General features: G+C 44.3%; 51 protein-coding genes (1 of these 51 running past the window's edge). 22 read left to right on the top strand and 29 right to left on the bottom strand.

The window, feature by feature from the left end:
• A protein-coding gene (locus AAE02nite_RS22480; protein ID WP_146903602.1) for a MerR family transcriptional regulator crosses the window boundary here: on the bottom strand, nt 1-44 show its 5' end (the start). 295 nt of this gene lie to the left of the window's left edge; 44 of the gene's 339 nt are visible here — the first part of the coding sequence; it begins with the start codon at nt 42-44; its stop codon lies off the left edge, out of view.
• Between the two features lie 218 nt (nt 45-262).
• Between AAE02nite_RS22480 and alaS the strand changes: the two genes are divergently transcribed.
• The 3 genes from alaS (at nt 263) to AAE02nite_RS22465 (ending at nt 5,694) form a co-directional block, all read left to right on the top strand.
• Entirely contained in the window at nt 263-2,905 is a 2,643-nt protein-coding gene (gene alaS, locus AAE02nite_RS22475) for an alanine--tRNA ligase (RefSeq protein ID WP_146903599.1), read from the top strand.
• A gap of 80 nt (nt 2,906-2,985) precedes the next feature.
• A complete protein-coding gene (gene gatB, locus AAE02nite_RS22470; protein ID WP_146903595.1) occupies nt 2,986-4,446 on the top strand; it encodes an Asp-tRNA(Asn)/Glu-tRNA(Gln) amidotransferase subunit GatB in 1,461 nt (486 codons plus the stop codon).
• A gap of 120 nt (nt 4,447-4,566) precedes the next feature.
• Nucleotides 4,567-5,694 carry an AhpC/TSA family protein gene (locus AAE02nite_RS22465; RefSeq protein WP_146903592.1) on the top strand — a complete coding sequence of 376 codons (1,128 nt, stop codon included), beginning with the start codon at nt 4,567-4,569 and terminating at the stop codon, nt 5,692-5,694.
• Nucleotides 5,695-5,966: 272 nt separating this feature from the next.
• On the opposite strand, the gene AAE02nite_RS22460 is transcribed toward AAE02nite_RS22465, so the two are convergent.
• The 3 genes from AAE02nite_RS22460 to AAE02nite_RS22450 all read right to left on the bottom strand — a co-directional run bounded on the left by AAE02nite_RS22460 (nt 5,967) and on the right by AAE02nite_RS22450 (nt 7,765).
• Nucleotides 5,967-6,515, bottom strand: a complete 549-nt coding sequence (locus tag AAE02nite_RS22460; protein ID WP_146903589.1) for a hypothetical protein — start codon at nt 6,513-6,515, stop codon at nt 5,967-5,969.
• A 2-nt stretch (nt 6,516-6,517) separates the two neighbouring features.
• On the bottom strand, nt 6,518-7,042 hold the full coding sequence (locus AAE02nite_RS22455) for an acyl-CoA thioesterase (protein ID WP_146903586.1): 525 nt from the start codon (nt 7,040-7,042) through the stop codon (nt 6,518-6,520).
• 69 nt (nt 7,043-7,111) lie between these two features.
• Nucleotides 7,112-7,765, bottom strand: coding sequence for a protein-L-isoaspartate(D-aspartate) O-methyltransferase (locus tag AAE02nite_RS22450; RefSeq protein WP_146903583.1), 654 nt, complete (start codon nt 7,763-7,765; stop codon nt 7,112-7,114).
• Between the two features lie 262 nt (nt 7,766-8,027).
• On the opposite strand from AAE02nite_RS22450, the gene AAE02nite_RS22445 reads away from it, so the two are divergent.
• Nucleotides 8,028-8,615 (top strand): riboflavin synthase, encoded by a 588-nt coding sequence (locus tag AAE02nite_RS22445; protein WP_146903580.1) that lies wholly within the window; start codon nt 8,028-8,030, stop codon nt 8,613-8,615.
• Between the two features lie 52 nt (nt 8,616-8,667).
• Here AAE02nite_RS22445 and AAE02nite_RS22440 read toward each other — a convergent pair whose 3' ends face one another.
• The 3 genes from AAE02nite_RS22440 to hemF form a co-directional block, all read right to left on the bottom strand.
• Nucleotides 8,668-8,934 carry a hypothetical protein gene (locus AAE02nite_RS22440; RefSeq protein ID WP_146903577.1) on the bottom strand — a complete coding sequence of 89 codons (267 nt, stop codon included), beginning with the start codon at nt 8,932-8,934 and terminating at the stop codon, nt 8,668-8,670.
• Between the two features lie 96 nt (nt 8,935-9,030).
• Nucleotides 9,031-9,615, bottom strand: coding sequence for a phosphatase PAP2 family protein (locus AAE02nite_RS22435; protein ID WP_146903573.1), 585 nt, complete (start codon nt 9,613-9,615; stop codon nt 9,031-9,033).
• A gap of 5 nt (nt 9,616-9,620) precedes the next feature.
• Complete coding sequence (gene hemF / locus AAE02nite_RS22430; protein ID WP_146903570.1) at nt 9,621-10,517, bottom strand: oxygen-dependent coproporphyrinogen oxidase; 897 nt, start codon at nt 10,515-10,517, stop codon at nt 9,621-9,623.
• A 194-nt stretch (nt 10,518-10,711) separates the two neighbouring features.
• Here hemF and AAE02nite_RS22425 point away from each other — a divergent pair, with 194 nt between their 5' ends.
• A complete protein-coding gene (locus AAE02nite_RS22425) occupies nt 10,712-12,724 on the top strand; it encodes an alpha-ketoacid dehydrogenase subunit alpha/beta (RefSeq protein ID WP_146903567.1) in 2,013 nt (670 codons plus the stop codon).
• 238 nt (nt 12,725-12,962) lie between these two features.
• On the opposite strand, the gene tamL is transcribed toward AAE02nite_RS22425, so the two are convergent.
• Nucleotides 12,963-15,440, bottom strand: coding sequence for a translocation and assembly module lipoprotein TamL (gene tamL, locus AAE02nite_RS22420; RefSeq protein ID WP_443092710.1), 2,478 nt, complete (start codon nt 15,438-15,440; stop codon nt 12,963-12,965).
• A gap of 14 nt (nt 15,441-15,454) precedes the next feature.
• On the opposite strand from tamL, the gene AAE02nite_RS22415 reads away from it, so the two are divergent.
• The gene (locus AAE02nite_RS22415; RefSeq protein ID WP_146903561.1) at nt 15,455-16,207 is read left to right on the top strand and encodes a TrmH family RNA methyltransferase; all 753 of its coding nucleotides are present in this window, start codon (nt 15,455-15,457) and stop codon (nt 16,205-16,207) included.
• Between the two features lie 249 nt (nt 16,208-16,456).
• Here the strand turns inward: AAE02nite_RS22415 and AAE02nite_RS22410 are convergent, their stop codons facing one another.
• The 6 genes from AAE02nite_RS22410 to AAE02nite_RS22385 all read right to left on the bottom strand — a co-directional run bounded on the left by AAE02nite_RS22410 (nt 16,457) and on the right by AAE02nite_RS22385 (nt 22,520).
• On the bottom strand, nt 16,457-17,572 hold the full coding sequence (locus tag AAE02nite_RS22410; protein WP_146903558.1) for a PorT family protein: 1,116 nt from the start codon (nt 17,570-17,572) through the stop codon (nt 16,457-16,459).
• A gap of 13 nt (nt 17,573-17,585) precedes the next feature.
• Nucleotides 17,586-18,416, bottom strand: coding sequence for a hypothetical protein (locus tag AAE02nite_RS22405; protein ID WP_146903554.1), 831 nt, complete (start codon nt 18,414-18,416; stop codon nt 17,586-17,588).
• Between the two features lie 3 nt (nt 18,417-18,419).
• On the bottom strand, nt 18,420-18,953 hold the full coding sequence (locus AAE02nite_RS22400) for an RNA polymerase sigma factor (protein ID WP_146903551.1): 534 nt from the start codon (nt 18,951-18,953) through the stop codon (nt 18,420-18,422).
• Nucleotides 18,954-19,271: 318 nt separating this feature from the next.
• Nucleotides 19,272-19,631 carry a CoA-binding protein gene (locus AAE02nite_RS22395; RefSeq protein ID WP_146903547.1) on the bottom strand — a complete coding sequence of 120 codons (360 nt, stop codon included), beginning with the start codon at nt 19,629-19,631 and terminating at the stop codon, nt 19,272-19,274.
• Nucleotides 19,632-19,747: 116 nt separating this feature from the next.
• Nucleotides 19,748-21,316, bottom strand: a complete 1,569-nt coding sequence (locus AAE02nite_RS22390) for an NAD(P)/FAD-dependent oxidoreductase (RefSeq protein WP_146903544.1) — start codon at nt 21,314-21,316, stop codon at nt 19,748-19,750.
• Nucleotides 21,317-21,557: 241 nt separating this feature from the next.
• Nucleotides 21,558-22,520 (bottom strand): tryptophan 2,3-dioxygenase family protein, encoded by a 963-nt coding sequence (locus AAE02nite_RS22385; RefSeq protein ID WP_146903541.1) that lies wholly within the window; start codon nt 22,518-22,520, stop codon nt 21,558-21,560.
• A 272-nt stretch (nt 22,521-22,792) separates the two neighbouring features.
• Between AAE02nite_RS22385 and sdaAB the strand changes: the two genes are divergently transcribed.
• From sdaAB to AAE02nite_RS22340, 9 genes are all read left to right on the top strand, one after another.
• Nucleotides 22,793-23,467, top strand: coding sequence for an L-serine ammonia-lyase, iron-sulfur-dependent subunit beta (gene sdaAB / locus AAE02nite_RS22380; RefSeq protein WP_146903538.1), 675 nt, complete (start codon nt 22,793-22,795; stop codon nt 23,465-23,467).
• Nucleotides 23,468-23,470: 3 nt separating this feature from the next.
• Nucleotides 23,471-24,940, top strand: a complete 1,470-nt coding sequence (locus AAE02nite_RS22375; protein WP_146903535.1) for a TolC family protein — start codon at nt 23,471-23,473, stop codon at nt 24,938-24,940.
• 14 nt (nt 24,941-24,954) lie between these two features.
• The gene (locus tag AAE02nite_RS22370; RefSeq protein ID WP_146903532.1) at nt 24,955-26,349 is read left to right on the top strand and encodes an efflux RND transporter periplasmic adaptor subunit; all 1,395 of its coding nucleotides are present in this window, start codon (nt 24,955-24,957) and stop codon (nt 26,347-26,349) included.
• A 14-nt stretch (nt 26,350-26,363) separates the two neighbouring features.
• Nucleotides 26,364-27,353, top strand: a complete 990-nt coding sequence (locus AAE02nite_RS22365; RefSeq protein WP_146903529.1) for an NAD(P)H-dependent glycerol-3-phosphate dehydrogenase — start codon at nt 26,364-26,366, stop codon at nt 27,351-27,353.
• 118 nt (nt 27,354-27,471) lie between these two features.
• Entirely contained in the window at nt 27,472-28,179 is a 708-nt protein-coding gene (locus AAE02nite_RS22360; RefSeq protein ID WP_170252666.1) for a TIGR04282 family arsenosugar biosynthesis glycosyltransferase, read from the top strand.
• A 108-nt stretch (nt 28,180-28,287) separates the two neighbouring features.
• Entirely contained in the window at nt 28,288-28,623 is a 336-nt protein-coding gene (locus AAE02nite_RS22355; RefSeq protein WP_146903523.1) for an arsenosugar biosynthesis-associated peroxidase-like protein, read from the top strand.
• Nucleotides 28,624-28,626: 3 nt separating this feature from the next.
• Nucleotides 28,627-29,679 carry an arsenosugar biosynthesis radical SAM (seleno)protein ArsS gene (gene arsS, locus AAE02nite_RS22350; RefSeq protein WP_146903520.1) on the top strand — a complete coding sequence of 351 codons (1,053 nt, stop codon included), beginning with the start codon at nt 28,627-28,629 and terminating at the stop codon, nt 29,677-29,679.
• Between the two features lie 42 nt (nt 29,680-29,721).
• Nucleotides 29,722-30,192, top strand: coding sequence for a rhodanese-like domain-containing protein (locus AAE02nite_RS22345; RefSeq protein ID WP_246151221.1), 471 nt, complete (start codon nt 29,722-29,724; stop codon nt 30,190-30,192).
• The gene (locus AAE02nite_RS22340) at nt 30,185-30,784 is read left to right on the top strand and encodes a TIGR04282 family arsenosugar biosynthesis glycosyltransferase (RefSeq protein ID WP_146903513.1); all 600 of its coding nucleotides are present in this window, start codon (nt 30,185-30,187) and stop codon (nt 30,782-30,784) included. The genes AAE02nite_RS22345 and AAE02nite_RS22340 overlap by 8 nt, the downstream gene beginning before the upstream one ends.
• A 199-nt stretch (nt 30,785-30,983) precedes the next feature.
• Here AAE02nite_RS22340 and AAE02nite_RS22335 read toward each other — a convergent pair whose 3' ends face one another.
• Nucleotides 30,984-32,678, bottom strand: a complete 1,695-nt coding sequence (locus AAE02nite_RS22335) for a tetratricopeptide repeat protein (protein WP_146903510.1) — start codon at nt 32,676-32,678, stop codon at nt 30,984-30,986.
• 220 nt (nt 32,679-32,898) lie between these two features.
• Here AAE02nite_RS22335 and AAE02nite_RS22330 point away from each other — a divergent pair, with 220 nt between their 5' ends.
• Nucleotides 32,899-33,117: a PspC domain-containing protein gene (locus AAE02nite_RS22330; RefSeq protein ID WP_146903507.1), complete on the top strand. Its 219-nt coding sequence runs from the start codon at nt 32,899-32,901 to the stop codon at nt 33,115-33,117.
• Here AAE02nite_RS22330 and AAE02nite_RS22325 read toward each other — a convergent pair.
• The 14 genes from AAE02nite_RS22325 to AAE02nite_RS22260 form a co-directional block, all read right to left on the bottom strand.
• The gene (locus AAE02nite_RS22325) at nt 33,082-34,134 is read right to left on the bottom strand and encodes a glycosyltransferase family 2 protein (RefSeq protein ID WP_246151220.1); all 1,053 of its coding nucleotides are present in this window, start codon (nt 34,132-34,134) and stop codon (nt 33,082-33,084) included. The genes AAE02nite_RS22330 and AAE02nite_RS22325 overlap by 36 nt on opposite strands.
• Nucleotides 34,124-34,459: a YbaB/EbfC family nucleoid-associated protein gene (locus AAE02nite_RS22320; RefSeq protein WP_146903503.1), complete on the bottom strand. Its 336-nt coding sequence runs from the start codon at nt 34,457-34,459 to the stop codon at nt 34,124-34,126. Before AAE02nite_RS22320 ends, AAE02nite_RS22325 begins: the two co-directional genes overlap by 11 nt.
• A 75-nt stretch (nt 34,460-34,534) precedes the next feature.
• The gene (locus tag AAE02nite_RS22315) at nt 34,535-36,445 is read right to left on the bottom strand and encodes a T9SS type B sorting domain-containing protein (RefSeq protein ID WP_146903500.1); all 1,911 of its coding nucleotides are present in this window, start codon (nt 36,443-36,445) and stop codon (nt 34,535-34,537) included.
• Nucleotides 36,442-37,602 carry an aromatic amino acid lyase gene (locus AAE02nite_RS22310; RefSeq protein ID WP_146903497.1) on the bottom strand — a complete coding sequence of 387 codons (1,161 nt, stop codon included), beginning with the start codon at nt 37,600-37,602 and terminating at the stop codon, nt 36,442-36,444. The genes AAE02nite_RS22315 and AAE02nite_RS22310 overlap by 4 nt, the downstream gene beginning before the upstream one ends.
• Before the next feature lie 2 nt (nt 37,603-37,604).
• Entirely contained in the window at nt 37,605-38,978 is a 1,374-nt protein-coding gene (gene hisS, locus AAE02nite_RS22305) for a histidine--tRNA ligase (RefSeq protein WP_146903494.1), read from the bottom strand.
• Nucleotides 38,979-39,225: 247 nt separating this feature from the next.
• Nucleotides 39,226-40,788, bottom strand: a complete 1,563-nt coding sequence (locus tag AAE02nite_RS22300; protein ID WP_146903491.1) for a bifunctional GNAT family N-acetyltransferase/carbon-nitrogen hydrolase family protein — start codon at nt 40,786-40,788, stop codon at nt 39,226-39,228.
• A gap of 129 nt (nt 40,789-40,917) precedes the next feature.
• Nucleotides 40,918-41,574 (bottom strand): CoA transferase subunit B, encoded by a 657-nt coding sequence (locus AAE02nite_RS22295; protein WP_146903488.1) that lies wholly within the window; start codon nt 41,572-41,574, stop codon nt 40,918-40,920.
• Nucleotides 41,575-41,882: 308 nt separating this feature from the next.
• Complete coding sequence (locus tag AAE02nite_RS22290) at nt 41,883-42,584, bottom strand: CoA transferase subunit A (RefSeq protein WP_146903485.1); 702 nt, start codon at nt 42,582-42,584, stop codon at nt 41,883-41,885.
• A gap of 29 nt (nt 42,585-42,613) precedes the next feature.
• Nucleotides 42,614-43,552 carry a bifunctional riboflavin kinase/FAD synthetase gene (locus AAE02nite_RS22285; protein ID WP_146903482.1) on the bottom strand — a complete coding sequence of 313 codons (939 nt, stop codon included), beginning with the start codon at nt 43,550-43,552 and terminating at the stop codon, nt 42,614-42,616.
• Nucleotides 43,536-44,228 (bottom strand): tRNA pseudouridine(55) synthase TruB, encoded by a 693-nt coding sequence (truB, locus tag AAE02nite_RS22280; RefSeq protein ID WP_146903479.1) that lies wholly within the window; start codon nt 44,226-44,228, stop codon nt 43,536-43,538. Before truB ends, AAE02nite_RS22285 begins: the two co-directional genes overlap by 17 nt.
• Nucleotides 44,228-45,070 (bottom strand): undecaprenyl-diphosphate phosphatase, encoded by an 843-nt coding sequence (locus AAE02nite_RS22275; protein WP_146903476.1) that lies wholly within the window; start codon nt 45,068-45,070, stop codon nt 44,228-44,230. Before AAE02nite_RS22275 ends, truB begins: the two co-directional genes overlap by 1 nt.
• Complete coding sequence (locus tag AAE02nite_RS22270) at nt 45,071-45,286, bottom strand: DUF3098 domain-containing protein (RefSeq protein WP_146903473.1); 216 nt, start codon at nt 45,284-45,286, stop codon at nt 45,071-45,073.
• A gap of 149 nt (nt 45,287-45,435) precedes the next feature.
• Nucleotides 45,436-46,335, bottom strand: a complete 900-nt coding sequence (locus AAE02nite_RS22265; RefSeq protein WP_146903470.1) for a cell division protein FtsX — start codon at nt 46,333-46,335, stop codon at nt 45,436-45,438.
• 67 nt (nt 46,336-46,402) lie between these two features.
• Nucleotides 46,403-50,992, bottom strand: coding sequence for a translocation/assembly module TamB domain-containing protein (locus tag AAE02nite_RS22260; protein WP_146903467.1), 4,590 nt, complete (start codon nt 50,990-50,992; stop codon nt 46,403-46,405).
• 6 nt (nt 50,993-50,998) lie between these two features.
• On the opposite strand from AAE02nite_RS22260, the gene tsaD reads away from it, so the two are divergent.
• The 6 genes from tsaD (at nt 50,999) to rpsA (ending at nt 56,762) form a co-directional block, all read left to right on the top strand.
• Complete coding sequence (tsaD, locus tag AAE02nite_RS22255; protein WP_146903464.1) at nt 50,999-52,009, top strand: tRNA (adenosine(37)-N6)-threonylcarbamoyltransferase complex transferase subunit TsaD; 1,011 nt, start codon at nt 50,999-51,001, stop codon at nt 52,007-52,009.
• 132 nt (nt 52,010-52,141) lie between these two features.
• Nucleotides 52,142-52,492 (top strand): thioesterase, FlK family, encoded by a 351-nt coding sequence (locus AAE02nite_RS27050; RefSeq protein ID WP_371863494.1) that lies wholly within the window; start codon nt 52,142-52,144, stop codon nt 52,490-52,492.
• 54 nt (nt 52,493-52,546) lie between these two features.
• A complete protein-coding gene (smpB, locus tag AAE02nite_RS22245; protein WP_146903456.1) occupies nt 52,547-53,014 on the top strand; it encodes an SsrA-binding protein SmpB in 468 nt (155 codons plus the stop codon).
• 125 nt (nt 53,015-53,139) lie between these two features.
• Nucleotides 53,140-53,922: a C40 family peptidase gene (locus AAE02nite_RS22240; RefSeq protein WP_246151219.1), complete on the top strand. Its 783-nt coding sequence runs from the start codon at nt 53,140-53,142 to the stop codon at nt 53,920-53,922.
• Nucleotides 53,923-54,118: 196 nt separating this feature from the next.
• Nucleotides 54,119-54,625, top strand: coding sequence for an HNH endonuclease (locus AAE02nite_RS22235; protein WP_146903448.1), 507 nt, complete (start codon nt 54,119-54,121; stop codon nt 54,623-54,625).
• Between the two features lie 304 nt (nt 54,626-54,929).
• A complete protein-coding gene (rpsA, locus tag AAE02nite_RS22230) occupies nt 54,930-56,762 on the top strand; it encodes a 30S ribosomal protein S1 (protein WP_146903445.1) in 1,833 nt (610 codons plus the stop codon).
• Nucleotides 56,763-57,671 lie beyond the last annotated feature (909 nt).

Below are 57,671 nucleotides of genomic sequence, written 5' to 3'. Positions count from 1 at the left end.
ATGCTGTAATATTGTTTTTCTATATCTTTTTCCTTAAAAGGCATAAGTGTTTGTGTAATGTAATTTATTTACCAGTAGCCCGGCATTTGGGTTGTCCCTGTATATAAATTAAGGAGTTATTACCGTTTCTTTTTAAAATATACTACTTTTGCCCCCAATCAGAAACAGGCAATACAGGAGAGAAAGTAAGGTGCAAAAATTAGCTTATTTTTTCAGATATACAATAAAGCTGTTCTGGTAATATTAAGTTAATTCAGTATTTATGAACGCAGCAGATATCCGGCAGAAATTTTTAGATTTTTTCGCTTCAAAAGATCATCATATTGTTTCGTCGGCCCCCATTGTGGTTAAAGACGACCCGACGCTGATGTTCACGAATGCCGGTATGAACCAGTTTAAAGATTATTTTCTGGGCAATAAACCTGCGCCGTATGCCCGGGTAGCCAACACGCAAAAATGTTTGCGGGTATCAGGTAAGCACAACGATTTGGAAGAGGTAGGTTACGATACTTACCACCACACCATGTTCGAGATGCTGGGTAACTGGAGCTTTGGCAACTATTTTAAAAAAGAAGCGCTGCCCTGGGCCTGGGAACTGCTTACGGAAGTTTACAACCTGCCCAAAGAACGCATGTATGTGAGTGTTTTTGGCGGCGACGAAAAAGATAATTTACCCAAAGACGAGGAAGCTTTCGGGATCTGGAAAAAAATATTAGGCAGCGAAGAGCGAATTTTGTTTGGCTCCAAGAAAGATAATTTCTGGGAAATGGGCGAAACCGGCCCTTGTGGCCCTTGCTCCGAAATTCACATCGACTTACGTTCCGACGAAGAAGTAGCCCGGCAATCGGGTTATGATTTAGTTAATAACGACCACCCGCAGGTGGTAGAAATCTGGAACAACGTGTTTATGGAGTTTAACCGGTTAGCCGATGGCTCATTGGTGAAACTGCCTGCGCAGCACGTAGATACCGGAATGGGTTTTGAGCGTTTGTGCATGGCTATCCAGGGCAAGCAATCGAACTACGATACTGATGTATTTCAGCCGCTGATCCAGTTTATTGCCGGCGAAGCGGGCTACACCTACGGCACCGACGAAAAGAAAGATATTGCTACCCGCGTATTAGCCGACCACATCCGGGCCATTGCTTTTGCCATTGCCGACGGACAGTTGCCCTCGAATAACAAAGCTGGTTATGTAATCCGCCGGATTTTGCGCCGGGCGGTGCGTTATGCCTTTACTTTCCTGGGCTTTAAAAAGCCGTTCCTGTACAAACTGGTACCAGTATTAGCTGATCAGACCTTGGGAATATTCCCTGAGTTGAAGGCCCAGCAGAATTTTGTGGTACGGGTAATTGAAGAAGAAGAATTGGCTTTTCTGCGTACGCTGGAAAACGGCTTAAAGCGGATTGATAGCCTGCGGGATAAATTTACTTCCAACCAGAATATTATTGACGGCAAGACAGCCTTTGAATTATATGATACTTTTGGTTTTCCAGCCGATTTAACAGCGTTAATTGCCAAAGAAAACGGCTTTAGCGTTGACGAAGCCGGCTTTGAAAAAGAAATGCAGGAGCAGAAAAACCGTTCCCGCAATGCGGCTCAGGCCGAGCAAAGCGATTGGGTTATCCTGAACGACGAGGCCGAAACTGCTTTTATTGGTTACGACAATTTAACCGCCGAAGCCCGCCTGGTGAAATACCGCCAAGTGAAAACCAAAAGTAAAACCGAATACCACCTGGTGCTGGATAAAACGCCCTTCTACGCCGAGAGTGGTGGTCAGGTGGGCGATACCGGTTTTCTGGAATCCGAATTGAGCCAGGTGCGCGTGCTGGATACGAAAAAAGAAAACGACCTGATTATTCACGTTACCCACGATTTACCGGAAGACCTTAATTCTTCTTTAACTTGTCTGGTAGATACCGGCCGTCGTTCGCTTATTCAGAAAAACCACTCGGCTACGCACTTGCTGCACGCTGCTTTAAAAGAAGTGCTGGGCGACCACGTAAACCAGAAAGGATCTTTGGTAAACGAGAAATTATTGCGTTTCGACTTTTCGCACTTTACCAAAGTAACCGAAGACCAGTTGCGCGATGTAGAAAGTATTGTAAACGAGCATATCCGGAAAAATATTCCGCTCAACGAGCAGCGCAATGTACCGATTGAAGAAGCCAAAGCCATGGGCGCTATGGCCTTGTTCGGCGAAAAGTACGGCGATTTTGTGCGGGTAATTACCTTTGATAAAGATTTTTCGGTGGAGTTGTGCGGTGGTATTCACGTGCCCAGCACCGGCGAAATTGGTTATTTTAAAATTGTTTCGGAAAGCTCCGTAGCCGCGGGCGTGCGCCGCATAGAAGCTGTAACAGCTGTTTCGGCAGAACAATACGTGCAGGAGCAATTGCAGCAACTCGAAGCAATAAAGGAATTAGTTGGCCAACAAGGCAGCTTAACCAAAAACGTGGAGCGCCTGCTCGAAGAAAATAATCTGCTGAAAAAGCAACTGGAGCAGTTTGAATTAAAGCAACTGGCCAGCCAGAAATATACCCTTATAAGCCAGGCTAAGAAAATTGACCAGATTAGCCTCATCGCCGAAAAAGCGGATGTGAGCTCTGCGGATTATTTGAAGAAACTGGCTTACGATATCCGGAATGTAGTGCCGGAAAACCTGGTGCTGGTGTTAACTGCCGAAATAGACGGCAAGCCCCAGTTAGCCGTAATGCTGTCGGATAATTTAGTTGCCGATAAAAGTTTGAATGCCGTAGCTTTGGTAAAAGAGCTGGCGAAAGAAATTAAAGGCGGGGGCGGTGGTCAGCCGTTTTACGCCACGGCCGGCGGTAAAGACGTTAGCGGTTTAGCAGCCATTCCGGCCAAAGCCGAAGAGCTGATTGCCAAAGCGGTTGCCGTTTAATTAAACCAAAGCCATTTAGCTAGCTGGCTTTTACCTGTTTAAAATAATTTATTTAAAACGTATAAATATTATCCTCATCCATGGATAAAGAAATATTAGACAAATACCAGCCCATTATCGGTTTAGAAGTACACGCCCAGTTACTTACCAACAGCAAAGCTTTTACCGCCGATACTACGGAGTATGGTTCGCTGCCCAATACCAATATTAGCGCTATTACGCTGGGGCATCCGGGTACTTTGCCGCGCCTGAACAAGCAAGCCGTAGACTTTGCCATTAAAATGGGTCTGGCCACTAATTGTGAAATAACCCGCACCAATATTTTTGCGCGTAAAAATTATTTTTATCCGGATTTGCCAAAAGGCTACCAGATTACCCAGGATAAAACCCCGATTTGCCAGAAAGGTTATGTAGCTATTCAGTTAGCCGATGGGCAGGAGAAAAATATTCATATTACCCGCATCCACATGGAAGAAGATGCCGGTAAATCGATGCACCTGGCCGGTGAAACTGAAACTTTGGTTGATTTTAACCGCGCCGGTGTGCCGCTGATTGAGATTGTATCGGAACCGGATATTCATAATTCCGACGAAGCTTATGCCTACCTGGTAGAAATTAAGAAACTGGTGCGGTACCTCGATATTTGCGACGGTAACATGGAAGAAGGTTCTTTGCGCTGCGATGCCAACGTTTCGGTGATGCTGAAAGGTGCCGAAAAATTTGGTACCAAGGTAGAGGTTAAAAATATGAACTCATTCCGGAATGTGCAGCGGGCCATCGACCACGAAATAGAACGTCAGATTGCGATGCTGGAAGCCGGCGAAACGATTGAATCGGAAACCCGGGGCTTTGATGCGAATACCGGTTTAACTTCCGGTCAGCGCTCAAAAGAATCGATGAACGACTACCGGTATTTCCCGGAACCGGATTTAACGCCGCTGGTTATTTCGGAGGAGTGGCTCGACCGTATTCACCGCCAGATGCCGAGTTTGCCGCACGAGCTTTATGCCAAGTTCACCAAGGAGTTTGGCTTACCGGAGTACGATGCGAATGTACTGACTGATACAAAAGAGATTGCGGAATATTTTGATGCCGTTTGTAAGCATACTACCAATTACAAAGCGGCTTCTAACTGGGTTATGGGTCCGGTAAAATCGCACCTTAACGAGCTGGCACTGCATGTTTCGGAGTTTCCGCTGCAACCGGCTCAAATTGCCGAGATAATCTCTTTAGTAGAAGCAAATAAAGTAAACCACACGGCCGCCACCCGCAATATTTTTCCGCACCTGGTTAAAAACCCGGACAAATCGGCACTGGCCACAGCCGAAGAGTTAAACCTGATTCAGGAATCGGATGATAATGCTTTGGTGGGCTTTATTGACCAGGTGCTGCAAAATAATCCGAAAAAAGTAGCCGAATACAAAGCTGGTAAAACGGCATTGGTGGGTATGTTTATGGGCGAGATTATGAAGCTGACCAAGGGCAAAGCCGACCCCAAAACAACGAATAAATTATTGCAGGAGAAACTAAAAGCCCTGTAAAATATGTAATTCATTGGCGGGCTGCTTTGGGTGCGGCAAATTTAATGTATTGCGCTTAGGGTAATTCATACTAAATCAGCCTGGAAGGAGTTTACCTGGTGAGAGTTTAAATAATCAGAAATGAAAAAAAATGTTTTAGTGGCTTTTTTATTCTTAACCGCAGCTTTTAGCGGTTGTAATAAAATAGGCTCCAAAAATGGTACGCAGGAAGATTCTTTTACCATTAAAGGGAAACTGCAAAACCAGACTTCGGGTAATATTTACCTGAGCGAGTTAGGCGAGCAGCAATTTGTTTTCCGCGATACCGCCGAAGTAAAAAGCGACGGTTCTTTTGAATTTACCGGCAAGGCCGATGACCCGGGCATTTACCGGATTTCGCTGAACGACCAGAACATGATGTTACTGGTGGTAGATACCCAGCGAATTGAAGTGACTGCCGATGCCAAAGATTTACGTAAAACCAATACGGTTCAAGGCTCTAAAGAATCGGAAAACCTGAAGCGCATTGAGGCAGTGTTAACCAGTATGCAGGAAGCCGGCGCTAAACTGGAAAAACGTTTTGTTGCTGCCCAAACGGCTGGTCAGGAAGATTCGCTCGCGGGTTTGCAGCAAAAGTTTATGGATTTGCAAAAGGCAAATAATCAACGCCTTAAAAATATTATCCGCTCCAAATCTAATTCGGTGGTATCGGCTTTTGCCACACTTAGCCTGATTAACCCCGACGAAGAGTTTGCTTTTGCCGATAGCATGGCAACTGCCTTTAACAAAACTATTCCGGATTCAAAATTTACCCGGGCGCTAACCACCAAATTAAGTACCCTTCGAACTGTAGCAGTTGGCCAACAGGCGCCGGATATTAGCTTACCGGCTCCCGATGGCAAATCCGTTTCGCTGTCTTCGCTGCGTGGCAAATACGTGTTAGTCGATTTTTGGGCCAGTTGGTGCGGCCCATGCCGCCAGGAAAACCCGAATGTGGTGCGGATGTACAACCAGTACAAAGACAAAGGCTTCGAGATTTTTGGCGTATCGCTGGACGAATCGCGGGATAAATGGCTGAAGGCGATTGACGCAGATAAGCTTACCTGGCCGCACGTTTCGGACCTGAAAGGGTGGGAGAGCAGTGCTGCCAAATTGTATAACATCCAGGCTATTCCGCAAACCCTGCTGCTGGATAAGGAAGGAAAAATTATTGCCAAAAACCTAAGAGGCCCTTCTCTGGAAGAAAAATTAGCTTCGTTAATGAAATAAAACCTAAGCTTTATAAATAACGAAAATGCCTTCTGAAATGGAAGGCATTTTTATTTTAAACCAATCTGCTAACAGTATATACAAGGTGATAATTAATCGTGTAAACCATCTTTTAAAACTGTTACCTTTTTTTTCTTTAAAATATCTAATATTTGAAAGTATTACAGGTAAAACCAGTAGGGCGGAAACTTCCTGTATTACTTTCTAACTTCCTTTCAGGATAGCAAACTTGGTGGGTTTTTATTAAATGGTAGTTGTTTAAGGCTATTCTTTTATTTATTTAAAAATATTGCCTGTAAGCCGCTCCATAAATTTTTTTTCCGGTTTACATCATTCTCAATGTATTCTAAAGGATCGGCCAGGAGTAATGGAACTTGGCCAACGGCGGCCGGTTTATATAGGTGTATCTGAAAGCCAATCGCCAAATCAACTAAATCTTTACCAAAGGCTACTACTTGCTCCAACTTTGTTTCTTTCGATAAATCGAAAATATTAATTTTATAACCAGGCTCCAGATTTACGTAAGCCACATCGGCGGGCATATGCTGAATAGCCGCTAACACCTTCGTGAGGAAAACATTTTGCGGCAAGGTGGCAAACTCTGCGGCGGGTAATGAAAACAGCAAAACCAATCCTTTTTTATTTTCGCCGGATACATAAAACTTTTTTGTTAAAGGCGTATCGCCGCTTACCACTTCGGGCCGCGGCGGAACTGCCGGTTGCGCCGGAATATTAGCATTGGCCGAACCGGTTTCGGGTACTACAAACAAGTGCTCCGAGTAAAAATGCTGGTAAAATGGTAATAAGTCTGGCTCCGCCATTTTTATCCTTGCTGCAAATTGAAAATAGATTTTAATTCTACGGCTTCTTCGGGTTTCATGCGGCCGGCCAACACCAGGCGTAACTGCCGCCGCCGCAAGGCCCCTTCGTAAAGCCGCATATCCTCTTCCGTTTCTGGTATGGCATCGGGCACATCTATCGGGTTGCCCGATTGATCTACGGCCACAAAAGTTAAGAAAGCTTCGTTCGATTTTACTTTGGTTCCGGAGGGAATATCTTCGGCGTACACATTTACGTGTACTTCTATAGAAGAATTAAAGGCCCGGGTAACCTGCGCTTCTAAGGTAACCACGCTGCCCAATTTAATGCTGTTTTTAAAAGAAACATTATCTACAGAGGCGGTAACTACCATGCGGTTGGAATGTTTCTGCGCCGAAATGGCCGAAACAATATCCAGCCAGTGCATCATGCGGCCGCCCATCAGGTTATTCAGGGTATTGGTATCGTTAGGTAAAACCAGTTCCGTCATGGTGGTGAAAGAGGCTTTTACACTTTTTTGTTTTTTCATGAATGTTTTTATGTATCGGAAAAGTGCGCTTGCGCGAAGGGGTAAACCAAGTGTCTTAAAATAGGTTCTTTATAAATTCCAGCCGGATTTACCTAATAGCGGTACAAATTTAAAGTTATCTAATTCTTCGCGGGTAAACTCGTCTTCGCCTACCCGGGTAATCCGTATCATTTTTTGGTTGTTCGTATCGCCTACCGGTATTACCAGAATGCCGCCAACCTTTAACTGCGATAGTAAAGTTTTAGGTACCACGGGAGCACCAGCTGTAACCAATATTTTATCATAAGGTGCATAGGCGGGTAACCCCAAAGAGCCGTCACCCAAAAATGTATTCGGTTTCAGGTTCATGGCTTTAAAAAAGTTTACGGCTTTCTGGTACAGAATTTTATTGTATTCGATGGTATAAACGTTGGGAGTTAATTTCAGCAGAATCCAGCATTGGTAACCCGACCCGGTACCAATTTCCAGGACCTTATCAGTAGGCTGCACCTCCAGCAGTTCGGTTTGATACGCTACAGTGTAAGGTTGCGAAATAGTTTGGCCTTCGCCAATCGGAAAAGCTTTGTCCTGGTACGCATGTTCCAGAAAGGCTTTTTCAAAAAAGAAATGCCGGGGCACGTCGGCTATAGCCTGCAACACCCGCTCGTCCCGGATTCCTTTTTCCCGGATTAACCGGACCAACCCGTTACGCATGCCTTTGTGTTTGTAGCTATCGGTAAACATGAATAATATTTAATAATGGTATATTTGGCAAAAACAGGCATCCTGAACCTTTCGGGTTTTAATGGCCATTAAGTTAATTTACGTAATGCCAGCGTTTTTAATCCAACGAATTGCGAAATTAGCATTTAGAAACCTAAATTCTAGGTTGCCAGTGAAATTTAACCGAAGTTATACCCTTTTTTAAAGCATTAAGACAACTGTTTTTGGCAGGGTTAGTTTTAAAATTTACGTTAAACCAGAGATTAATTATAATTTAAAATAAATGTTTACAGGCATTATAGAAGCGCAGGCGCAGGTAGTAAATATTCGGGAAGAAGGAACGAATAAACATTTTACGCTGACTTGCCCTTTTTTATCAGAATTAAAAATAGATCAAAGCGTGGCGCATAATGGGGTGTGCCTGACTGTAGTAGATTTGCAGCCGGAAAACTACACCGTAACGGCCATAGACGAAACGCTGCAAAAAACCAACCTGAATGATTTAAATATTGGCGATAAAGTAAATCTGGAGCGTTGTATGGCCGCCAACGGGCGGTTTGACGGGCACATTGTGCAAGGCCACGTAGACCAGACTGCCGTATGCACCGAGGTTAAAAATCAGGATGGAAGTTGGCTTTTTACTTTTGAATATGATCCGGCTCCGGGCAATATTTCGGTGGAGAAAGGTTCGGTTTGTGTAAACGGCATCAGTTTAACGGTCGTAAATTCCGGACCTAATTATTTTTCGGTGGCTATTATTCCGTATACGTACGAACACACCAACCTGAATCAGGTGCAGCCCGGTACCCGCGTAAACCTGGAGTTCGACATCATCGGGAAATATATTGCCCGAATTTTAAAGGATAAATAATTAGGAGGTAGACAAATATTAAAGGCCGCCCTTGGGGGCGGCCTTCGAAATATTAATCGCGGTTAACCAGTTTGTTAAAGTTGCCTTTGGGGTCGTGGAGCAGCGCCAGTTTGCTGTGCTCAAATTCTTTAAAAAATTCTTCCCAACTGATTTCTTCAAAATTATCGTCCTGGTCGCTTTTGTCCGGAAAATGAATCCGCAGTAAACCTTCGCCTTTACCTTTTTTATCGGTACCTTTAATAATGGCAGGCACGCCGCCGTGCTTTTCGGCCCATTCCTGAATTTCTTTTCGGTTCGTTGTTTTCTTCGCTTCGCTCATCGTTTTAATATTTGATTTCAGAATAAGCTATACGCAGGAACAAGCTAACAAGATAAACCCTTTTGTACTAAGTAAAGCTCGAAAAGATTAGTAGTTCTATAATTCAGCGGGTTTCTCGGGGTAATAACGATTCCGGGTCCACCAGTACAATTTACCAATAATATAGCCTAGTAAAATTCCGAGGAGCGCTCCAAATAACACATCGCCCGGATAATGTACCCCCAAATATATGCGGCTGTACGAGATAAAAGTGGCCCAGACAAACAGGAATAATTTAAGATAAAAATACCTTTTGTCGAGCAACATAGCCGCAATCATAGCCAAGCCAAAAGTATTAGCGGCATGCGAGGAAACAAACCCATACTGCCCGCCACAGCGGTCTATAATTACCACTATATCGGCCAAGGCGGCATCGTGGCATGGCCTTAAACGACCAACCAAGGGTTTAATAATTTGGGCCGAAATGCCATCAGCAGCAGCTATAGTCAGGCCAATGGCTACTAATTTCAGGATGCTCTGGTTCCGGAAGGTATATATCAGGTAAAAGAGCAAAAAAGCATACAGCGGAAACCAGAATTTCCGGTCCGAAATCTGAATCATAAAAGCATCCCAGAAGGTATGGGTATAGCCGTTGAGGTAGTCAAATAATTGCAGGTCTAGTTCTTTCAGGTATTCCAGCACAGGCGTTACAGGTTAATCCAGTCAATATCTTTTTTCAAATACTTTAATGTATCGGCTTCCGGGCTGTTGGCCTCAGGCTGGTAATTATATTCCCAACCCGCCAGCGGCGGTAAACTCATCAGGATAGACTCGGTCCGGCCGCCGGTTTCCAGGCCAAAACGGGTACCCCGGTCTAGCGCCAGGTTAAATTCAACGTACCGGCCCCGGCGTAGCAATTGCCATTGCTTTTGTTCCGGCGTGTAAGGTAAATCCCGGTTTTGGTTCATGATATCCGTATATACTGGCGCAAAGGTATTAGCTACGGATTGTACAAAGGCAAACCTTTCGGGTAGGCTGATTTCGGACGTGGCCAATAACCGATCGAAGAAGATACCGCCTACGCCCCGGGTCTCCTGCCGGTGGGTCAAGTAGAAATAATCATCTGCCCATTTCTTAAATTCGTCGTAATAGCCCACGTGGTGCTGGTCGCAGGCTTTTTTAAGAGCTTTATGAAAGTTTACGGCTTGGGCTTTATCTAAATAAATCGGGGTTAAATCAATGCCGCCGCCAAACCAGGCCTCGCCGTTGCCCGCTTCAAAATACCGCACGTTCATGTGGGTAATAGGCACCATGGGGCTGATTGGGTGCAGCACCACCGAAACGCCAGTGGCAAAAAAATGAGGGTCGGGCAATAACAAGGCTTTAGCCGCCGCTTCGGGCAAGGTGCCGGTAACCGCCGAAAATAATACCCCGCCTTTTTCCAGCACCTGACCGTTCTGAAAAATGCGGGTGCGACCGCCGCCTTCTCCTTCGCCTTTATACCACAAATCTTCGGTAAAAAGAGCCCCGCCATCGCAGCTTTCCAGTGCGCTGCATAAATTGTCCTGAAATGATTTAAAAAAAGCTTCTACTTCTTCTTTCATCGTTTACAAATAATATCTAAAGGGCAAATTTATAGGATAAACGACGGTTCGCAATTTTCGGCGTCCAGGATTGCCTTAATCTTCCGGATTTATTTTTCGTAAACCAATATACCAAACCTGACCCTAACCCAACAACAAACAACCGTTTCTCTGTGAAGATCGACCCTGCGCTTTTATTAAAGGCATACCGGCTTATGTTAACAGCCCGCTGTATGTCGGATATTTACGAAGAAAACAAACAGATTTGCTCTAAATACGTGCATAGCACTTCCCGGGGTCACGAGGCCATTCAGCTGGCAGCGGCTTTTGGGTTGAAACCCCACGATTATGCCGCTCTTTATTACCGCGACGAATCTATCTTGCTGGGGTTAGGGTTAAGTCCTTCGGAACTCATGTACCAGTTATTTGCCAAAGCCGGCGATCCTTTTTCCGGGGGGCGCTTGTATTACGGCCATCCTTCGTTAAAGCGCGAAGGTTTCCCCATAATTCCGCACCAAAGCTCAGCTACGGGCATGCAGTCTATTCCGGCTACCGGCATGGCCCACGCTATATTATACCTCGAAAAACAAGGTATCCTTAACCCTGCGGAAAAACGGGTTGTGCTGTGTTCGTTAGGCGACGGCTCGGTTACCGAAGGGGAGGTGGCCGAAGCGCTGCAAATGTCGGTACTGAAAAAATTGCCTATTGTGTACCTGGTGCAGGACAACGGGTGGGGCATTTCGGCGAAGGCTTCGGAAATGCGGGCCATGGATGCGTACGAATTTGCCGCCGGTTTTAAAGGCTTGCACCGCCTGCGGGTAAACGGCTCCGATTTCCGGGCCTCCTACGAAACCATGCAGGAAGCTTTTAAATATTGCCGGGATAAAAGAAGCCCGGTGCTGGTGCATGCTAAGTGCCCGCTGCTCGGCCACCATACATCGGGCGTGCGGCGGGAGTGGTACCGCGGCGATGACCTGGAACAGCAATCACACCATGACCCATTACCTATTCTGCAAAAGTTTTTAATTAAGGCCGGCTTAAAACCGGAAGAATTATTAGAACTGAACCAACAAGTACAGGTTTTTGTGCAGGATCAATACCAGAAAGCACTGGACGCACCCAACCCGGACCCCGATACATTTGCCGAACACGTATTTGCCCCTACACCGGTTACAGCAGAAACGGGTGAGAGAACCCCGCCCAATGCGGAGAAAATAACAATGGTAGATGCGGCTTTGCACGCCGTAGAAGAAATATTAAAGCAGTACCCTGCCGCCTTGCTATACGGACAGGACGTGGGCCGGCAACTGGGCGGGGTGTTTCGGGAAGCGGCCTTACTGGCAACCAAGTTCGGCGATGAGCGGGTTTTTAATACGCCCATTCAGGAGGCCTATATTATTGGTTCTACGGCCGGTATGTCGGCGGTGGGTGCCCAACCGATTGTGGAAATTCAGTTTGCCGACTACATTTGGCCCGGTTTGAACCAATTGGTAGAAGAAATTTCCAAGTCCTGTTACCTGACGCAAGGCAAGTTTCCGGTACAAACCTTAATCCGGGTACCGATTGGCGCTTACGGTGGGGGTGGTCCTTACCATTCCGGCAGCATCGAATCTACGTTGTTAACCATTAAAGGAATTAAAATAGCTTACCCTTCTAACGCTGCCGATATAAAAGGTTTGATGAAAGCGGCCTTTCTGGACCCCAACCCAGTAATTATTCTGGAGCACAAAGGGTTGTACTGGTCTAAGTTGCCCGGCACCAAAGAGGCCAAAACCGTAGAACCCGCCGAAGATTATATGCTGCCTTTAGGCAAAGCCCGAATAGACTTACCCGCCAATCCAGAAAAATTAAGTGCCGGCGATACGCTGGTAATTATTACTTACGGCATGGGCGTTTACTGGGCCAAAGCTGCGGCTAATCGTTTTCCCGGACAGATTGAAATTATTGATTTAAGAACTTTATTTCCCCTGGACTATTCGCTGCTACAGCAATCGGTACAAAAGCACGGTAAAGCTTTAATATTAACCGAAGAGCCCGCCACTAACTCCTTTGCCGAAGCCCTGGCCGGCCGCTTATCCCAAAGCTGTTTTCAGTATTTAGATGCGCCCATTCGGGTGTTGGGAGCCGCTGATCTGCCGGCCGTTCCGTTAAATATTGCGTTAGAGAAGATGATGCTACCTAACCCCGAAAAAGTAGCAGTTGCCATCGGCCAATTACTTGCAGAATAATATTCTTTTATTTGAACAATAAGCCAGTCAATACCATGAATACTTGTTCCCCGGCCTGTGCCCTCACCGGCCGGAAGATAAGGCCAAACTTTGTGGCAAAAATAAAAAAATATCGCTTTCAATCTCTTGGCTTGCCAGGAGACAAGCCAAGAGATTGAAAGCGATATTTTTTCTTAGCCGGACGGCTATGGTAAATACACGCAGCAAGGGCAGCGGTTTAGCGTATTAAGATGAAATTTTAAAATGGATAACCAATGCCCAGGTTAAAAGCCAGGTTGTAGTAATTATCAGAGTTAAAAAGGACCGTTTTATCCAGTACAAACCGTTTGCCCAGGGGCAGGGAAGGGTCGTATACTTTGGCCGAAAGGTCTATCCGGGCAATCAGGAAAGTAAAATCGAACCGGAAACCAAACCCGGTTCCAACGGCAAATTCCTTCCAGAAATCTTTAAACTCAAACTGAGAGCCGGGCCGCGCCGGATCATTGGTGAGCATCCAGATGTTGCCGGCATCCAGAAATACAGCCCCGTTGACAAAACTAAACAGGTTAAACCGATATTCCATATTTGCTTCTAACAGCAATTCGCCCTGTTGCTCGCTCTGGATATCGCGGCGGTAAGTGCCATCCGTTTCATATTCAAACCGGCCTAAAGAATCGCGGCTGACGGGGAAATAAGAGCCAGGACCTAAGCGGCGCGGCCGGAAAGCCCGCACACTGGTACCGCCCCCCGCATAATAATACCGGTCGTAGGGCAAGTAATCGTTTTTATCGAAAGCACGGGCCAAACCAATATTTAACCGGGACACTAAAAAAGTAGTCGGGGCTAATTTAAAGTAACGACGGACATCGGTGTTAACGCGGTAATATTTGAATATTTTTAAATAATCATTCCCCAGCGGAATCGAGTCGCGGCCCCGGAAAACCATGCTGCCTAACAAACCCGACTCTTCCACAAATAACCTCGTGAATATAGCATCCAGGGTATGGTTATAATTATTTGTGTTGAAGACGCGGGTATAGTTCATGCTGGAAATAAACGACGAAGCAAAGCTTTTCTCGTAGGTAGTGGCTACCTCCCGGTTCTGCTCGGGTCGCGCATTTATCAGGCGTTGCTTAAAACCTGGATCAATGTTATGGGTGGAGTTGATGCTTAAATCAAACGGCGTAAAAACGTGCTGCAAGCGGTTCGACATCTGCCAGATATAGTCGAAGGTGGTTTGCTGGTTCGTACGGGTAAATTCCTGGCGGTCGATATAGGTATAATTTAAATTCACGCGGGTGCGGGGACTGTACCGGATAAAATACCGGTTGGCATTAAAAGGCACCAGAAATTGCGGAAAAATAATGGCCGTATTAGCTCCCAGTTCGGTGGTATAAACCGAACCCGGGCGCTGGGTATTACCACTGCGCCCGTTTAAGGCAAACTGACCTTCTAAACCGCCCCGAAAACCAATTTCGAACAACTCGGCGCCGCCAAATATATTACGAACCGTAAGGCGTAAATTGCCGAAAGGGCCGGGCAGGTAAGCGCTGTAACTTACGCCGGCTTCGGTAGTTTCCTGGAACCGGCGGCTGGGGTTCGCGTTAATATTGGCCGTCAGCAAAGTTGAGTTTAGGGTATCAACCTGGTAATTAATACTCAAAAACCGGAACATATCCAGGTTGGTGAGGAGGCGGTTAGTAATAGATGTGCGGCGTAAACTGTACCGCTGGCCCGGCCGGATGGTTATTTTTTTATCAATAATGCGGGGCGATATGCGGTGGTTATAGGCCAGATAATAAATACGGTTAAACAAAATGGTGTCGCGCTCCAGGCCGAACCGTTCCAGGTTGGCATCGGCTTTAAAATTTACCCGCCCCAACCGGAATACCTGGTGGGGGATGGTATCATTATCGTTGTTAATAGTAATCTGCAGCCTTACCTGGTTCTGTTCGAAACTGGTATCTACATCGGCCACAATAAATTGTTTTTTAAATTGGTAGTAGCCCAGGTTTTTCAGGAGCAATTCAATCCGGTCGCGCTCGTTTACAAGTACCTCTTCGTCGTAGTGCTGGTTTACTTTTACCAACGATTCTGCACGGGTAGAATCAATAATGGCCGCCACAGCGGTATCTTTTATGTTGTAATTAACCTGGGAGTAGGTATAAGGCACGTTTTCCTGAATGTTGTAGTTCAGGGTTAATTTTTTGTTTTGGGAATCGGTGGTAAAAGAAGCCTGGTGTTTAAAATAACCTTTGGAGTTGAGGTAATTATGAATTTGCTGGAGCGTGGCCTGGGCCTTGAGCGAATCATAAATTACGGGCGGCTCGCCAATCTGCATAATGGCGTTGCCTTCTTCCAGGTGGCTGGTTAGGCGCGTAATCTTTTTTTCGCGTTTGCGCAGTAGGTTCTCAATTTTATTTGAATCGGTTCCTGCCCGCTGAATTCGCCGGTCAAACTCGGCCCGTTTCTCTACCAGGCGCTGCTCAATTTTTTTGGGGTTAAAGAATTTTTTGCCAAAATAATAAATAGATAGATATGGCGTAGCGCCCAGTACTTTTCGGTTGGGGCGCTGCTGATACAAGGCCATAATCCGGTTCGGGTCGTTTTCTTCTACACCCCGTAGCTTTATTTTGTACAAAAGCCTTTCGTTTTCGGCTAAATGCTGGGTGGGAACGCAGCTACCTAAAAATAATATTGTGATTGAAAATACAAATATGTAAAATCGAAGTTTCAAATGCAGTTGCCGCTATGTTATCGAAAGCCTTAATTAAGTATATTAACTCCCTGCAAATAAAAAAATATCGGCTTATTCACCAAGCCTTCCTGGTAGAAGGCGCAAAAAGTGTGCGGGAATTGCTGCATTCGGATTTTGCCATTGAAAAGCTTTTTATAACCGAAGCCTTTTACCAATCAAATACCAAAATCCTGCACAAAGGTTATGCTTATGAAATTATTACCGAAGAAGATTTGGTAAAAGCCGGTACGTATGCTTCTAACAACGCTGCGCTGGCTATTGCCAAAATTAAAAAACCAGCTCCGTTTAACCCTTCCGAAAATCCTTTTACCATTGCTTTGGATGATATTCGGGACCCGGGTAATTTAGGAACTATTAGCCGGGTGGCCGATTGGTACGGCATTAAAAATATTATTTGCTCCCATACTTGCGCCGATTTTTATAACCCCAAAGTTATTGCAGCCACCATGGGTTCTTTTTGCCGCGTTTCTGCAACCTACGTAAATTTACCGGAATTTTTAAACCAATATTCCAGCCAGTTTAATATTTATGGTGCCGCTCTCAATGGCCAGAATATTCACCGGCTGCAATTGTTACCCGAAGGAATATTAGTGATGGGCAACGAAGCTAATGGCCTAAGCCCGGCCGTAGCAGATAAAGTAAAAAGTTTAATAAAAATACCTGGTTTCGGCCAGGCCGAATCGTTGAATGTGGCCACCGCTACGGCTATTCTGGTTGATAATTTTTATAGGAATGTGGGTGAATAGAATAAATTTATCTACACAATCTTATACTTGTAAATGTGAGTTGGAAGCTTACAGTTAACTTTTAAAGTTGTTGTTCCCATCTTTGTCATTCAGGAGAAACCTATTTAGCAGGTTGCAATAAAGATTCCTCTTGAATGGCAAAGATGGGTTACTTGAACTTTAATCTTTAATTAAAAATGGTTAATTCATGAAACAAAAAAGGAGCTTTAAACAGCTCCTTTTTTGTTTTATTTCACAATACAACAGGTTTTAAATTCTAAAACCGAAGCTGATAACATTCATTTGCGGACCGCGGTTTTCTTTGAATAAATTATTCAGGTTATACTTGGTATATACTTCAAATTTGCGATAGCCGATGGCAAAGTTAACGCCGTACTGAAAATCCTCCAGGTTGTAACTGCTGCGTTCCTTGTCTTTTTCGGTGTCGCCTTCCAGTTGGTATTTTAGTTTGGTGTGGCTACCCAGCCGATAACCTACAAAACCGCCCATTCCAATTTTAAAACCATCTTTGCCGCTCTTCTCCCGGAACCTTAACTCGGGCATTAAAGACGCATTAATAGAAGAAGTGGCCAGTTTGCTTTTTTCAAAAGAGCGGGTGGTTTCTTTCACTATCCGGGAAACACCATTATCGTCTATCAAATAATTGTTTTTATCAAACATATAATTGTTGAAGGTTAACTCTAAACCCGGCTTCAGGTAAAATGGGCTGCCCTGGCTACCAATCCGGATACGGTAATATTGTACCAGATTTACGAACCGCGATCCCGTTGATCGTAAATCATACGTATCGCCACTGTTCTTGGGGACATTTACGAAGGTATTCAGACCAACATCCGCAAACGACTGGCTGGTTATCCGGCGGTTCGCTTTCTCTTTTTTTGCCGCTACTTTAACTGAATCTTTATCGACGGTGCTGTTATTCTTTTTATTCTCCTGGTGCTCCACAAATATTTTAATGCCTTCTATAAAACCTTTGCTTTTGGCTTTGTCGTGCATGGTACTAACTGATGATGCCGATAAGGTAATGGTAATTTTTTCCGGGGCACTCGGGTCTTTCTGGTCTTTGGCTGGGTAAAATGTCATGGTTAGTTCTTTGCCTTCCTGGTACCGGTTGGCTTTTTCCATGTTTTCAATTTGCTCCACATATTTGCCCAGCATCTGTATTAATGAATCTAGTTTGTAGTCTTTCAGTGATTTTAGTTCATCGGTATTTTTCACAATCAGGTTCATGCCGGCCCCGTTGGGTAATTTTATAAAAATGGTGTCCTTTGGGTTAGGGGTAGGGGTTTTAAGCATTTCGGCGCGTAAAGGCAAACCGGTAGCCGCGACCATTAAAATGGCCAGTATAAACGTCAGGGGTTTCATAATTATTTAAAGATTAGAGTGAGATAACTTTGTTTAATTTTTGTTTAATATTTTCTTTTTCAGAGTTAATCTTTTCAGGGGTCAGGCCCAAAGCCGCCAGCTCTACCGGTTCGCCGTTTTTAAGATTGCGGGCCTGTTTGTAAATATTTTTCAGCAGCGCCCCTTTCTTGCTGATGTTTTCCCGGAGGTCGGTTTCTGTGTTATAGGCAAGTGCCGCTTCATCGGTATTATCTTGTTTTACCAGCACCTGCACCACCTGGTTGTTTATCTCCTTATTAGCAGCAACGCTTTGGTTATCCGGTGCAATTATTGTTTTGTTTTCCAGGGCCAAGGCTGGTGCATTATCTTTTTTAGTATCTACCGTTGGCGTAGCAGGCAGTTCACTTCCGGATTTCTTACCAGCGCCTTTCGGTTTTACCTGAGCCAATTTTGCATCTGTGTTCTTTCTGGTAGTTTCTTTCCTAATTTCAAGTTTGGGCTCCCGGTTAACTACCTCTGCTTTTTTATCTACTTGTGCAATTACCGCTGTTTCCGAAGTAGATGTCGTTTCGGGCGGTGTGGTTGCCTGGGTTATCGGATTTTTTGAATTATTCTTTTCAGTCGGCATCGTAACTTCAGTTTGCGCCACGGTTGCGGTTGGTTCCGGGTTATAATTCCGTAAAAGCAACAAACCCGATATCAGCAAAATAACCACACTGGCCGCCGCATAATAAATCCACATGGTGCGCTCCTTTTTGGGCGGCTCCATTTTCTGTTGCAGCCGCATCCAGGCATCTGCCGAGGGCGGCACCGGCAAATTGCCGAGGCGGTTCTTAAATAATTTATCTATTTCTTCTGGTTCCATAAACTAATAAGTTGATATTTCCTGTCCGGTAAGTCTTTTTTGCAAAAGGGCCCGGGCTTTACTTAATTGCGATTTTGAGGTGCCTTCGGTTATATCCAGCATCTCGGCAATTTCTTTGTGCGAGTATCCTTCTATGGCGTACAGGTTGAAAACGGTGCGGTAACCGGCCGGTAAATCGTGCAGCAGGTTCAATAAATCTTCTACTGCTAAATCCATTTCGGCATTGGCATCTGCGGCCACTTGTATGTGTTCTTTCTCAATGGCCAGGTGCAAGGGCTCTTTCTTCCGCAGAAAGCCCAACGCTTCGTTAATCACAATCCGTTTCATCCACCCCTCAAAACTGCCTTTATTTTCAAATTGCCCAATATTCCCAAAAATCCTCACAAAGCCGTTCAGCATTATTTCTTCGGCATCCATTTGGTTTTTGAGGTACCGGATACAAATACCCAGCATAATGGCCGCATACTTTTCGTACACAAACTTTTGTGCTTTACCTTCGCCTTTCAGCAGTCCTTTAATTATTTCGGGTTCGCTCACGGTGGTGGTAAATGTATTTCGATATTATAAGTATTGCTATTTGTCTAGGTAGATGTAAACCGGGGTAAGATGGTTGCCTGAAGATTAAAAAATTATTCGAATAAATTACTGCTCCGGGTAAAATGTACTAAAATCAGAACTTAATATTTTCAGTATGAATATTTTAGGTGAATATTCGAAATTAATCTTTTTAGCTAAGAATATCCATTAATTATTGAAGCGGGCTTTTGCTGATGCAGCGGAGAATAAAGTGAAGGCAAAAAGAATATATTTAATTGTTGAATTTTTTCGAAATAAGAGAATAAAAAAAGGGGATTATTAATAATCCCCTACTGATAACATAATTAAGGTACAACCATGTACTGTTTTAATATTGGCTTCCCGGGCCATTTTTTCGAGTTCGTGGTTTTCGGTCCCGGGATTAAAAATAATACGCTTCGGCTTTAAAGATAAAATATAATCGTACCAGCTCGGTAAATTATTGGTGCCCACGTACAAGGTTACCGTATCTACGTCTTCAATCGGTTTCTTCTCCGTAATAATTTGCTCGCCGGCTACTTCGCCCTTCCGGATACCCACCGGCACCACCGGGTGGCCATACCGCTTTAGTTTATTGGCCGCCAGGTAAGCGTACCGCGAAGGGTTATCGGAAGCTCCTAATACAACAGTTTTCTTCATGGTTTAGGTTTTTAGGGGTTAGTAATTAGTAGTTAGTTCTAAATAAATTAAGGGTAATTAATTAGAACCTAAAACCACTTTATATCAACCATTCAGTATAAATTTTAACTCTTAACTTATTTACGTATTTTCTCAAAAACCTTTTCGGCGCAGCGTTCGCCGTCCATGGCTGCCGAAACAATACCGCCGGCGTAGCCGGCTCCTTCGGCACAGGGATAGAGGTTTTTAATGTGTACGTGTTCCAGTGTTTCTTTATCCCGGGGTATGCGCACCGGCGATGAAGTTCTGCTTTCTACGCCAATTATCTGGGCATCGTTGGTTAAATAGCCTTTCATCTTCGAGCCAAAGTGCTTAAATCCTTCCTGCAACCGGTAGCTTATGTGCTTAGGCAACAATTCGTGCATATCTACGGATGCCAAACCAGGCTGGTAAGAAGTCTCTAACAAACTATCGGATGTTTTGCGCCGGGTAAAATCAAGTAAGCGTTGGGCCGGAGCCGTTTGGGTACCGCCCCCAAAAATCCAGGCTTTTCTTTCCAAATCCTGTTGCATCCGCAGGCCAGCCAAAGGGCCATATTTTGACAGATTTAAATCTTCCAGGTCGATGGCTACTACAATGCCGGAGTTGGCAAATTTAGAGTCGCGGCGACTCGGCGACATGCCGTTTACCACCACTTCGCCGGGAGCGGTGGCAGCCGGTACAATAAATCCGCCCGGACACATACAGAAAGAGAATATTCCCCGCTGCTTGTTGTCCAGAGTTACCTGGTGCACCAGGGCATACGACGAAGCCGGCAAATATGGCCCACGGTCGGCACATTTGTACTGCACCTGATCGATTAAGGCTTGCTGGTGCTCTACGCGTACGCCCATGGCAAATGGCTTGGCTTCAATCAGAATATTTTTGGCGTGCAGCAACTCGTAAATATCGCGGGCCGAATGGCCGGTTGCCAGAATTACGGCTTCACCCTCTAACTTATTGCCGGCTGCCGTTACAACACCAGTCATGGTATCACCTTTTAAAATGAAATCAGTAACGCGGGTATCAAAATAGATTTCGCCGCCGGCCTGCAAAATTGTTTCGCGGATGTTGGCGATAATTACCGGCAATTTATTCGTGCCGATGTGTGGATGCGCATCAAATAATATTTCGGAGGTAGCACCGTGCTGAACAAAAATTTGCAATACCCGGTTGATATCGCCACGCTTTTTAGAGCGGGTATATAATTTACCATCCGAATACGTACCGGCACCGCCTTCCCCAAAACAATAATTAGAGTCTGGATTAACTATATGTTCTTTGTTGATGGCGGCTAAATCGCGGCGGCGGGTCCGAACGTCTTTACCGCGCTCCAAAATAATGGGTTTCAAGCCTAGTTCCACACAACGCAAGGCGGCGAACAAACCAGCCGGACCGGCACCCACAATAATTACCGGGCGGGCATGGCGCACATTGGGGTAGCGGTAAACGGGACTCAGAATATCAGTGGGAGGGGTAGCGGTATAAACATCGGCTTTAATGCGCATGACCACTTGCTGGCCGCGGGCATCAATCGAACGTTTTAATTTATGAATAGCGGTGGCACCGGTCTGGGGAATACGAGCCGCTTTTAGTATTTCCTGGTCTAACAGCTCGGCATTATAAGCTACTTCTGGTGTTACCACCAGTTCTATTTCTTTTTTCATGGGTTAATCGTGTAAGGCAGTTAACCTTAAATTGATTATTTTATTAAACTTAAAATCCTGCTGTTTTTTCTTCTAAATGGGCAGGGCAAATGAGTATATAAATATTTAAAAAACGACAGCTGGGATATTTCTCATAAACGTAAAGGGCCAGGAATAAATTCAAAGCCAGCTAAACCTCAAATGCCTAGCTTTACACAATAATACAGTAAACATAAAACTTTAGAAGGGAACGAAGAATTAGCTACAAATCTTCCAACACCTTTTCTACCCAGCCTTTACCCCAATCGTCTATTTCCTGTTCGGTCCATATTTCGGGATAGAATATTCTTTTTTGAAATTTGGGGGGTAAATATTGCCGCCAATTGGTGCCGCCGGTGGCCGGTAAAGCGCCGGCTTGCCGCTGCAAATACCGCACCGCCGATTTATAATGCATTAAGGGCCAGTTTACATTTATGTTGGCGTCGTTTTCTTTTAAAATCCTGATTAGCTTAGGGTTTTCCTGGTCTTCCAGGGGTAATTCTTTAAATTTGGCCCATACATTTTTATTTTCGTAGGCCAGGGCATGATGCATTAAAAAGTCGGTATATTTTTCTTCAAATTGCAGCAGGGTTAACGTTTTGGTATTGTCTTCCTCCTGGGTGGCGCCGGCTTTCCAGTAAATGCAGCCCATTAATTCGTCGTGGGTGGTTTGTAAGCCCATGGCTTTGCGTTTTTCCTTATCAACGAGGTTACGCAAATCGGTGGCGCAAATTTCTATCATCCGGAACTGTACTGATTGAAAACCGCTGGCCGGCATCAGCGACATCCGGAATTGCAGAAATTGCTTCGGATCCATGCCGTCTACCATCACATCAAAAGAATCAATCAGGTTCTCGAAGTAACGGTTGATGCGTTGCAGGCGCATAATTAAGGTGCTGGCCGTTAGGTGCGTGTCTTTGCCAATGAGCTCGTATTCGTTTAAGCAAAGCTTAAAGTAAAGTTCGGTAATCTGGTGATAAACAATAAATACCTTTTCGTCCGGAATATTCGTGCGCGGTGTTTGCAGACTTAGTAAGGTATCCAAATGAATATAGTCCCAATAGTTCGTAAAATCGGCGTAATACAAGCCTTCCAGGTAGTGTGCCAAATCCTGGCCGAGGGCATTATATTTTTTCTCCAATCTTCTAAGATGCTCCAACACCTCCGGTTTAAACTCCTGTTCCATGTGCTATTTGGGTTTTAGGCTTATTTTGCTGTAAACATACTAACAAAATAATATTTAGTTTAAGAAGTGGCAGGCAACCTTTGTATATTTTTAAGCATCTTTCCGGGATATGGTGTTAACCAAATGGTATAAACGGTATTAATAAGAGAGCTGCATCTTTAGCAATGGCGCCATTTACCGGCAAAAAATCGCCGTTTAGCTACAAAAAACAGATTCATGCTAAATATTTACCATAATTTTCTGAATATTGTAGAGTTATATATAAATGGGACATGGCTGAAAAAAGCAGCATATTCGATATGATTGGTCCAATCATGATTGGGCCATCCAGTTCCCACACGGCGGGGGTGGTGCGCATTGCGCGGGCTGCCATCCGGATATTGGGTTGCCAGCCCGAAACGGCCGAAATTACTTTCTATAACTCTTTTGCCCGAACTTACGAAGGCCACGGCTCTGACCGGGCTGTAATTGCGGGTTTACTCGATTTTAAAACCGACGACCTTCGGATAAAAGAATCATTTCGTTACGCAGACGAAGCCAAATTAAAATATACATTTAAATCGGTAGGCAATGCTTCGGCTATGCACCCCAATACTTTAAAACTAAACCTAAGCAGTGGCAACCGGCAGGTAGAAGTAGTGGGCCAGAGCCGGGGCGGCGGCGTTATCCGGATTGTAGAAGTAGATGGTTTTCCTTCGGATTTCTCGGCCAATTTACATACCATAATAATTCAGGCCAACGATGTAAAAGGCAGCATTGCTTTTATAGCCGATGTAATTGCTCACGACGATTGTAATATTGCCACCATGACCGTTTCGCGGCGCGGCAGGAACCAGGAAGCCCGCCAGTTTATCGAAATGGATACCGCCCTGAAACCTTTAACGCTCGAATATATCCGGCATTTAAGCTGGATCAAAAATATTACCTACATCCCTAATATAGAATAACCCATGTTAACCTATACCAAAAAAATCATGCCGCTGTGGCTGCTTTCGGCGGGCCTGCTGTTTACCCGGCCGGTACTGGCCCAAAATCAGCCCCAGACGCAGCAGGTAACCAAAACCACCTGGACTTTGCCTGAGTGTATTGATTACGCCCTAAAAAACAACCTACAGGTAAAGCAGCGACAGCTCGATGCCCGGTTAACAGATATTAACCTGAAAGGAGCCCGCGCCAATATGTTGCCCTCCTTAAATGGTTCGACTAACTACGGATTTAACTTTGGGCGCTCCATCGACCCGACCGAAAATACCTTTACCACGCAGCAAATTCAATCGGCTAATTTCTCAGTTTCTTCCAGCGTGCCTTTATTTAACGGGTTTCAGATTCAGAATACTATTAAACAAAACCGCCTGAATAAGGAAGCTGCCGAAACCGATATTACGACGGCGCAGAATAACCTGATTTTGGATGTAGTAGCGGCTTATTTACAAATTATATACAGCGATGCTTTGCTCGAAAACGCGAAGGTACAGTTAAGCAGTTCGCAGCAGCAGGCCGAACGGACACAGAAATTATTTCGGGCCGGCAGTGTAGCCGGCAGCAACGTGCTGGAGATTCAGTCGCAGGTAGCTACCGATGAACTGGCTATTATTAATGCGCAAAATCAGAAAGATATTGCCGAACTTCGGTTAATGCAGTTGCTGGATTTAAAGAAGGTGACGGATTTTGAAGTGGTAAAACCCGATATTAAAGATCCGGGACAAGAAATAATTAATTTTGATCCGGAAGAAGTTTACGGCATTGCCCAGCAGAATATGCCCGAAGTGCGGAGCGCCGAATTAAGGGTGAACAGTGCTTTGAAAGGTATTGAAATTTCCCGGGGAGCGTACTTTCCGCGGCTGGCTTTGGGGGGCAATTTAAATACCCAATATTCGAGTGCTCGATCGTTATATTTAGGTAGCAATACCTTTGTCCAAAGGGCGCTGGGATTTTCCGATGCTGCCGGCACGCAACCGTTGTTTGTTTACGTTCCTAATCAGGTTGCCCAAAAATACCCGTTCCTGGATCAGCTTACCGATAACCAGGGGAAGAGCCTTTTCCTGAGCCTGAACATACCCATTTTAAACGGTTTGCAGACCCGGAATAATGTGGCCAGGGCGAGGCTCAATCATGAAAGCGCAGTGCTGAACACCGAAATCGTACGCAACCAGTTGCGCCAGAATATTCAGCAAGCTTATGCCGATGCGCTGGCAGCGCAAAAGAAATTTGCCGCCACCAGCCGCCAACTGGAAGCTTTGGAGCAAACTTTTAAAAATGCCGAGATCCGGTTTAACAACGGCGTATTAAACCCAACGGAGTTTAACGTGGCCCGCAATAATTTTATTCGGGCCCAAACCGATTTAATACAAGCTAGATACGATTACACCTTTAAACTAAAGGTTTTAGATTTTTACCAGGGTAAATCCTTGTCGCTTTAATATTACTAACCTACATGGCTATCAAAAACTCAAATCGTAAATTTTATATAATAGGCGCTGTATTAATCCTGCTGTTGCTGGGAGCTTTTGTGGCTAAGAAAAACGGCTGGATAGGTAAAAAGGTAGGTACCGAAGTAACCGTAGCTAAAGTTAAAAAAACGAATATTGTTGAAAAGGTAAGCGCTTCGGGTAAAGTGCAGCCCGAGGTAGAAGTAAAAATCAGCCCCGATGTACCCGGTGAGATAACCGAATTACACGTAGAAGAAGGCGACTCGGTGGTGAAAGGAAAGTTACTATTAAAAATTCGGGCTGATAATTATGTATCGGTGGTACAGATGCAGCAGGCTCAGGTAAATACCCAGCGGGCTAACCTGGCCCAGGCCAAAGCGCAACTTTCCCAGACCATTGCCAACAGCGCCCAAACCGCCTTAACCCACAAGCGCAACACCGATTTATTTAAACAAAAGGTTATTTCGCAGGCCGATTTTGAAGCCAGTAAGGCCTCTTACGATGTAAGCCGCCAGGAAATTGAAGCTGCCCGGCAACGGGTGCGCGCCGCCGAGTATAATTTGCAAAGCGCCTTGGCGAGCTTAGAAGAATCGCGCAAAAATTTAAACAAAACTACCATTTACGCCCCGGTAAGCGGTACCATTTCAAAACTCAGCATAGAAGTAGGCGAGCGGGTGGTGGGTACCTCGCAAATGGCCGGTACCGAATTATTGCGCATTGCCAACCTGAACTCGATGGAAGTGCGGGTAAACGTAAACGAGAACGATATTATCCGGGTAAACGTCGGCGATTCGGCCATTGTAGAAGTAGATTCTTATTCGGGTAAGGACGAGAAATTCCGGGGTGTGGTCACCCAGATTGCCAACACGGCCAAAGATGCGGTTACCCTGGAAGCTGTAACGGAATTTGAAGTACGCATCCGCTTGCTGAACGATTCGTACAAACATTTAATGGATGCCAAACGTCAGGTTACTCCATTCCGTCCCGGCATGACGGCTTCCGTAGATATAATAACCGAAAAGCGGAATAATGTTTTGTCGGTGCCGCTTTCGGCCGTAACCACGCGCACGGCCGAGGAAGGCAAAGCCGGCACCAAGATACGGAACACGAGCAACAACAATGCCGCCGAAGCCGAACGGCCTAACGAAAATGAACCGATTGACGAAATTGTATTTGTACACCGCGATGGTAAAGCCCAGGCGGTAAAAGTTAAAACCGGTATCAGCGATTTCGATAATATTCAAATCTTAAGTGGGTTAAAAGAGGGCGATGAAGTTATCTCAGGGCCATTCCGGGCGGTGTCGCGGCAATTAAAAGATGGTAGTTTTGTGGTGGTAAAAGACGAAGCTTCCCTGGCCAAAACCGGTGGCACCGAAGAATCAGAAGAACAAGAAGATTAAGAAAAGAATCAGGTTTGGAAAAAATAGCAGTAATTGGCGGTGGCAGCTGGGCCACCGCTTTGGTTAAAATATTATCCGAAAATAAATCAACTGTTAATTGGTGGCTGCGAAACCCGAACGATGTAGTCCATTTACTGAAGTACCATCACAATCCCCGGTATATAAGCGGCGTAAACTTCGACCTAACTTACGTTAAACCTACCACCGATTTAATTAACTGTTTAGAAAAGGTGCGTTGGGTTATTTTGGCCGTGCCGGCAGCTTTTATTCAAAGCGCTTTAGCCCCATTACCAGCCGACGCATTTACCGGCAAAATATTGGTGTCGGCCGTAAAAGGTATGATTCCGCACCAAAACTTGTTAATTACCGATTACCTCGAAAATACCTTTGGTGTGCCGGCTACGCACCAGTGCATTATCGCGGGGCCTTGCCACGCTGAAGAGGTAGCTTTGGAAAAACAATCGTACCTGACCATTGGCTCCCACGATTTGGCGCACGCCGAGGAATTTTGTGGCCTGCTGCGCAACCGCTACGTAAAAGCATCGCCGCTCGATGATCTGGATGGTATTGAGTACGCCGCTATCATGAAAAATATTATTGCCCTGGCGTGCGGCATTGCCCACGGCTTGGGTTACGGCGATAATTTCCAGGCCGTTATGGTGTCGAATGCCATGCAGGAAATAGGCCGTTTCCTGCACGCCGTAATGCCCGTTAACCGCGACTTAAATGGCTCGGCTTACCTCGGCGACTTGCTCGTAACCGCTTATTCGCAGTTTAGCCGCAACCGGACTTTTGGCAACATGATTGGCCGGGGCTATACCGTAAAATCGGCGCAGTTCGAAATGAACATGGTAGCCGAAGGTTATTACGCGGTAGAAAGCATCTATGCCCTTAACCAGAAGTTAAAGATAAGTATGCCCATAACAGAAGCCGTACACCGCATTTTGTACGAAAAAGTAGCGCCTACCGTAGAAATCCAGATTTTAAAAGAGAAATTCAGATAGGCGTAAACTTAATTTCGGCACTACTGAACACACATGGTGGTAAATAATCTGGATAAAACCGGTTACTTAGCCTGGATTTACGTATCTTTCTTTAAATAATTTCTCCGTTAAAATCTCTTTGCCACATCGCTTTTCTGATATTGCCCTGGTTTTATTTACCCGTACCGCTGCAGAAGAGGTTCGGGAAAAAAACTTTTTGCCGCAGGGTAGCCCGGCCCAGCAATTGGCTGTGGCCGAAAAGCTTATCCAGAATAGTCATAAGCTACTGGCCTGTACCGGTTTACCCTACTTTATTTATTCGTCGGCGGAGCAGAAAGGAAATAATTTTGGTGAGCGGTTACAGAATGCCTTTGCCAATTTTTTCGCACTTGGCTTTAAGCGAGTAATAATCATCGGCAATGATTGTCCGCAACTTACCCCAACTGATATTTTGCGAGCGGCCAGCAAGCTCCAAGAACAGGGGGTTGTGGTGGGGCCGGATACTTCGGGCGGCGTTTACCTGCTGGGTTTAACCCAAGCAAGCTTCACGCGTAAATCATCTTTTGAACATATTCGTTGGAATTCCGCCCGGGTACTAACCGATATTGCGGCTGCTTTTGACATTGCTGCGGCAGATTTAAACTTTTTAGCCAAGTATACCGACCTCAACAACAGCCGGGCTTTTGCCAAAGCTTTCCGGCAAAAATTATTCCGGTCTGGCTTACGCCGGTTTTTCCGCCAACTGCTAGGCCTAATAACAACCCGGTTTAACTATCCGGAAACTTTTCGTCTTCCTTTTTTTTACACCCGCAGCTTGTGCTTCCGCGGTCCTCCCTTTCTTTATTAAACTTTTTTAAGACTGCTTTTTTATTCAGATTTCCGGTGTCGTTTGCTTTGGCGGCAACACTGGTTGTATCTATTTATTTACCTAAAAAATATCTATACAAAATTAAATATGGAAAAGACTTATTATAACCCACAAGACTTAAAGAAATTTGGCAATATCAGTGAGTTTTCGCCGGGATTGGCTGAGAAGTTTTTTAGCTATTACGGCGAGGTTTTTGCCGAAGGCGAGCTGACAGCCCGCGAAAAATCTTTAATAGCGCTGGCCGTAGCGCATACGGTGCAGTGCCCGTACTGCATTGATGCCTATACCGTAGATTCTTTGGAAAAAGGTTCTACCGAAGGCCAGATGATGGAAGCCATTCACGTGGCGGCGGCTATCCGGGGCGGGGCATCTTTGGTACACGGCGTGCAGATGATGAATAAAGTAAAAGAAATTGTGATGTAAGGAATGCAGCAGTCTTTAAAAAAGAGTAATCACCAACTGGCCGATACACTGATTCAACTGGAGGTATTAAACCAGGCTACCCAACAAGGCAGCCAGTTTCCGGCTTTCACCCAAAAATTGCGCGGCCTTAACTTGTTTCCGTTAAAACCTACGCACCTGGATATTTTCCAGGTGAACGTAGGTAAAATGTGTAACCAGGTTTGCAAGCACTGCCACGTAGATGCCGGTCCGGATCGCAAAGAAATAATGACCCGCGCTACCATGCAGCAGTGTTTAACGGCCATTGCGGCCAGTTCGGTACGTACGGTTGATATAACCGGCGGCGCCCCTGAGATGAATCCGGATTTTAGGTGGTTTGTAGAAGAAATAAGTAAACTGGGCCGGGAAATTATTGTGCGGTGTAATCTCACCATTATTGTCGCAAACAAAAAATACCACGACTTACCGGCGTTTTACAAGACGCATAACGTGCACGTAATATCTTCGTTGCCTTATTTTTCGGCCATGCGCACCGATGCGCAGCGGGGGCAGGGCGTTTTTGAAGATTCAATTAAAGCCCTAAAAATGCTGAATGCCGTGGGGTACGGGCAGGAGGGAAGCGACTTAATATTAGATTTGGTTTACAATCCCTCCGGCGCCTTTTTACCCGCAAGACAGGCCGGACTGGAGTTAGAGTTTAAGAAAAAGTTAAAAGCCGGGTTCGGCGTAGATTTTAATAATTTATTCGCCATCACCAACCTGCCCATCAGCCGGTTTCTGGATTATTTAATCCAAAGCAATAATTACGAAACTTATATGGAAAAACTGGTAATGGCGTTTAATCCGGCGGCAGCGGCTAATGTTATGTGCCGCAATACTTTGTCGGTAGGTTGGGACGGTTATTTATACGATTGTGATTTTAACCAGATGCTGGAGTTAAAAGTATCGCCGTCGGCCCCACAGCATATTAGTGCCTTTAACGAAGCGGCGCTTAATAATCGGAACATTGTGTTAAACCAGCATTGTTACGGGTGTACCGCCGGGGCAGGTTCCAGTTGCGGCGGCACTACTGCCTAAAGGCAAATATTTATGTTAAGCAGGGTATTAATAGGTTTATGTATGTTCTTAAGTCACCAAAGCTTTGGCCAGTTTTTATACGACCAGAAGCTAAAGCTTTTGTATAAAAATACGGTTCCGGTAATTTCGGCCGCCACTCTCAACCATTTGGTTGCGCAGAAGGCCCCGGTTTACCTGCTGGATATCCGTTCGCCACGCGAGTACGCCGTAAGCCATTTGCCGGGTGCCCGCTTTTTTAATTACGATACTTTCGAACCTGCGCAGGTAAAAAATATTCCTAAAAATGCCCGGGTAGTGGTTTATTGCGCGGTAGGGGTGCGGAGTGAGGAAGCCGGCGAAAAGTTGAAAAAGGCCGGTTATAAGCAGGTGCACAATTTGTACGGCGGTATATTTAGCTGGAAAAACGAAGGTTTTCTGGTGGTAAACGCCCGGCAACAGCCAACCGACAGTGTACATACTTATAACAAATATTGGTCGGTTTGGCTCCGCAAGGGCATTAAAGTATATGAGTAAGAATCTCCTGATAATATTTGTTAAAAATCCGGTAATAGGTAAAGTTAAAACCCGTTTGGCCGCTACCATTGGCCCGGAAAAAGCCTTGGCCATTTACCAGCAGTTGCTGGCGCATACCCGGGAAATTACTTATGATTTGTCCTGCGACAAAGCACTCTATTATGCCGATTTTTTACCCGCGGAAGATGATTGGGACAGTACGGTTTACACCAAGTATTTACAGGTTGATGGTGATTTAGGCGACCGCATGAGCCAGGCTTTTCAGGATGGGTTTACCCGGCAGTATAACCGCATTTGCATCATCGGCAGCGATTGTTTCGAACTGAATGCCGCCATCATTCAGCAAGCCTTTCAAAAACTCGAAGCGCATGATGCAGTAATAGGGCCATCGGCGGACGGTGGCTATTATTTACTCGGACTGACGCAACCACAACCCGCTTTATTCCTGAACAAGCACTGGAGCACCGATACCGTGTTGCGGGATACCCTCTGGGATTTAAAAGCTAAAGGCTTAACCGTAACCTTACTGCCCACCCTGACCGATGTAGACGAGGAAAAAGATTTAACAACTATGCTGCAGGTAAAGCGATAATCTTTGTAATTGTCTATTTCATTGTCCGGGCAACTTAACTTGACAAAGTCTTTTCTAGGTAATTAAATTCTATAGCCAATTACAATTACCAAGTGCTATAAATTAAAACCTAACCGAGATTCAAGACCTGTGAGTATTGTGCATTGTTATAGGTCTAATACTTTGAAGGAATCGTATTTAGATGATTGGGTATAAAGCCTTAACCTTTTAAAGCGGACTGAAATACGGCTGTTTTAAGATAAGGGCGGAACTCCAGGTCGTCGATGGCCCGCTGCACAAAAGATTTATCGGCTTGTACCGCTCGTTTCAGGTGCGCCGCCATTAAGTTTTCGTCTTTGGTCCGGGCCGCAATAATGGCTAAACTGTAATAGGCCAGGGCATCATTCGGCTTTATCTTAAGGGCGGCTTCGTAAAATTTAGGAGCGTCCTCATAATTTTCTTTCAGCATGTAGCACAACCCGGTGTTAATATAGTTCTGGTAGCTGGTTCCGGCATAATGCAGGCTGTTTAGGGCATCATCTACTTGGCCTATTTCTATTTCCAAAGCGGCTTTGTCGGCAAATACTTTTTCCAGCAAAGCTTTGTTACCGCCCAATTTTATAGCGTAATCGTAAGCTTGCAGGGCCTCCAAGGCATTACCTCGTAAATGGTGCGCCGAAGCAGCGTGGTAAAAAGTGTTAGCGGCAGGGTTCCGGTGGCTGGCATATATTAAGTTTTGCGCTGATTTTTTTAACAACTCGCTTTTCAGTTGCGGACGGTGTTCCTGTTTGGCCATTAATAAGTAGACCACGCCCAAATTATGGTAGGCCTGCCAATTATCGGTGGTACGAATAGCCGCCTCGTAAATTTTTCTTTTTTCGGCCAGCAACGGCGTTAAAGTGGCAGCGTAGCGGAGTTCCTGTTCGGTTAGCGCCGATTTATCAGCAGCTTTTTCGGCTATTTTCTTGGAGAGCAGGTATATTTCGTAATCTTTTTTAGGAACCGGCGTATAGGCAATTTTTACTTCGGCAAAACGAAGAACGGGATATACATACAATTCCAAATATTCATAAGATTCCAGTTGCTGCAGTTTCTCTTCTTTTTCGAGGAAGCTGCCTTCGCCGTTCACAATAGCCATAATTTTTTCTGTCTCCTCTTTGGGCAGCGCCGAAGATTTTACTTTTTTGGTAAAAGCATCCCACCCCGGTTGTTGAGGATTGGTTTTAAACCGGATAGCTTTGGTGTTATTAACATAATCGCTGATATCGAGTTTATGTTTGTAAAACTTCTGTAAGGCCTGGGCCCGCTGGGCGGCCAGCCGGGGCTTTTGAATTTCTTCTTTCTCCGGCGAAGTGCCGGCTACAATTTCTATGGCTTCGGTCTTGTAATTCGATTCAATAAAATCGTTCAGTACGGTTACGTTGGTGCCTAAAAAATCGCGCAGTGCCGTTTGCCCTTTATCAAAGTAAAAAGTTAAGGTATTTACACTTTCGGCTTCCGGTTGGTAATTATCGAGCTCGTACGATACTTCGTTGTTGCGCGCTACCAATTTAGAGGTGGTAATAAGGCCGGTGGCTAGTTCCTGCGGCTTGGTTCGCTTTTCGTGCCGTTTTTTGTTCATGGCTACGCCCTCCATCATCAAACGACCGGGATTTTTTTCGGGTGTGTACGGGAAGGAAAATTGCCGGGTGATGGTAGGCAATTTGTTTTCGTAAATAAATTCGCCGGGGTTAAAGGCTATGCGGCCAATGGGTTCTATTTTATCTTCACCATAGTGATAAGTTAGTTCCAGGCCGTAGACAGCTTTTTTCTGAACCATTTTCAAGGGTACTTGGGCTTTTACTTCAAACAAAACGTTGTCGCCGCTCACTTCCAGTTTGTTCGGAATTACGGTAACCTGTTGTTTATGGCTCATTTTTATGAGCCGTGGGAGGGTGCAGCCGGAGGCTAAAATACTGCAGATGAGAAAGAAAAAATAAAAATTTACACTGCTTAATTTCATATCCTGATTAAAAAATATTCGTATACCGCACACAGGTTTAAATATTTAATAGTATATTTCTGTTTACTTCTTAAATAATTGAAAGCCTGAATTTACGTTAATACTTTTTTAAATATTATTTTTACACCGTATTATGGAACGTTTGCAATTCTTCCTGGAGTCCCAAGCTTTTGGCGTCTGCACAAAAATCGGTGAAAAACTAGGTTTTGCTACCAGTAGTATCCGTTTTTCTTTTATTTACCTTTCTTTCCTTACTTTCGGCTCGCCGGTAATTATTTACCTGATGTTGGCTTTCTGGATGAATATTCGTAAATGCCTACGCCGGCAGCGCAGCACGGTTTGGGATGTTTAATTGCGGGTAGGTTTTTATACCATTTAAAAAATATTCCCCAACCAAACTTTTCGGGTAAATCAACTCCGGGCTAATTACTGCCTGGTGTTGTATTTGCGCTCGCCGCTTTTGCCAATATTTACGGTTTTGCCATAAGTGCCAGTGAGCCCGGAGAACAGCCAGGGCATCGTGCCGGAAACCGGTTATTAAAAATTTAAAGGCCGCTACCCAATCCAGCACAATCCGGGTTATTAATATTTTATATAGGTTTTCCGGTCCGATGTTTTTGTATAACAAGGCCAGCCCGTTCCGGAAGTTTAAATACGTTTTGCGCGGACTGTTCTTGGGTAAGGTGCCGCCGCCTACATGAAATATTTCGCTGTGGCCGCAATACATTATTTTATAACCCATCAACTGCAAGCGCCAGCATAAATCTATTTCTTCCATGTGGGCAAAAAAGGCGGGTTCCAGCCCCTGCGCCTCCCAGTAAGCCGTTGCCCGTATAAACAAGCAAGCCCCGGTTGCCCAGAATATCGGCCGGACATCGTTATACTGCCCTTTATCTTCTTCAATGGTTTCGAATAAACGGCCGCGGCAGAACGGATAGCCTAAATAATCTATTAAACCACCGGCCGCTCCGGCGTATTCAAAACAATTACGTTTATAGTAAGATTTTATTTTGGGCTGGCAGGCGGCTATACGCGCATCTGAATCCAATAAGGAAATGATGGGGTCCAGCCAGTTGGGGGTAACTTCCACATCCGAATTCAGCAACACATAATATTCGGCATTTACCTGCCCGAGGGCACGGTTATAACCTTCGCAAAATCCGTAATTTTCCGAATGCAATATTAATTTTACCGCCGGAAATTCTTTCTGCAAAAATAGAACTGAATCGTCCGAGGAGGCATTGTCGGCTACCACCACCTGGCAACCTGGCGAATACGCAATAACAACGGGCAGAAATTTCTGTAAAAATTTCTGCCCGTTCCAATTCAAAATAACAATGGCAACACGCGCGGCAGAATCAGAGACCAAGATTGTTTAAATCTAATCCCGGAATATTTGGCAGCAAACCTTCGGTATGGCGTTTCATTTCGTCTTTGGCCTTTTCGCCGGCCTCGTCCATGGCTTTGTTCACAGCCGCTACTACCAAATCCGAAATCATTTCTTTGTCCTCTTTATTTAGAAGGGAATCGTCTATCTCTAAGCTGATGAGCTTACGCTGGCCATTTACCTTGGCTTTTACCAGGCCGGCACCCGATTCGGCCGTAACCGTAATAAACTGCAGGTTATCCTGGGCTTCCTTCATCTTGGCCTGCACCTCTTTCAGCTTGCCCATCATGCTAAACATATCAAACATAAAGCTCTTTTTAAAATATTGAACATACAAAATTAAGCAAGGCCGCCTATTCACCAAAAATAAAAACGGACTTGCTTATTTTACTAACGTAAGGGTTCCGGTTTGGGTAATATTTTTGCCGGTACCATCGGTGGCCGTAAGGGAATACACGTAAACGCCAACGGGAGCATCCTGGCCTTTAATCTTTCCGTCCCAGCCTTGCTGCTGATTGGTACTTTCAAAAATTATTTGTCCCCAGCGGTTTAAAATTTGCAGCCGGAAGTTACCGTATATCTGGCCTTTTACTTCGAAGCGGTCGTTCAGGCCGTCGCCATTCGGCGAAAAAGCCGTGGGCAAGGCAAATTTACTTTCCAGCTGCACCAGCACCGTGTTGGAGAAAGAAATTTCGGTTGGGTTAACCCCCGTAGCTTTTATCCGGAAATATTGCCGCTGGTTGGTGGTGTTCATTTTCTGGCTGAAGGTATTGCCAGTGACTGGGGAGCTGCTTAAAACGCTACCATTGGTATCTACCTGCTCCAAAAAATATTGTACCGGACCAGCGAACCCCAGGTAATCTGTCCAATTCAGGTTTAAAGTACCATCGTGGTTTAAAGTAGACTGTATTAATACGGGGCAGGTAGTATTGCTGGCCGCGGAGGCTTTACCGCAATTATCTTCAAAAAAAGCCTGGTAGCATAGTTGCCCATTATTGGTGCTGCTGTTGGCATCAGTTAAGGTGGTTTTATCGGAAGTGGCTAAATTCGTAAACGGTGAATTGTTCTGGCTTTTCTGGTAAGTAATGGTTTTAGGTAGATTATTGCCGGCAGGTTTGAAATTTAGTTCCACCTGATTATTAGGGGTAAATGTACTGCTTAAAAAACCTGCTTGCGGAGCGTTGGTGGTGGTTACCAATGCACAGCTTTCAATCGAGACGGAACTAAAATTACTTTTTAAAGCGGCTGTCAGTTGGTAACAATAATTAGTGCCGCAAACCACGTCGGTATCGGTGTAAGTAGTAATATTAGCCGGCAAAGTTTGCAGTAAAGTGCCATTGCGGTATACTTTATAATTTTCCAGGTTGCCCCCTTCCCGGTAAAAAGGCCAGGATAAAACTACCTGGTTATTGCCCGGCGTAGCGGTTAAGGGCTGACTGCAAATATTGGCCAGCGTTACGTTTAAATTACTACCGCAACGGTCGGTGGTACGCAACCGGAAACAAGCTGGATTGGCCGTATTAATATCTTTAATAGTATAATTAAGAGTGGTATTAGCCGGGTTTTTTAAAGTATCTATTAAAGTGGTACTGGACCCAACTACGCGCTCCAGAATATAAAAATATTCCGGTTGCAGGTTTTTAATGCTTAAAGCTAAGGTGCCGGCTGTGCCCGGTGTAGTAATCCGGATGCTTTCCAGAACCGGGGCCGCAGGAGCGGGCAAGGGCTGCACCGTGGTTTCGGCCTGGCGGGTGCAGGTAGCCCCGGTATAAGAACCGATTACTACTACTTTTAGAGCCGTACCCGGGCTGTATTGGTGGCTAATAGAAGCGCCTCTGATCAGGTTCTGTTTGGTGCCGTCGCCGAAATCAACCAGAAAATTATTGTAATTGGAATCGATAATGGTAACCCGCACCTGGTTCTGGGCACAGGCTGTAACGGTAAAAACCGGCGGTGGCGTATCTACCACCACAAAGGTTCTTTCATTCTGAAAAATTTGCCCGGTGTTAATTAACTGGGTTATTGTGTAAGTGCCGGCCCGGTTATAAGTGAATATTTTGGTTGTGTCCGTCGAAAAAGAAACATTGTTGCTTTTATCAAAGTCGTAATACTCTTTGTCTGGTTGGGTATTGGGCAAGCATGATTTAAACCGTATGGGCTGACCTACGCAAAATTGGGTTACTTCTTGCCCGGCGGCGTTATACGCTTTAAACTTCTCAGGGCAGGAATTAACCTGCGCCCATAACATAGGCGACCAAGTGAGCAGGAATACCAAAGAAACTAACTTTTTCAAGTTAAGGGCGCAGGAGTTGTTATCCGGGTAAAGTCTACTATTTTTTGTAGCTGGTCCGAAGCCATTTTTTTAGGAACGAAGAAAGCCGAGTGGTAATATGCGCTTAGAGTTAAATTTCCGGGTGTTAAGCTGAAAACTTTGCCTACCTGCGTTACCGACCAGAAAGCCAAGGCCATAATTTGCTCCGTGAGGTTAATTGCTTCAGATAACTCATGGTGCAGCAGCCGCATATCTTTGTTTAAAATAATGGTATCGGTGGGGTTCAGGCCGGTGAGGTTAAGCTGTTTTTGCAGCGATTGTACCAAGTCCGAAGCCTTGGCAAAACTGGTTGTTGCGGGCGGTTCCGAAGTAGAAACCAAGTTATCGTAAGTTTCGGAAGTTAAATCGGTAAGAGCCGCCATCACTTTAATCAAGAAATTCAGCAAACCCAAAACAGAATCGCGCACTTGGGCTAAATCCTGCTTTTCGACTGGTCTGGCATAATTTTCCTGAATAATGCCCCGCGTATTTTCCAGCGCAGCCTTCAGCTTTTGCCAGTTTGCCGGCAAAGAGGCAGGTTGATCCGAGGCAATGCCATCGAATACGCCGATTAAATATTCCAGCCAGTTTACCAAAGGCTGAAACCGGAATAAATAATAGAGCAGGTTAGCGTAGGTAAATGTATTTTGATTGATAAAATTATCTACTTCCGGAGCGGTTAAAGTGAGCGGTTGCCAACTGAAAATATCCATCACGTCAGCGGCATTTAGCTCATATCCCTGGAAGCTTACTTTGCCTAACCCAAGCAGGGGCAAACCTAATTGCGTTAGCTGGCTGGTGGGCAACCCATGTTCGTGTACTACCGGCCAAACTTCGCGGTTGTGAAAAGCCAGTAATCGCTGCAAAACATCAGGTTGAACCGGCTGCGACTGCTGCAGGAGCGTAGCGAGTTGCAAAACCAGCGTTAGCCGGATAACGCCTTCGGGCACCGCCGGACCGAAGCTTAAACCATGAGAGAGCAAAAAGGCTTCGGCCGTGGCAGAGTCGGATTTAAGACTACCTTCTTTGGGGCGTAATTTTGCCAATAGTTCCGGTGAAATCTCTAACAAAGATTTTTCTTCGTAGATCTTCTCCAGGTTTTCCAGCGACAGCGGTTCGGCAGCTAAGGTGTAGGCCATACTTATATTTCCAGGAGTTTGGAGATAACACCTTCAGCAGAAACAGCCATTTGCTCGCCGGTCTGCATGTTTTTCAGTTGCAGCAAGCCGGTTTGCATTTCTTCAGAGCCCACTAATAACACAAAAGGAATTTTTTTCTGATCGGCGTAGGTCATTTGTTTTTTCAGCTTGGTTGCCTCGGGGTATAATTCGGTAGCAATACCCGCATTCCGAAACTGTTGTAACAGCGGCAGCGAATATTCTTCCGAAGCTTTATCGAAGTTACAGATTAATAATTGGGTGATGGTTTGGCTGGATGCCTGGAACAAGTTTAACTCTTCCATTACATCGTAAATCCGGTCCACGCCAAAGGAAAATCCCACGCCTGATACATCCGGCAACCCGAACATGCCGGTCAGGTTGTCGTAGCGCCCGCCGCCGCTGATGCTGCCCATGGATGCATTGTTAACCTTCACTTCAAAAATGCAGCCGGTATAATAGGAGAGGCCTCGTGCCAGCGCAATATCTAAGTTTACCTGGGCATTTCTCACTTGGAACCGGGAGAGGTAATTAAACACTTCCTCTATCTCGGCTAAGCCGCGCTGGCCTTCTATAGAAATTTTTAAAATGGTTTTTAAGCTATTAATAACGTGTTGGTTATTTCCTTGTATATCAAGAATAGGTTGTAAGGCAGAAATCGATTCAGCGCTGATGCCCCGTTCAGATAATTCTGTATTTACTCCTTCTTGTCCGATTTTATCAAGCTTATCGATGGCTACGCAGATTTCGGCTTCCCGGCCTTTTTGTCCGATTGCCTCGGCTATGCCGGCCAGAATGCTCCGGTGATTAATTTTTATAGTGAAATCGGTAATCCCTAAATTACTCAGCACTTCATCCATCATCAGCACAATTTCGGCTTCGCAGAGCAGCGATTTGGTGCCTACCACATCGGCATCGCACTGGTAAAACTCTCGGTAACGGCCCCGCTGCGGCCGGTCGGCGCGCCAAACCGGCTGAATCTGGTAGCGCTTAAACGGAAAGGTAATTTCGTTCCGGTTCATCACCACAAAACGGGCAAACGGCACGGTTAAATCGTAGCGTAAAGCTTTTTCGGATATTTTGCGCAGCATACTTTTGCTGCCCTGTTCAAAATCGGATGCAGAAGTTTTGGCCAGGTAGTCGCCGGAATTTAATATTTTAAATATAAGCTGGTCGCCTTCCTCGCCGTATTTGCCGGTTAGTACCGATAAATTTTCCATGGCGGGCGTTTCCAGCGGCTGATAGCCAAATTTTTCAAAGGTTTTCCGGATGGTCGAAAATATATAATTTCGTTTTACTACCACCTGCGGGCCAAAATCACGGGTTCCTTTCGGAATAGCGGGTTTATCTTTACTCATGGTTAGCCTGAATTGGCCGTAAAGTTAAGTATAAGTCTTAATTTTTTAGATTTAAGTTAAGGTGTAAAAATATAATAGAGCAGTTCTAAAAAATATAAAAGAAATTACTTTAAACAGTAAAGTTGAATATTGTATTGATTATAAATAAATTATAGATGTTTGTATAAATTGTTAATACAATAAAAAAGCACCAGGTTCTGCCCGGTGCTTTTAGCTGTAATATTGTTTTGGAACTCAGAATTGAATATTAAAATACCGTATCGGTAATTTCCTTTTTCAACAACCAACTCAGGCTGTAAAGGTCTTTCCGACGATCACGGAGGTTCCGGACGCTGCCGCCGGTATTTAGATCTTTCAATAAATCCAGGTCCAAATCAGCAATTAGTGTCATCTCGGTATTGGGCGTAGCTTCAGCTACCACGGCATCGTGCGGGAAAGCAAAATCAGAAGGCGAAAACACCGCTGATTGCGAGTACTGAATATCCATGTTTTCGACACGCGGTAAGTTACCCACGCTGCCCGTTATAGCTACATAGCATTCGTTTTCGATAGCCCGCGCCTGGGCACAACGCCGTACCCGGAGGTAAGCATTTTTGGTATCGGTCCAGTACGGCACAAATAATATTTTCATGTCCATGTCCGAAAGCATCCGGGCCAGTTCCGGGAATTCTACGTCGTAGCAAATCAGAATACCAATTTTTCCAATGTCCGTATCAAAAACCTGTAATTTATTACCGCCCCGGAGGCCCCAGTAATGCGCTTCGTCGGGTGTAACGTGCAATTTATATTGCTTATCCCAGGTACCATCCCGACGGCAGAGGTAGCTCACATTGTGCAACTGCTTATTATTATATTCGGGCATACTGCCGGCAATAATATTAATGTTGTAGGAGAGCGCCATATGAATAACTTTCTCGCGTACTTCATCGGTATAATCAGCCAGTGTCCGGATGGCAGCGGAGGGGGACGGATCGTTCGATAAAGCCATCAGCGGTGCATTAAAGAATTCCGGAAACATGATAATATCGGCTTTGTAGCTACTAACTGTATCTACGTAGAATTCAATCTGCTGCAATAAGTCCTCAATTGAAGTCAGGCTGCGCATTTGCCATTGCACAATACCTATGCGCACCACTTTTTTCTGAACACCAATAATGTCTTCGCTGGGTTCGTAATATACGTTTATCCATTCCAGTAGCGTCGCATAAGCTTTAGACTCCTGGTCGCTCGGCATATAGCCTTTTAATATTTTGCGCACGTGGAAATCGTTACTCAGCTGGAAAGTGAGGATGGGATCGTAAATTTCTTTGTTACGCACCAGCTCAATGTATTTCTTCGGCGACATTTTCTCAGCGTTTTCCTGGTAACCGGGTATCCGGCCGCCGGCAATAATGGCCCGCAGGTTTAGGTTTTCGCAAATTTCTTTCCGGGCATCGTACAACCGCCGACCTAGCCGCAAATTGCGGTAATCAGGATGCACAAACACATCTACGCCGTAAAGCGTATCGCCATCGGGGTTATGCGTGTTAAATTCGCCTTTGCCTACGATTTCGTCGTAGGTATGTTTATCACCGTAGTCGGAATATTTTACAATAATACTTAAAGCGCCGGCTACTACTTTGCCTTTATCGGTAATACAGATCTGTCCTTCCGGAAAAGCATTTAATAAATTTTCAAATTCTTTCTTCGTCCAGGAACCGCCCAGGTTCGAGTAAACCGTATCCATGATAGACTTAACGGCTTTAAAATCAGCGAGACGGAGTTGGCGGAGGGTTAATTTATGTTCAGTATCTTTTATCTTATCAGCCATATGAAAGGGATAGAATTTTTACAAAAGTAGGATTTTGATTATTGTGTAACAGCGGATAAGACAAATAAAGTTCTTAAAGCCAAAACGGGATTTGGCTTTGACATAAAGACTTTTAATAAAGGATATTTTTTAAAACGTAATTTCTGGAATTTCACCTTCCACAATTAACTGTCCGGCCGTAGCTTTTTGTATTTCTTCTACCGTTACGCCGGGCGCTCTTTCCAGGAGTTTAAAGCCATTTGGCGTAACATCCAGCACCGCTAAATCGGTTATAATTTTTTTTACGCACCGCAGACCCGTAATCGGTAGGGTACATTCCGGCAACAATTTGCTTTGGCCGTCTTTAGACGTATGCTGCATGGCCACAATAATATTGCGGGCCGATGCTACCAAATCCATAGCGCCGCCCATGCCTTTTACCATTTTACCGGGTATTTTCCAATTGGCAATATCTCCCTTCTCCGACACTTCCATAGCCCCCAGTACGGTTAAATCTATGTGTTCGCCGCGAATCATGCCAAAGCTTTCGGCCGAGTTAAACAGCGAAGAACCGGGTAATGTGGTAACGGTTTGCTTGCCGGCATTTATCAAATCAGCATCCACTTCTTCTTCCGTCGGGAAAGGCCCCATGCCCAGCAAACCATTTTCCGACTGCAGTACTACATTCATTTCGGCCGGAATATAATTAGCAACTAAGGTCGGGATGCCAATGCCGAGGTTTACATAATAACCATCTTTCAGTTCCTGCGCAATCCGTTTAGCAATTCCGTTTTTATCTAAAGCCATGTTTTTAATATGCTAATTTTTTAATGTACTGATTTACAAACGAATAACCGTCTAATCTTAAAGAAAATTTAACAGGTAGCGTTCAAGAAATCCACTCGTGTCATTCAGGAGGAAACTCGTTAGCCGATCACGGATAAGTTTCCTCCTGAACGACACAAGTGAGTTCCTTAAACCTCATTTTTAACCTAGGTATAAAATCAGATATTTAGCTTTAAAGAACCATTCATTCTTAGATATATATTTACCTATTTGTTCAAATGTCAGCCCATTACCTAATTAGCACATCAGCACATTAAACAATTAGCACATTACTCCATCCTTCGGATCGTTCGTTGCTCAATGCGTTTTTCGTAGTGCTGGCCCTGGAAAATGCGTTGGACAAAAATTCCGGGCGTATGAATTTGGTTAGGGTCGAGAGAACCGGCGGGCAGTAGTTCTTCAACCTCGGCAATGGTAATTTTACCGGCGGTGGCCATCAGGGGATTGAAGTTGCGGGCGGTTCCTTTATAAATAAGGTTGCCGGCCGTGTCACCCTTCCAGGCTTTAATTAAAGCAAAGTCTGCTTTTAGCCACGATTCAAGTAAATACATTTTGCCGTTAAACTCACGGGCTTCTTTGCCTTCGCCCACTTCGGTACCGAAGCCGGCCGGGGTAAAAAAAGCGGGAATACCTGCGCCTCCCGCCCGGATGCGTTCGGCCAATGTACCCTGCGGAATTAAATCAACTTCTAATTCACCTGATAATAATTGTCTTTCAAACTCCGCATTTTCGCCGACATAGGAGGCAATCATTTTCTTAACCTGCCTTTTTTTCAGGAGCAAGCCCAAGCCAAAATCATCAACGCCGGCGTTATTAGAAATGCAGGTTAGATTTTTAACATCAAGCCGGATTAATTCAGCAATGGCGTTTTCGGGAATACCACACAAGCCAAAACCACCTAACATGATGGTGGCGCCATCAAATAAATCGTGAAGGGCAGCCTGAACGGAAGGCACTACTTTATTAATCATACTAAAGAAGATTAAAAAAGTAATATAGTTTATAATTTCTGATTTAACAACGCTAAGGCTGCTTCCTGATCCTGGTGGAGTTGTTCTTTTAACGCTTCCAGGCCCGGTAAGTTTCTTTCTTCCCGGATGTACGCTATAATATAAATAGTTATTTCCTGTTCGTAAATATCCTGGCTGAAATTAAAAATATTGACTTCTATGGTTTGTTCGGTGCCACCTACGGTTGGGTTGGTGCCGATACTCAGCATACCTCCGTATAGCTGGCCTTCTACTTTTACCCGAACGGCATAAATACCCTGACCCGGAATTTGTTTATGCGGATCGTTAACAGCGATGTTGGCAGTAGGGTAGCCAATGGTGCGGCCCAACTGACGGCCCCGGTCAACTTTGCCGGTTAAAGCGTAAGGCCGGCCCAGGTAAGCGTTGGCCATAGCAATATTGCCACTTTCCAAGGCTTTCCGGATTTTAGTTGAACTCACCGCCACATGATCAATATCACGGGCCGGAATTTCTTCTACCTGGAAGCCAAATAATGGTGCGTGTTGCTGCAAATAGGCAAAGTTGCCTTCGCGGCCTCTGCCAAACCGGTGGTCATAACCGATTACAAATATTTTGGTCCGAATAAAATCCAGCAATATTTTCCGGATATATTCTTCGGAAGTTAAGTTAGCAAACTCTTTTGTAAATGGAATTATCAGGAGGTAATCGATGGGGAAGGCGGCAAGTTGCTCTATGCGTTCCTCAATGGTGGAAAGTAATTGGAGCGAGGATTGGTCCTGGGCTTGTAACACCAGCCGGGGATGCGGCCAGTACGTTACCACCACACTCTGCCCGTTGGTCGCGCGGGTAATTTCCAGGAGCCGTTCTATTATTTTCTGGTGGCCCAGGTGTACCCCGTCGAAGGTGCCGCTGGTAACCACCGCCTGCGGCAGCACCGGAAAATCGGCCAAATCACGAATGACTTTCATCTTCTAATTGTTTTTTCCGAAGCTGAAAAATATCATCCACGGTAAGGGCGTGGCTTAACTCGTAAGGACCAATACGGGTACGAACCAGTTTAGATAAATGCGCGCCGCAGTCCAGCTTTTCGCCAAAGTCGCGGGCCAGGCTGCGGATGTACGTGCCTTTAGAGCAAACTACCCGAAACGAAACCAGTGGTAATTCGACCCCGGTAATTTCAAACGCTTTTATCTCAATTTGTTTGGCTTTTATTTCGGCACTATCGCCCCGACGGGCCAGGGTATAAGCCCGTTCGCCGTTTATTTTTACCGCTGAATAAAGGGGGGGCGTTTGCTCAATTATTCCTTCAAAACTTTGGGCAGCCGCCTGTATCTGCTCTTTCGTCAAGTTACCAATATCCCGGGTTTGATCTACTTCGGTTTCCAGATCGAAAGAGGGCGTAGTTTGGCCCAGCGTAAAATGGCCGGTATATTCTTTTTCCTGGGCCTGAATTTCTTCTATTTTTTTGGTGAATTTACCAGTGCAAAGTATCAGTAAGCCTTCGGCGAGCGGGTCTAAAGTGCCGGCGTGACCGATTTTTTTTATCCGGAGAATGTTCCGCACCTTTTTCACCACATCAAAAGAAGTCCAGGTGAGGGGCTTGTTAACTAATAATATTTGTCCGTTTTCGTAATCTATTTCCATTAAACAACCTCCAGTTTCACACCCATCGCCAGCAACACCAATATTAAAACTCCCACGATAATACGGTAATACCCAAAAACTTTAAACCCATATTTGGTTAAAAAGCCGATAAAAAATTTAATCGCCAGCATGGCCACCACAAAAGCCACGGCATTGCCAAATAATAGAACTTTTAAATCTTCTACGGTAAGCTGGCTTAAAGCGGCTTCTATCTTAGGTCGGTTAAATTTTAATAGGTCGTCTTTTATATCGAGGTGCAGAAAATCGGTGATAAATTTATAGGAAGCAGCGGCCAGCATGGTGGGAATGGCCAGGAAGAAAGAAAATTCGGCCGATGCTTTGCGCGAAATACCCTGGGCCAAACCGCCGATAATAGAAGCAGCCGAGCGGGATACTCCTGGAATCATGGCAATACACTGGGCTAAACCAATTATAAAGGCTTGTTTGGTAGAAGGGGTGGAATGGGTAGGATCGTTTTTAAACCAGTCGTCAACAAAAAGCAAAATAACCCCGCCTACTACCAAAGAAATGGCCACGGTTAAAACACTTTCAAGCATCTGGTCGATGATGCTGCTTAACAAAAAACCAATTAATAATGCCGGAATACAGGCTATTAACAGCTTCTTGTAAAAAGCAAAAGATTGGAAAAAGCGTTTCCAGTAAAGAACCAGCACGGATAAAATAGCACCGAACTGAATATTTACGGTAAACATTTTTGTATATTCTAACTTGCTGATGCCCATCAGGCTGGAAGCAATTATCATGTGCCCGGTAGAAGAAACAGGCAAAAATTCGGTTAAGCCCTCCACGATGGCCAACACAAAAGCATGCCACCAGGTCATTTATGCGTCTTTGCGATCTTTTACCATAATGGCAAAAAACTCGATGATGAAGCCAATAAAAACTACAATGGGGCCCAGGGTTAGTCCCATAAAGCCCAAGCCATACGCCTCTTTATCTAAAGTCATGATAAAAAAACCAACAGCCAGGAAGGCGAGGCCCAGAAACATCAATAAATAATTTTTTCTACCGAAAGCAAAGTTGTTTTTATCTTCCATTTATTTTAATAGATATTCGATATTAGCTTGTTCGATGTTCGATAATAAAAGTAATTTAAAGGTCGAGAGAAGAAATAATAATTTTATGTGAAACAAAATATAAAATCCATTATCGAACTTTGAATAATCAAACACCAAACAATCGTAACTTAATATAGCTCATCTAACGACATGCCCAGGTATTTTTTGATGGCCCGGTATGAGCTGATAAAGCCTAAAATGCTTCCCAATACTACCAGAAATAACAGTAAAATACCAATCTGAATTTCGTCGCGTAATACGTACAATTCGTTAATCTGGTAATAGGCATATTGTAGCAGCCCCAGCAGCATAATAGAAGCCAGCAAACCACTAACCAAGCCTTGCCAGGTAGCCCGGTTCAGGAAAGGCCGCTGAATAAAACCTGGCGTGGCGCCCACCAATTGCATGCTTCGGATTAAAAACCGCTGCGAAAACAAAGCCAATTTTAAGGTGTTATTAATCAGGATAATAACGGCTAGCACCAGAATAGCGGCAAAGCTCAGCAAAATTATGCTTAATTTCTGAATATTACTGTTAATGGAGTCGATGAGGCTTTCTACGTACTGCACCTCGTACACCCCCGGAATATTTTCTAACTCGGTTTTAATTTTTTTGAGGCTGGTCGAAGTGGCAAAATCTGCTCCGATATTTAAAATATACGCATCGCGTAAAGGATTTTCCCCTAAAAAGTTGAGGAAATCTTCGCCGGTTTCCTTTATAAATTCCTTGGCGCCTTCTTCTTTGGAAAAGAACTTGATTTGGGCTTTACTGCCTTCGTAAGCAATAAATTCTTTCTTAGCCAGGCGGTTCTGCACCGCCACCAGTTGGGTTTCGGTTAGGTTACGTTCCAGGTAAACCTGCACCTCGATGCTTTGTTTTACAATATTTGAGAGCCTGCCCGCATGAATCAGCAGAATGCCAAACAACCCAATAACAAATAAAGCCAGCGTTATGCTAAATATTACCATTGCATACGGGTAGCTGCCTAATTTTTTTTTACGAGTGGGTTTTAACTGATCTCTTGCCATATTTTCCGCGGTGCTGCAAAATTAAGAATAAATACCACAACCAAAACCGCTTTATAATTCTTTGCAATTATTTAATATCATCGTAACGGATATCGGAGTCTAAAATTATTTTTTCCCGCTCATGCTGTAAATAGCGCCGGCGTACTCTTTTGCGGGCAAATAATTCGCTGAACCGGTTAAATTGTTCGGTATGCAGCAAACTGATGTTAGTGGTGGCCGTGTTGGTGGTGCTGGCAAAACGGCGCTGCGAGGTAATATATTCCATCCGCAGGCGCAGCTTCCCGTTCTGGCCCAGGTAATATTCTACCCGCCAGTCGCCGGCCAGGGTGCTGGTGGTGCCATAAAAATTATCGGAGGTAGTATTGTTATAGTTGCCATTGTTGAGGCCGCCTTCGCGGGTAACCCGCAGCCGTCCTTCGAGTAAGCTATAACTTAACCTAACCTGCAGGTTGCGCAAGGCTACCTGGTCTAAGGCGCTGGCGTTCGGGTCCGACGAATTAATGCCAATATCAACCTCCAGATTAGAATCTACCTGCGACAAAAAGTTGCCGAGTTGGTTTGTTACCAGTTCGCTTAAACTACCGGTAATACCGGCTTCCAGGGCGTTACTGCCAAAGTTGTTTCTATCCGATAGTCTTTTTAAAATAAGTAAGCTAAATACCTGCCGGTTCAGTTCGTCCTGGTCGTTCCGAAGATCGGCTAGCACGCGGGCGAGTTGGGTTTCTACATCGTTAGGTGCATTCTGAAATTCCAAGTCTAATCTGATTTCCGGGGTTAAAATATTGCCAGTCAAGTTCATAACAGCCGTAACCGGAATCCGCACATTAGATAAAGTCTCGTCATTGTTTACCAAGCTTTGCGGTATGGTAACGTTTTGGGTGTAAGTGGCGGTAATATTCATAATACCGGCATAAGGGTCGCCGTTCCAGGTAATAGTGCCGCCGGGCCGAATGGTAAATTCCTTGTTTATAATATTATAAAGCGTAAAGTTATAAGCGCCCCGGGTAATTTCTACCTGCCCATCCATGGTAAACTCGCCGCGGGTATCAATATTCATGCGGATGCGGCCGTTACCCGAACCCCTTACCATGTCGCCGGATGTTTGGTCCAGAATAATTTCCATGTAAGCATCGGGGGTAATCTGCAAATTAAAGTTCAGGTTAATGCCCGATAAATCTACTTGGTTAGACACCGCGATGGGCACTGCCGACGAAGAATCGGGAACATTGCGGTTTATAAACCGGATAAAGTTTTGGCGGGAAACGGTGCTGTTGTTATCAAGCGGAATAGAAAGACGGGTACCGGCCTCGCTGCGGGCATCAATATTTATTTGCAGGTTAGAAGGCGCACCTAAAACCGTAGCAGACCCGGTGGCAACGGCCGTGCCGTAGTATAACTGGTTTTGTTCGCGGGTGGTGTTAAGTACCATAAACCGCCGGAATTCACCGCGCAAATCCAGAATCATATTTTTGAAACCCTGGTGAATTATACTGCCGCTAACCGTGCCCACATTGTTTAGGGGGTCGTACAATTTAACATCCCGGAAAGTAATATCGTTTTGGGTAAAATAAATCCGGTCCGAGAAAGTATAAGTTGTGTTCAGGTATTTAAACGTGAACCGGCCATTCGAAACCAAAGCTGAGCCCGAAAGATTAGGGCCGGCTAAACGCCCGGTAATTTGTAACCGGCCATCCATGGTACCCGACAGATCGGCAAATAAGGTATTTAATAAAGGTTCCACCAGTTTTACCGGGGCATCATCCATGATGGCCAGCAAATCAATCTGGTTGTTTTCTTCTTTCGGATAGTAGTAGCCGGTTACGTGCAGCACTTTTAAATTTTCACGGGAAATGCCCACATCCACGCCCAGGCGGTTGCCGGGGTTATCCCACTCGGAGGTACCGGCAATTTGTCCCACAAAATAATCGTTCAGGTAAACTGAATCGGCGGTTAAGTTGCTCGTCAGAATGGCTTGCCGGTAAACATCGCGGGCCGAAAGCTGCGCATTTAATATACCTTTGAAGCGGCTGGTGAAGAGCGGGTTAAGGTTTTCTAGCCGGAAATTATCTATCTGAACCTGCAAAGTCTTTTCCGGATTTTGCGAAAGCATTCCTGCTATGCTAATCCGTTGGTTTTCGTGGGAAATCACAAAATCCTCGAAATTTATTTCTTTGCCCAATCCGGAGATTTCAATAGTATTATTGGGCGTGATATGCCAGGCCTTGCCCAATACATTTACGTTAGAAGTGTTAAAAACAATTTGGAGCTTATTATTTAAGAAGGTTAGATTGCCGCTGATATTGGCCTGATTGGTAGAGTTTACCTGGGCAATGTTAGAGGTAAACTGAATGGCTCTTTCACTCCAAACGCCTTCCAGGTAAAGATTTTCGGTGTTGCCGCCGGGCTTTAATATTTGCTGCCGCGAATTTATGATAACGTTGGCCAGTACGTCGGGCGAGTAAGGCAGCTTAGAAGTATTTAGTTCCAGATCGTTGAGTAGGAACTGGTTTTTGCCATAGTACAAAGTATCGGTGTGGGCATAAAAGCTAAAAATAGCATTAGAGCCCTGGCGAAAGCTTCCTTCCAGGTTAGCGTTATCGGAAATACCCAGGTTGGGTACAAATGCCTTGATAATGCCGTTAAAATCTTTCAGGTTTATTTTGTACGTTAATTCGTATTCCGGTAAAATAGTGCGCTTTTTATGCTGGTAGTAAGCGGCCAATGCCGTGGGGTTACTTTCGAAATTAAGCCGGTACTCGTGAATTAAAGTGCTCAAATCGCGGAACAGAACGGTATAATCCCAGGTGCCGGTGGCGTTAATATCGGCTACATCGGATAATATTTGTAGGCTACGCTGGTTATTTTGCAGTTGGGAGATGAGCACTACCGAATCAGTCGGTACCACGTAATCGTTAAGCTTTAAAATAGTATTGGCAAAGTAAGCCCGCCCGGTTATATTATCCAGCTTCAGGCCACTAAAATCTACGGTAGCCTTGGTTTGCAGACTAATGGCTTCTTTGGTAAACTTCAGCGCTCTTAAGTCTAGGTGTTGAATATCAGCGACTAAATCAAAAGAAGGGCTTTGCTGGTTTAAGTTTACATCGCCGGTGGCGGTGAGGTTAATATTTGGGTCGCGGATGGTAATGTTACCGGAAAAATTCTGGCGGCTTAGGGTAGCCTTGGTTTTAATGTTGCGGTAATTATAGCCGTACAGATTAACACCATTAATTGTGGCATCGAGTTGCACCCGGGCGGTATTTACATCAAAGCCAACCCCTTTTACCCGCCCATCTATCGAAATATTAGAAATTAACCGGCTGTTGCCAATGAGCTTGCCCACGTCAAAATTATTCGTGCGCAAATATCCACTGTAAGAAGAAAGTTGGGTTTTCGGATTAATTTTCAGGTTAATGTCGGATACTACATTGCCCAAAGCCGTCTGGAAGGTGCCATTGGCTACAAAGTCGTTGTAAAAACCCAGGAAGTTGCCGGATAACTTTACAGTGCCGAGCCGCTGCGCAATGTCATAAGATTTTTTAGGAATATATTTTTGCAGATCGCGGGCGTTTACCACCGAGGGTTTTAGTTGCAGTTCAATAAAAGCTTCCCGGATGTTGGGCAAGCCGCTAGCATTCAGGTTGCCCACAATATGCGTGTTCCGGCCATAGTGCACATCGAGTTTATTGGCGTGAAACCGTTTTAGTTTTCCTTCCAGTTCACCGGTAAAAAGGATGCTGTCGTTTAAATTTTTCGCCTGCGGCACAAAGCGGGCCACATCTCTGGCATAAACCTGGGCGGCTTTTAAATTGGCGGTAACTTTTACACTATCGTTGAATTGGGTAAAATTGCCAAAAGTGCGGTAATCAAACCGGATGTAATCTTTTAAATGGCTTTTTCCTAAGCGTAACAGTACCTTATCAAACTCCCAGAAAGTAGGAGCAAAGGCCATTCGGGCGCTTAACTCGTGTAGCCGGGTATTGCTGCGGGTTTCGGTGGTTTGCAAATCATCTATCTTCACCCGAAGGGTATCGCCCAACTTTATTTCGGAGAAGCGCCCCGAAATACTATCGGCAATTAAATATTTGTAATCAACTTCGCCGGCGGCCGGGGCAGTGGTTTTGTTTTGGTCGTAGTACGTAAAGCGGCCATTATTAATGGCAACAGCATCAATGTTAAACTCGAAAGGTTTCTTGGTAGTGGTGTTATCTTTTTTTACCATTAAATTATTAATGGCTTTCAGAAACGAACTAAGGTTAAAAGAATCGGTGCCTTTGTAGCGAACCAGGTTGGCCTGGGGCTTTTGCAAAGTTAGAGTAGAAATATGTAACCGGTTTGGTTCGAAAATATTAAAGAAGCTGATGTCGGCTTGTAGTTGACCTACGTAAAATAATGCTTCGTTCTTATAATCGAGTACCTTAACTTTGTCTAAAATTACCCGGTTGAAAAACTGCACATCCACCCGTTCGATGCTTACCTCGTGCCCGAGTTTTTCAGATAATATTTCGGAAGCCTCGTGGACCAGTTTGGTTTGTACAGACGGGATGCGAATGGCGATTAATATAATACCGGCCAACAACAGCAAAAACAGTATTAGTCCGAAAATAATTTTCAGAAAAAGTTTTCCGGCTTGCTGCCACCTGTTATGCTGGTTTTCCAATTAAATATGAGTCCTACTATTTTAGCAATTGAATCTTCCTGCGACGATACCTCGGCCGCTGTATTTAAAGACGGCAAAATACTGGCCAATATTGTAGCAACGCAAGCTGTTCACGAAAAATACGGTGGTGTAGTGCCCGAACTGGCTTCGCGGGCCCACGAACAAAATATTATTCCCGTTGTTTCTCAGGCTTTGCTTACGGCAAATATAACAAAAAGTGAGTTAAACGCGGTGGCATTTACCCGCGGCCCCGGCCTATTGGGAGCCTTGTTAGTAGGCTGTTCTTTTGCCAAATCGTTTGCGCTGGGTTTAAATATTCCAATTATAGAGGTAAACCACATGCAGGCGCATATTCTGGCACATTTTATAGAGGAGCCCAAGCCCCAATTCCCTTTTCTTTGCCTGACGGTAAGCGGTGGCCATACCCAGATTGTATTGGTAAAAAATTATTTGGAGATGCAGGTATTGGGCCAAACCACCGACGATGCCGTAGGCGAAGCCTTCGATAAATCAGCCAAACTGTTGGGGCTACCGTACCCCGGCGGGCCTATGCTGGATAAACTGGCGCAAACCGGTAACCCCAATGCCTATTCTTTTCCGGTGGTAAATATGCCTGATTTCAATTTTTCTTTTAGCGGCATTAAAACCTCTATTTTAAATTTTATTAAAAATAATACCCAAGCTAATCCAAACTTCATTCAGGCGCATTTGCCGGATATTTGCGCCAGCATTCAGCAAGCTTTGATTCAGACGTTAATGAAAAAACTAGTTTTAGCGGCCAAAGAAACGGGTATCAAAGAGATTGCTATTGCTGGTGGGGTATCGGCTAACTCGGGTTTACGGCAAACCATGCAGGAATATGCAAATAAATATAAGTGGAATACGTACATCCCGGCCTTTCAGTATTGCACCGATAATGCGGCTATGGTTGTTATGACGGCACATTTTAAGTATTTGGCCGGCGAATTTGCAGACCAATACGCCAGTCCGGATCCCCGGCTTAGAATCGCCTTATAACTATTTGTATTAAAGGCCGATAGCAGACTCTGTTGATGAAATAGCTTTAATTAAAATTAATCCTTTTTTATTTAATATTGGCCGTATTATTTTTATTTTAAGTAAAGCTTAACTGTAAAGCTTTACCAATACATTACAAACTTCTTTAATGAAGCAAAATCTGTTATTTGGCGACACCAGTATTTTTCAGAAAATCGTAACAGAAGAAGACTTTACCCGGTTAATGGGGAAGTTATTGAGGCGGTTTGTTCTACGTTTGCGCTGGCGCTGGAGTGGGCTTCCAGATTATTTATTTTGGATATAAAAGATACGGATGAGGAAGGCACAGGTACTGGCTTAATAATCAACCATAAACATCCGGAAATCCCCGGCGACCAGATTACAGTTACGGCTACCGTGCAGAAAATAAATAGGAACGAATTGGTATGTTCGGTAGGAGCTACTGTAGGGACCAGCGTTATTGCTGAAGGTGAAACCAGGTAGAAAATTTTGAAAAAAGAAAAATTAGCTAAACTTTTGAACCCAAAGCGGGCATAAATGGCAACAGATAAAGAAAGAATTAAGAAAACGGTAAATATTCAAAATCGCCGGGCTTCGTACGAATACCACTTTTTAAATAAATATACGGCTGGAATAATGCTTACCGGTACCGAAATAAAATCGGTGCGCGAGGGAAACGTGAACTTAACCGATGGTTTCTGCGCGTTTTTGAGCGGCGAGCTTTGGCTGAACCAGGTGCATATTGCTAAATTTACCGAAGGCACCTACAACAACCACGAACCAACACGAGCACGCAAATTGCTGTTAAATAAAAAGGAACTGAACCAGCTCCGCAAGAAATCGGAAGAACAGGGGACCACAATAATTCCAACGCGGCTTTTTATTAATGACCGCGGTTTTGCCAAAGTTGATATTGCCTTAGCCAAAGGAAAGAAACTGTTTGATAAGCGCGAAGATATTAAAGAGCGGGATGTAAAACGCGAAATGCAGCGCGAACGCTTTTAGCGACTTTTTTTTTACTTTTAACTAATTAAATAATTAAAATTGTAAGCCCGATATCAGGTTTTTAGGTAAATATTTTCAACAAATATAACCTAATATTTTATATCCAACATTTAATATCTCAACCAGTGGATTACGGAATTTGTGCTTTAAGCCATGTGCCTGTTAGGAATGACCCCAGTGACAAAAGCGAATTAATAACAGAACTTCTTTTTGGTGAATGTTACACTATTTTAAACCGGGAAGGAAATTGGTTGCGGGTACAAAACGCGGCTGATAGCTACGAAGGATGGATTGATTTCAAGCAAAACTTTCCGGTCTCTGCCAATTATTTTTCAGAATGGCAAAAACAGCCGCATCCCCGTTCGTTGGATATGGTAGGATTAGTTACTGATAATGAATTAGGTATACCTATATTAATAGGGAGTATTTTACCTTTTTTCGATGGTAATAATATTAAATTGGGCCACCAGAGCCTAATATTTAATGGTCGGAGCGGTGATGTTAATTCAGTGGCAGATGCACGATTCCTTTTAAATATTGCCCGGACTTTTCTAAAGGCACCTTATGTTTGGGGAGGCCGTACCGTATTTGGCTTAGATTGCTCCGGTTTTGTACAGCAGGTTTATGGCATTTGTAATTATCAGTTGCCCCGCGATGCCTGGCAGCAGGTAGCGCACGGTGAAGAGGTTCATTTTGCTTCTCAAACCAAACCCGGCGATTTGGCCTTTTTTGATAATGCAGAAGAACGCATTGTGCACGTTGGTTTAATGCTGGAAGGAAACCAAATTATTCATGCGCACGGCGAAGTTCGTATTGATACACTTGACCACCAGGGTATTTACAACGCCAACCGCCAGCGGTATACGCATCGGTTACGAATAATTAAGCGTATTTTTCCTAATTTATAATTACGCCTCCAATAATTTAAGCTTCCCTGCAATCTACGCTTTAGTTTTCGTATAAATTCACAATAATGCCAACCTATCAGGAGGAAAGCAGATTTGGTTTTGTACCGGGTTGTTAATGTAATTTTTTTTTCAATTTACCCCTGAACTGACTTGTACTTTTAGATTCTTTTTGTAAGTTAGAAGAGTTTAATTAGTTATGGATCAGAAGGTATTAATATTAAATCAGGATTTTACGGCGCTAGCTCTTTGTAGTATACAAAAAGCTTTTGTGCTGTTATATTTAGAAAAGGCTGAATTAGTTCATAAGTCTGAATCAGCTATTTTACGCACCATCAGCAAGATTTATCCAGCACCCTCAATCATCCGGTTACAGCGTTATGTGCATGTGCCTTATAAAGGTATTTCTTTAAGCCGGCATAATGTTATGAAGCGCGATCAGTATCAATGCCTGTATTGCGGCTCTACCAAAAATCTTACGCTCGATCACCTGGTTCCTAAATCCAGAGGTGGCAATTCCAGCTGGACCAATCTGGCTACTGCCTGCATGCGTTGTAATACTAAAAAAGGCGACCGCACACCCGAAGAAGCGGGTTTAACCTTGAAGCAAAAGCCTAAGAAGCCCTCGCTTACCGCATTCCTGGCGGCTCACGCAGGTAATTTTGATCAGAACTGGGAAGTATACCTCCGGGTGAAAGAAAAATAAAGCTGGTTTTATATTTCGGTTAGTGTTCGTTTTTAAGCTCTCTTAGTATATAGCTTTAAAACACCTTAAAAATTGTCTTCGCAAAATTAAAACTACCTTTAAACCCCTAATAAAGCTTAAAATTTATAAGTTTTTAGTCCATTTCCTATTACCTTCCTGCCTAATATATTTTTTTATTATTGATAATCAGCTATCTTTGCCGCTCATTCAAAATGAATGGGCTTTGCAGGTGCAAAGATTTGTCTAACCAAACCGGCCGGTGGTATGCTCGGCTTCCGGTTTTATTACCAGAGCAAAATAACGCATGAGTGCAAATGACGATTTTAACTGGGACGAATTTGAGTCTCAGAAATTCGGTGGCAATTACTCCAAGTCTGAGCGTGCCGAGTTAGAAAAAATGTATGGTGATACCCTTAACACTGTTCAGGAAGAAGAAGTAATCAAAGGAACAGTAGTAGGTATTACCGATCGTGATGTTATCCTGAACATCGGCTTCAAATCAGATGGGTTAGTGCCTATTTCTGAATTCCGGGATCAGCCCGACCTGAAAATCGGTGATGAAGTAGAAGTTTTCATTGAAGACCAGGAAGATCCAAATGGCCAGTTAATATTATCGCGTAAGAAAGCGAAAATTGTTAAAGCCTGGGATAATATTTATAAAGCCTTAGAGCATGACACTATACTGGAAGGTATGGTTAGACGTCGGACTAAGGGTGGTTTAATCATCGACCTGAATGGGGTAGAAGCTTTCTTACCTGGTTCACAAATCGATGTGAAGCCTATCCGGGATTTCGATGTATTTGTTGGTAAGAAAATGGAAGTGAAAGTAGTTAAAATTAATGCTGCTTTCGATAACGTGGTAGTTTCGCATAAAGTCCTGATTGAGAAAGATCTGGAGCAACAGCGTTTTGCCATTCTGAATAACCTGGAGAAAGGCCAGGTACTGGAAGGTGTTATCAAGAACATGACCAACTTCGGGGTGTTTATTGACCTGGGTGGTGTAGATGGATTGTTACACATTACCGATATTTCTTGGGGTCGTATCAACCATCCGCAGGAAGTATTACAGTTAGACCAGAAAGTTAACGTAGTTGTTCTGGACTTCGACGAAGATAAGAAGCGGATTTCTTTAGGTATGAAGCAATTAACGCCTCACCCTTGGGATGCACTTTCTCCTGAAATTGCGGTTGGTTCACGCGTTAAAGGTAAAATTGTAAATGTTGCTGATTACGGCGCTTTCTTAGAAATTCTACCTGGTGTGGAAGGTCTGATTCACGTTTCTGAAATGTCTTGGTCGCAGCACCTGCGTAACCCACAGGACTTCATTAAACAAGGTGATGAAATTGAAGCTGTTGTATTGACATTGGATCGTGATGAGCGCAAAATGTCTTTAGGCATTAAGCAATTAACCGAAGATCCTTGGACTAAGCAAGATGTTTTAACCAAATATGCTGTAGGAACGCGTCACTCTGGTGTGGTGCGTAACTTAACTAACTTTGGTTTATTCATTGAGCTGGAAGAAGGTGTTGATGGTTTAGTACACGTTTCTGACCTTTCCTGGACTAAGAAGATTAAACATCCTTCGGAGTTTGTGAAAGTAGGTGAGAACCTGGATGTAGTTGTTCTGGAGCTGGATGCTCCTAACCGTCGTCTGGCTTTAGGCCATAAGCAACTGGAAGAAAACCCATGGGATACCTTCGCTACTTTATTCAGTGTAGGTTCTGTTCATAAAGCTACTATTCTGGAAAAATCAGATAAAGGAGCAGTATTGGAATTACCTTACGGTATTGAAGGTTTTGCTTATCCAAAGAACCTGGTAAAAGAAGATGGCACCACTGCTGAAGCCGGCGAAAGCTTAGACTTTAAAGTAATGGAGTTCTCTAAAGATGATCGCAAGATTGTTTTATCACATACCAACGTTTATACCGATCCGAAGGAAGAAGCAGCTAAAGCAGATAAATTCACAAAGAGAAAGCCAGGCGAAGCTCCAAAAGCAGCTAAACCAGGTGACAATAAGAAGCCTAAAGATTCTGAGCGTTCTACCCTTGGTGATTTAGATGCCCTTTCTGCTTTGAAAGACAGAATGATGAGCAATGAAGCAAATGCCGGTAAATCTACTGATGAAGCAGCGGAATAGTTGTTTTATCTATTCTGATAAAAATAAATTTTAAGTGAAGCCTTGGATTATTATCCAAGGCTTCTTCTTTTATATACGATAGTAGACATTGATAGATTTATTCAAGCATTAACCAAGGTTTTAGTAGCTTTAAATGGCAAAATATCTTTGTACCGGAGGTGCCTTTTTAAGATATTAGTAATAGCAAGACAAAGTAGGATTATGTTTTATAATTAGTAATCCTATAATTAAAGAAGACATTATTAGCTTATTATAAATGCGCAGATATAACTGGTAGCGTATAAAGTCAATCTTAAAAAAAATATTTATCTTCTATTGTTGTGAAAAGATGGAAAGATTACTACTTTTGCAAACCCAAACAGACAACCGGTCTGTAAAGTGGAAGAAAGTTGTAAGAATAGGAGGGTTTAGCCTTTATAAAGTTTTTAACATAGTTAAGTTTTATTCTTTATGGCTTAGTCATGCAGCGACAATAATAAAATAAATACTGATTAGAAGTTGCAGAGACGGAAAAGAATACTGAACTTTGTCCTCCCAATCAGGTCAGAAAAACGGCAGGTTTTTCTTTAAAAAAGTTGCAAATAGCATGGAACTAAGAACGTGCTTAAAAGTGTTTGGTTCTGGTGTTCTTTTCCAAGGCAATCTGAATAGTGGTTGCCAGCTGGTGAGGAGCGGGAAAGGATAAAGCGAAGAGCGGGGTTAAGGAGAAAAGAAGAAAATATTCTTCTTTATTTTTGCAAGTACAAAGATTCTTTTTACCTTTGCACTCCCAAAACGAAGTAAAGCTTTATAAGAAAGTTTCAGCAGTTAAAAGGGTTGGCCTATCAGGGTTAAACAACCGGAAAAAAGCAGATATCATTACGGTCGGTAATGACGATTTAGGCACCAGAAGTTTTAGCGACTTCGGTG

The sequence above is a fragment of the Adhaeribacter aerolatus genome (assembly GCF_007991635.1).
Taxonomy (GTDB): domain Bacteria; phylum Bacteroidota; class Bacteroidia; order Cytophagales; family Hymenobacteraceae; genus Adhaeribacter; species Adhaeribacter aerolatus.
This window is presented reverse-complemented; position numbering and strand designations above follow the sequence as displayed.

Coding starts and splice junctions, on each gene's coding strand:
- AAE02nite_RS22290 (WP_146903485.1), bottom strand. CDS start 42,584: ATGATTAATAAAGTAGTGCCTTCCGTTCAGGCTGCCCTTCACGATTTA.
- AAE02nite_RS22410 (WP_146903558.1), bottom strand. CDS start 17,572: ATGAAACCCCTGACGTTTATACTGGCCATTTTAATGGTCGCGGCTACC.
- AAE02nite_RS22295 (WP_146903488.1), bottom strand. CDS start 41,574: ATGGCTTTAGATAAAAACGGAATTGCTAAACGGATTGCGCAGGAACTG.
- AAE02nite_RS22445 (WP_146903580.1), top strand. CDS start 8,028: ATGTTTACAGGCATTATAGAAGCGCAGGCGCAGGTAGTAAATATTCGG.
- AAE02nite_RS22270 (WP_146903473.1), bottom strand. CDS start 45,286: ATGGAAGATAAAAACAACTTTGCTTTCGGTAGAAAAAATTATTTATTG.
- AAE02nite_RS22330 (WP_146903507.1), top strand. CDS start 32,899: ATGGAACGTTTGCAATTCTTCCTGGAGTCCCAAGCTTTTGGCGTCTGC.
- AAE02nite_RS22275 (WP_146903476.1), bottom strand. CDS start 45,070: ATGACCTGGTGGCATGCTTTTGTGTTGGCCATCGTGGAGGGCTTAACC.
- arsS (WP_146903520.1), top strand. CDS start 28,627: ATGCAGCAGTCTTTAAAAAAGAGTAATCACCAACTGGCCGATACACTG.
- hisS (WP_146903494.1), bottom strand. CDS start 38,978: ATGAGTAAAGATAAACCCGCTATTCCGAAAGGAACCCGTGATTTTGGC.
- rpsA (WP_146903445.1), top strand. CDS start 54,930: ATGAGTGCAAATGACGATTTTAACTGGGACGAATTTGAGTCTCAGAAA.
- AAE02nite_RS22300 (WP_146903491.1), bottom strand. CDS start 40,788: ATGGCTGATAAGATAAAAGATACTGAACATAAATTAACCCTCCGCCAA.
- AAE02nite_RS22385 (WP_146903541.1), bottom strand. CDS start 22,520: ATGGAACAGGAGTTTAAACCGGAGGTGTTGGAGCATCTTAGAAGATTG.
- AAE02nite_RS22390 (WP_146903544.1), bottom strand. CDS start 21,316: ATGAAAAAAGAAATAGAACTGGTGGTAACACCAGAAGTAGCTTATAAT.
- sdaAB (WP_146903538.1), top strand. CDS start 22,793: ATGGCTGAAAAAAGCAGCATATTCGATATGATTGGTCCAATCATGATT.
- AAE02nite_RS22265 (WP_146903470.1), bottom strand. CDS start 46,335: ATGGCAAGAGATCAGTTAAAACCCACTCGTAAAAAAAAATTAGGCAGC.
- AAE02nite_RS22310 (WP_146903497.1), bottom strand. CDS start 37,602: ATGGCCTACACCTTAGCTGCCGAACCGCTGTCGCTGGAAAACCTGGAG.
- AAE02nite_RS22415 (WP_146903561.1), top strand. CDS start 15,455: ATGTTATCGAAAGCCTTAATTAAGTATATTAACTCCCTGCAAATAAAA.
- gatB (WP_146903595.1), top strand. CDS start 2,986: ATGGATAAAGAAATATTAGACAAATACCAGCCCATTATCGGTTTAGAA.
- AAE02nite_RS22340 (WP_146903513.1), top strand. CDS start 30,185: ATGAGTAAGAATCTCCTGATAATATTTGTTAAAAATCCGGTAATAGGT.
- AAE02nite_RS22355 (WP_146903523.1), top strand. CDS start 28,288: ATGGAAAAGACTTATTATAACCCACAAGACTTAAAGAAATTTGGCAAT.
- tsaD (WP_146903464.1), top strand. CDS start 50,999: ATGAGTCCTACTATTTTAGCAATTGAATCTTCCTGCGACGATACCTCG.
- hemF (WP_146903570.1), bottom strand. CDS start 10,517: ATGAAAGAAGAAGTAGAAGCTTTTTTTAAATCATTTCAGGACAATTTA.
- AAE02nite_RS22320 (WP_146903503.1), bottom strand. CDS start 34,459: ATGTTTGATATGTTTAGCATGATGGGCAAGCTGAAAGAGGTGCAGGCC.
- truB (WP_146903479.1), bottom strand. CDS start 44,228: ATGGAAATAGATTACGAAAACGGACAAATATTATTAGTTAACAAGCCC.
- AAE02nite_RS22455 (WP_146903586.1), bottom strand. CDS start 7,042: ATGAAAAAACAAAAAAGTGTAAAAGCCTCTTTCACCACCATGACGGAA.
- AAE02nite_RS22335 (WP_146903510.1), bottom strand. CDS start 32,678: ATGAGCCATAAACAACAGGTTACCGTAATTCCGAACAAACTGGAAGTG.
- AAE02nite_RS22405 (WP_146903554.1), bottom strand. CDS start 18,416: ATGGAACCAGAAGAAATAGATAAATTATTTAAGAACCGCCTCGGCAAT.
- AAE02nite_RS22465 (WP_146903592.1), top strand. CDS start 4,567: ATGAAAAAAAATGTTTTAGTGGCTTTTTTATTCTTAACCGCAGCTTTT.
- AAE02nite_RS22395 (WP_146903547.1), bottom strand. CDS start 19,631: ATGAAGAAAACTGTTGTATTAGGAGCTTCCGATAACCCTTCGCGGTAC.
- AAE02nite_RS22425 (WP_146903567.1), top strand. CDS start 10,712: ATGTTAACAGCCCGCTGTATGTCGGATATTTACGAAGAAAACAAACAG.
- AAE02nite_RS22460 (WP_146903589.1), bottom strand. CDS start 6,515: ATGGCGGAGCCAGACTTATTACCATTTTACCAGCATTTTTACTCGGAG.
- AAE02nite_RS22450 (WP_146903583.1), bottom strand. CDS start 7,765: ATGTTTACCGATAGCTACAAACACAAAGGCATGCGTAACGGGTTGGTC.
- AAE02nite_RS22235 (WP_146903448.1), top strand. CDS start 54,119: ATGGATCAGAAGGTATTAATATTAAATCAGGATTTTACGGCGCTAGCT.
- alaS (WP_146903599.1), top strand. CDS start 263: ATGAACGCAGCAGATATCCGGCAGAAATTTTTAGATTTTTTCGCTTCA.
- smpB (WP_146903456.1), top strand. CDS start 52,547: ATGGCAACAGATAAAGAAAGAATTAAGAAAACGGTAAATATTCAAAAT.
- AAE02nite_RS22440 (WP_146903577.1), bottom strand. CDS start 8,934: ATGAGCGAAGCGAAGAAAACAACGAACCGAAAAGAAATTCAGGAATGG.
- AAE02nite_RS22285 (WP_146903482.1), bottom strand. CDS start 43,552: ATGAAAGTCATTCGTGATTTGGCCGATTTTCCGGTGCTGCCGCAGGCG.
- AAE02nite_RS22375 (WP_146903535.1), top strand. CDS start 23,471: ATGTTAACCTATACCAAAAAAATCATGCCGCTGTGGCTGCTTTCGGCG.
- AAE02nite_RS22345 (WP_246151221.1), top strand. CDS start 29,722: ATGTTCTTAAGTCACCAAAGCTTTGGCCAGTTTTTATACGACCAGAAG.
- AAE02nite_RS22370 (WP_146903532.1), top strand. CDS start 24,955: ATGGCTATCAAAAACTCAAATCGTAAATTTTATATAATAGGCGCTGTA.